This is a genomic window from Achromobacter sp. (assembly GCF_049647645.1).
GTDB lineage: Bacteria > Pseudomonadota > Gammaproteobacteria > Burkholderiales > Burkholderiaceae_B > Achromobacter.
In genome coordinates this window covers 1-44,158 of sequence record NZ_JBARYB010000089.1, presented here as the reverse complement: position 1 = coordinate 44,158, position 44,158 = coordinate 1, and the positions used below count along the sequence as shown (strand labels likewise).

Sequence of the window (44,158 nt, the reverse complement as noted above, 5' to 3'; positions counted from 1 at the left end):
GTCCGGCGGCCGGCCGCGCGGCGCAGGCGCTCCAGGCAGGCCGCCAGCAGCGAAGCCGAGTGGAAAACCGGAATCCCGGCCTCCCGCAAGATCTCCCGCGACTGCGTCTCGTAGGAGCCTCCGCTCCACAGGACGGCCATGCGGCACCGGGTCGCCGCGCGCACGCCGGCCAGGATCCCGCAGACTTCCGTGTAATCGTCCAGGGTCGTCAGGATGGGAATGACCGTGTGCACTGCCGGGTCCGTCAGCAGGACGTTCAGCACATCGGCGTGCAGGCTCGGGTTTTCATAGCCCAGGGCAGTAATGTCGATCGGGTTGTGCACCGAGATGTAGTCGGGCAGGACCTCGGCCAACCGCGCTTCGGTGGCCGGCGCCAGTTCGGCGAAATGCAGGTCGTGTGCATCGGCCTGATCCGCGAACAAAGTGATGTTGCCGCCCGAGATGCAGAGGGACGCAATGCCCTGCGCATGCCCGGCATCGAAGCCATGCCGCAGCAGTTCGCACAGGCCCAGCGCATCATCGGCGTCGCTGGCGCAGACGATGCCATGCTGCTCGGCCACGTCGCGCACCAGCCGGTAATCGCCCGCCAGCGATCCCGTATGGGACAGCGCCATGCGCGTACCGGTCTGGCCACGCCCAAGCTTCAGCAGCACCACGGGCTTGCGCAGGCCCAGCCTGCGTACCGCCTCGATAACCTCGCAGGCCGCGCGCTCGGCCTCGGTCACCGCCAGCACCACGCGCGTGGCCGGGTCCTGGAACATGTACTCCAGCAGGTCGCCGTACGAGACGCCAGCCGAGTTCCCGGTGTTGACGATATGGCTGAAGCCCAGGCCGGCGCGCTGCGCGAAATAGGCAATCGTGGCGTAAGCCAGGCCGCCGCTTTGCGACACCAGGGCCACGTCGCCCGCGCCCCGCGCGCGTTTGAGCACGGCCGAAGGCGCCGCCATCACCCGCGCCACCAGGTTCGAGAACCCCATGCAATTGGGGCCGATGAAGGTCATGCCGCGCGCCAGCTCCTCCAGCGTCTGCTGGGCGTCATGGCCGCCTTCGCTGGCCTCGGCATAGCCGGAGGTATAGATGCTGGCGCCCGGCACGCGCTTGGCCTGGCACTCTTGCAGCACCTGCGGCACGCGTTCCTTGCCGACCACGATCACGCAATGGTCGACCTCGCCGGGAATCTGCGCCACCGATTCATAGCACGCCAGCCCCGCCACTTCCTGGTAGCGCGGATTGACGGGATAGATGTCGCCTTGATAGCCCCCATCACGCAGGGCCGGGATCAGTTGCCCCGCCAGCTTGTTGGGCGCCTGGGATGCGCCAACGATGGCAATGCTGCCGGGGTTCAACAGCTTGTCGATGCGTTCTACGGCATTCATGTCCGCATGTCTCCTTGATGGCCGCGCCGGTGGGCTTGGCGTTATTGATCTACGTTTTTGTAGGACAATAATGTACGTCCATGTGCCGTACAATCAGGGTAATCGCGTAGCAGACCGGACCTCATGACAGAAACCAACAAGCCCGCCGCCAGCGCTGGCAGCACGCTCGAATACGTCGTCGACACACTGCGCCAGGGCATACTCAGCGGCCGGCTGGTGCCAGGCCAACGCCTGGTCGAAGCCGACCTCACCCGCCAGTTGGGCGTCAGCCGGGGCCCGGTGCGCGAGTCCTTCCGCCGCCTTTCGGCCGAAGGGCTGGTCGAAAGCATCCCCAACCAGACCACCATGGTGCGCCGCTATTCCAAGGCGGAAATGCTGGAACTTTTCGAGATACGCGCCGAACTCGAGGCGCTGGCAGCTAGGCGCGCGGCGCAGTGCATGCAGGATCCCGCGGCCAAGGCCGCCTTCCTGACATCCATCGGCCCCATCTGGGAAAGCCATCCCCTGGCAGCCACCCCCTACTTCGACGAAAACCGGCGCTTTCACCAAGCGATCGCCGACCTGTCGGGCAACACCCAGTTGGCCGACCTGATCAAAAAGCTGCAATTGCCGCTGATCATGTTCCAGCTGGGCGGCGCCATCAGCCCGCAATCCATCCAGGCCTCCATCGACGAGCACCGCCGCATAGCCCAGGCCATCATCGACGGTGATGGCCGCAAGGCGGCAGCCGAGGTCAAGGCACACCTGAAGCGCGCCTGCGAAATGGTCGAGAGCATGCCTGCCTCGATCTTCCGCTCCTGATGCCGGACCCGGCCAGCGCCATGCCCGCCCATCGCCCCGCTCCCGCGACGCCGAACATCAATCTGAAGCTGCTGCAGATCTTCGCGCTGGTCGGCGAAGTGGGCAGCTTCCGCGAAGCGGCCCGCCGCGCCAACCGCTCCCAGTCCGCCGTCAGCGCCCAGGTGCGCCAGCTGGAAACCCAGCTTGGCGTGGAACTGTTCCGCCGCACCACCCGCAATGTACGGCTGACCCAGGAAGGCGAACAGTTGCTGGCCCACGCGCGCCGCGCCGTCCAGGAGATCGACGAGGGACTGCGCGGCCTGCGCGAATCCGTCGAGGTCAGGCGCGGACGGGTCGCGCTGGCTTGTGCTCCTACCGTGGCGGGCTCGCAACTGGCCGGCATATTGGCCGTGTTCGAGCGCGACTACCCCGGCGTGCATGTCCAGGTATTTGAACAGTCGGCGCAAGCCATGTTCGACAGCGTGCGCGGCGAACTGGTCGACTTTGCCGTCGGCCCGGTCACCGACAGCGCGGACTTTGACTTCCGCCACATCTGCGACGACCCCCTGTACGCGGTTACGCCCAAGCAATTCAGCCTGCCCTCCTCCGCCGCCACCATTTCGCTGCAGGCGGTGGCTCGCATGCCGCTGCTGCTGCTGGACCATGCCACGGGCCTGCGCGCGATCATCGAGGACGCGTTGCGCACGGCCGGGCTGCAATGGCAATGCCGCTACCAGTTCACCCAGGTCCAGACTCTGGTGGAAATGGCCCGCGCCGGCCTGGGCTGCGCCATACTGCCCAAGATCGCGCTGCCTGATACGCGCGGCTCGGGCCTGACGGCGCTGCGCATCGCACGTCCATCGCTAAGCCGTCAATTGGCCATTTGCACGCTGCGCGGCAGCGAATTGTCGCCGGGGGCGACCCGGCTGGCCGACTTGGCTCAACGCATGATCGCCGGAACAGCCTGAACCCCTAGACCGTGGCGATCGCGCGCGCCAGCGCCAGCACGCGGCGCGCTTCGTCCACGTGCAGGGCCTCAACCAGCTTGCCATCGACCACGGCGACGCCGCTGCCGCGCGCCTGGGCCTCCCTCCAGGCCGCGATCACGGCCTGCGCCCGTTCAACCTCGGCATCCGACATGCCGAAGGCTGCATTGGCCGCCTCGATCTGGCGCGGATGGATCAGCGTCTTGCCGTCAAAGCCCAGATCGCGCCCCTGCCGGCACGCTGCCTGCAGACCCGCCGCATCGTCCAGTTCCAGATGCACCCCGTCCAGCGCCAACAGCCCATGCGCCCGCGCCGCCAATACCGTGAGCGACAAGGCGGTCAGCACTTCCGTGCGAGCCAGCGTATGGCGGGCATGCAGGTCCTTGACCAGATCCGAGGTGCCCGCCACCAGTGCGCGCAAAGGTAGCCCGGCCCCGGCGATGGCGGCCAGGTTCAGGATCGCTCGCGGCGTCTCCACCATGGCCCACAGCGGCAGGTCCGGAGCGCCGCACTGGCCAGCCAGTTCCGACACCTCGGCCAACTGTTCGGGACGCTCCACTTTGGGCAGCAGCAAGGCGGCGGGCCGCAGCGGCGCCAGCGCGCGCACGTCGGCGCGGCCCCAGGGCGTGTCCAACCCGTTGATGCGCACCACCACGCTGCGGCGGCCGAAGCCGCCCTGCCGCAGCGCCCGCTCCACCAAGCCCCGCGCCTCGTCCTTGGCCGAAACCGCGACGGCATCCTCCAGGTCCAGGATCAAGGCGTCCGCGTCCAGTTCCCTGGCGCGCGCCAGCGCGCGCGGGTTGGCGCCCGGCATGTACAACACCGAGCGGAAGGGCCGCTCGGTCCGCCCCTGCGCAACATTCATGTCCGCCCCCCATTCCCGCCTGGCTCGCCGTCCGCGGCCTGCGGCGCTTCCGACTTGGGCGCCAGCCGCAGCATGTTCTCGGCCATCTTGATGCTGGCGATATCGATCAGGCGGCCATCCAGGCTGGCGGCGCCGCGCCCTTGCGCCTGCGCCTGCTCCATGGCGGCCAGGATCCTGCGCGCTTGCGCCAATTCGGCCTCGGCCGGCGTGAAGGCTGCGTTGGCCAGGGCGATCTGCGAGGGATGGATAGCCCACTTGCCCTCGTAGCCCAGCGCAGCCGCGCGGCGAGCGGCGGCTGCATAGCCCTGCGCGTCGGAATAGTCGCCGAACGGCCCGTCTATCGGCCGCAGGCCATACGCCCGGCAAGCCACCAGCACGCGCGACTGCGCGTAATGCCAGAGGTCCGCGGGATGGAATGCGCGCGTTGCGGCCTCACCCTCGGACAGGACCCCATAGTCCGGATGCCCGCCGCCTATGACCGTGGACCGCGCCCGGACCGAGGCGGCGTAGTCGCCCACGCCGAACGACAGGGCCTCGATGCGGCGCGAACTCTGCGCAATCTGGTCCACGTTCGCCAGCCCCAGCGCGGTCTCGATCAGCACATCGAAGCCGATGCGCCTGGCTCGCGGCCGCGCCATTTCGATCTGGCTCACCAGCATGTCCAGCGCATACACGTCCGCGGCCACGCCGGCCTTGGGTATCAGCAGCATGTCCAGGCGCGGGCAGGCTTCCACGATGTCGACCACGTCGCGGTACATGTACTCGGTATCCAGGCCATTGATGCGCACCTGCATCGTCTTGCCGCCCCAGTCGATCTCGTTGAGAGCGGCAATGACGTTGCGCCGCGCCGCCGCCTTTTCGCCAGGCGCAACCGCGTCCTCGCAGTCCAGGAAGATCACGTCGGCCTGCGAACGCGCCGCCTTCTCGAACAAGGCGGTATTGGATGCCGGCACGGCCAACTGCGACCGTTGCAGGCGCGCCGTGGCCGGCGCAATCAGGGTGGCACTCATGCATGTCTCCTGTTGATGTAGACGGACGCTAGATGACGCGCGCCTGCCGCAGCGCTTGCATGCGCTCGGCCGAAAGGCCCAGCAGGCCGCCGTAGACCGCATCGTTGTCGGCCGCCAGGCCGCGTCCGCTATGGCGGAAGCTGGCCGGCGTGGCCGACAGACGCGGCACCGCCGCGGGCAGCACCAGTTCGCCGGCGCGCGCATCCTGCACGGTGAGCATGTTGGCGCGGGCGGCGTACTGCGGATCCTTGAATATGTCTTCGATGGTGTAGATCTGGGCGCAAGGCACCCCCGCTTCCTGGGTCTGGCGCAACACCTCCGCCATGGACAGGCCGCCGATCCAGGCGGCCACGCGCTGGTTGATCGCGTCGCGATTGGCCACGCGCACCGTGCCGTTCGGATAGGCTTGCGCCAGCTCGGGCTGACCCATCGCCCCCGCCAGCCGCTCGAACATGCGGTGATTCGAACACGCCAGCGCCACCCATTCGCCGCCCGCGCAGCGGTAGTGGCTGTGCGGCACGACGTTCACCACATCGGCTCCCAGCCGCTCGCGCACCACGCCGTAGCGCGCGTAGGCAGGCGCCATTTCGTCCAGCAGCCGGAACACGGATTCGTACAGCCCGATATCGATGAACTGCCCGTCTCCACCCGCCTCCACCACGCGCAGGGCTAGCAGCACGCCGATGGCGCCCCACATGCCCGAGGTGTAGTCCGCCATCGAGGTTGATCCAGGCACCACGGGCGGGCCGTCCGCCTCGCCCGCAAGATTGGCCAGGCCCGAGAACGCATGTGCGATGCGTGCAAACCCGGGTTCCTGGTTCTTGGGTCCGGTCTGCCCATAAGCGGAAATGCGCAGCATGACCAGCCGCGGGTTGATCCTGCGCAGGTCTTCATAGCCGACGCCCCACTTTTCCAAGGTTCCGGGACGAAAGTTCTCCAGCACCACGTCGGATTGCGCGACCAGCTGGCGGAACAGTTCCGCACCTTCCGGCTGCCGCAGGTCCAGCGTCGCGGTCTGCTTGTTGCGGGCTTCGCTCAGCCAGATCAGGCTATCGCCGCATTCCGTCACGGTGCCGAACTGGCGCAGCGAGTCGCCCTCGCCCGGCTGTTCGATCTTGATGACCTCGGCGCCGAAATCCGCCAGGATCGTGCCGCAGAACGGCGCGGCGATGAACGTCGCGATATCGAGCACACGCACGCCTGCCAGGGGCCCGGCGGGCGCTGCGGCGCGGTCGGCGGATGAGGAACTGGTTTGCTGCGCTTGAGACACGGTGGCTGCCTTATGCAAGAGTTGGAAGCATGCGGCGCGGGATCTCGCCACCAGGTCACTGTATCGATCCGGCTTGCCATCGGCGAGCGCGATTTTCGCGTCGATTGATCGGTTTTTCTTCAGGGCAGACTCGCGCATGACGCCTGGTTCAGCGTTCTTCTTATAGGACGCATCAGGCGGCTGGCGCCGACTACCGCCGCTGCGGCGCTTACCCTATCTTCCCCGCCTGGCCCCATTCTTCACGCTTCACGTCCGGACATGCCGGCCGCAGCCCAGGCAACTTGAACCTACACCGTCTCGCAACCATCCCGCTGGCCGCGCTGGCGATCGCCGCCGCGCAGGCCGCCGAAACCGCGCTGCCGCCCATCGATCCCTGGCGCTATTCCGAGGACTACAGCTACCTGGACGACCCCGCCAGGCGCACCGGCGCATGGGACGAGGCCGGCAAATGGATCCGGCTGGGAGAGTCCTCGGCACTGACCGTGGGCGCCGAATTGCGGGCGCGCTACGAGCGCTACCGCAACAACGAATTCGGCGATGCGCCGGTGCCCGACGAGGGCTACCAGCTCTATCGCTTCCTGCCCTACGCGGACCTGCGGCTGGGCTCGCAGGTCCGCGCCTTTGGCCAGTTGAGCCTTACCCGCGCGGAGCGGGACGCCGGCTCCATCGGCCCGCCGGATGACACCGGCAACGACGTTCTGCAGGCGTTCATCGACGTCTCCTTGCCCGGCGATGCGGGAACCTGGACCGCGCGCGCGGGCCGCCAGGTCATGGCCTATGGCAGCGAACGGCTCATTTCGGCGCGCTACGGGCCGAACGTGCTGCGCTCGTTCGACGGCGGCGCTCTCAGCTGGCAGGGACAGGACCTGCGAGTGGACGGCTTCTTGGTGCGCCCGGTGCGCAACGATCCGGATGACTTCAGCGACCGCGCCGATCCGCAGCGCAGGCTGGGCGGGCTCTACGGCACCTGGTCCGAGCCCGCAGGCGCGGCGGGCGCCGGCCTGGATGCGTATCTGCTGTCGCTGTCCAGCGACTCGGCCCGCTACAACCAGGGCAGCGGCCCCGAAACCCGCAACGCGCTGGGAGCGCGCTACTTCGGCAAGCTTGCGGGATGGCGCTGGGACCTGGAAGCGGTTTACCAGTACGGCAGCTTCGCCGGCGCGCCGGCGCGGGCTTGGTCGCTCGCCAGCGACATGAGTTACACCTTCCGCGGCGCGCCGTTGCAGCCACGGGTCGGCCTGAAGGCCAACATCATCAGCGGCGACCGCGATCCAGACGATCCCAAGCTGCAGACCTTCGCCGTCTTCTTTCCCAAGGGCAAGTACTTCGGCGAAGCCGGCCTGATAGGCCCCTCCAACCTGATCAATCTGCACCCTTCGCTGACGCTGGACCTGGGGTCCGGCTGGACGCTGGGAACCGCGGCCATCTTCTACTGGCGCCAGAGCCTGCAGGATGGCGTTTACGGCGTGGCCGGCAATCTGCTGCGTCCGGCTGGCGCCAGCCGTTCGCGCTACATCGGCACGCAGGCCGACGTGGTGCTGGGCTGGGAGGCGTCGCGCCACCTGAGTTTCGAGGCCGCCTACTCGGTGTTTCGGCCCGGAAGCTTCATCCGCGACACGGGCCGCGCCGAGACCGTCCATTTTCTTGGCCTGGAAGCGCTATGGCGCTACTGAGCCCCATCGATGACCGGAGACTACCCATGAAAAAAACCACGACCCTCGTCCTCGCCCTGGCCGCGGCGCTGCCCTACGTCGCCCACGGCCGCGACGCCGACCTGGTGCTGCGCAACGGCCACATCATCACCATGGACGCGGCAGCGCCGCGCGCGACCGCCCTGGCGATCCGCGGCGAACGCATCGTCGCGGTCGGCGCAGACGACGACGTGGCGCAACACATCGGCCCGGCCACGCGCGAGCTGGACCTGCAGGGCCGCACGGTGATACCCGGCCTCATCGATACGCACATCCACGCCATCCGCGGCGGCCAGACCTATGCGTTCGAAACCTACTGGTACGACGCGCCCAGCCTGGCCGATGCCCTGGCCCGGCTGACGCGCGACGCCGCGCAACGCCCGCGCGACCATTGGGTCGCCGTGGTCGGTTCATGGCATCCGCGGCAGTTCCGCGAGCGCCGGGCGCCCACGCGGACCGACCTGGACCAGGCGGTTCCCGGCCATCCTGCCTATGTGCAGTACCTGTACGACTACGCCCTGCTCAACAGCCGCGGCATCGAAGCCCTGGGCTTGGACAACGCCGAGCCGCCCGAACTGCACGGCATCAAGGTCGAGCGCGACACCCAGGGCCGCGCCACCGGCAGACTGCAGGGCGGCATCGGCCCATTCAATGCGCTGTTCGCGCGCCTGAGTCATACCGCCGACCGTCCCGCCGGGCTGCAGGCTTTCCTGCGCGCCATGAATGCGCGCGGGCTGACGGGCTTCATCGATCCCTCAGCCGGCGCCGCGGAGGCGTACGAGCCGCTCTACGCGTTGCGCGACCGCGGCGCGCTCACGGTGCGCGCCGGCTACCGGATCTCGGCCATGCGCGCGGGCGGCGAGGCGCAATGGTTCCGCGACATCATGGCGTTCCGCCCGCCGCGCCATGACGATGGCCAGCTCGCTTTCCTGGGCCTGGGAGAAAACCTGGTGTCCGCCATGAACGACGGCGTACGCATGGGGCCAGGATTCAATCCTTCGGAAGAGGCGCGCCAGGAACTCGCACGCATCGCCCGCTATGCCGCCGAACGCCGCATTCCCCTGGAGATCCACGCCTACACCGACGATGCCGCCAGCGCCATCCTTGATGTGTTCGAGGAAGTCGGCCGCGACCACGACCTGCGCCCGCTGCGCTGGTCGATCGCCCACCTGAATACCGGCTCGCGACGCACGCTGGAGCGCATGGCGCGGCTGGGGCTGGCCTATACGGTGCAAATGGGCCCGTACTTCGAGGGCGAGGCGATACGCGCCGCCAATCCCAAGGGCGCGGAGCAAGATTCGCCGCCGGTACGCACTGCGCTGGACCTGGGCCTGCCCGTCGCCGGCGGCACGGACTCCACCCGCATCGGCGTGGCCGGCGTCTGGCAGGCGGTCGAGTACCACGTCCACGGGCAAGCCATCGGCGCCACCGTGCAGCGCCAGCCGGACAACCTGCTGACGCGGGAAGAAGCGCTCGCTCTCTATACGCGCCAGGCCGCCTGGCTGGCATTCGACGAAGACGACCGCGGCCAATTGAACGCGGGCAAGCTGGCCGACCTGGCAGTGCTGGACCAGCCCTATCTGACGATGCCGGCCGACCAGATCCACACGATCAATTCCGTCCTCACGCTGCTGGGAGGCAAGGCGGTGCACGACGCCGGCGCGCTGCCGGCCGCGCCCGCGCAAGCCGGCAGGTAGTCCGCAAAAGCGCGGTCACGCTGCCGACGCGGAGCCGCGCATCGTTTCATACCGGCTCATGGTTGAGCGCGGGAACCGCCTCCGCCTTCTCGGAAGCCTCGCCCAAACGTTCCCAGATCGCCTCGGCCACCGTTGCCGGCGCGATGCTAGTCATGTCGCCATCCGACGAGGATTGAAGAGGATAGAGCCAAGGCACATAGCGCATCGCGGGGGTAGCGCCGAACAATCCTATCGTCGGCAATCCGTGGGCCGCAGCAATATGCATGCCCATACTATCGTTAGAGACAAATACCGAACAGCACGCGATCAACGCCTGACTCTCGCACAGGTCGGTGGCTAGCCGTGTCCCGTCCAACACGACAATGGACTCAGGTAGCAAGGCAAAAATCTCATGCGCAATATGCTGAACGTCGTGGCCGCCCACCAACATGAAACGCAGTCCCTGGTCCCGCGCATGCAAGATCCGCGCAACCTCGGCGAACGCTCGGCCGCTATAGCGCTTGCATGGCACGGAGCCATTCAAACCGAATCCGATCATCCGCGACTGTGTTTGACACAATTGCATGGCCTTGCTGCTGGCCGACGCGGTACAGAACAGCGAAGGATAACGCGGCTCATACTGGTAGCCAGCCTTGGCATACAGCAACGGCAGCCATGTATAGAAATCAGGATGCGGGGTCCCCTTACGGCGCACCCAGATCCGATGCGTAAGCAGCGCCCCGAGATGCGGCTGGTGCATGCGCACAAAACCGATGCGTTGTGGAATCCCCGCCAAGCGGGCCGCCAGGGCAACGTGAGTACGGAAGGTAAAGAAAAACAGGGTGTCGTAGGCGTGGTCCGCCAATACCTGGCTCAGCCGTGCTACTCGTTCCCACCCTCGTAGTCGATGCTCTGATCGCACCGATACGACTTCCCGCACATACGGCTGAGCACGAAACAGTTCCTGCGCCGACTCGTTTTGAGTCATAAGCAATGAAACGGTCCCTCCTGTTTGCTCGGCGAGCGCACGGACAAAAACCATGCTGAGCACTCCGTCGCCGATACCGCCGGAAATATAGATCGCACATTTACGCGCGGTGCCAGACGAGACGGAGGGGATTATAGACATGGCATCCAACAAGATATACCCACTGCTTTCTTGAAAAATTCGGAACTGCAAATTCTCTAGCTTGGAGATACATTCTTGGCGCCGTGGTCACGGACAGCCCGTGTGGGGCCGCCTGCAGCACTGTGTTCGATAGTACACGGAATACGGTGTCTGTAAGCTAATCGTCAGGATATTCGGGCGCGGCGGTACGCTTCAGCCGAGAGTCGCCAGAACACTGTGACACGTCATGGTTGCATGGGTAGCGCGCAGACCCTCTCGATAAGAGAAAGTTGGCAAGGAATTGTGAGCAGCCCGGCGCCACGGATCAGGCCGCCGGTGCTGTCCGGTTCGGCGAAGACGGCCGCGGCCCCGCCGTACACGCGGGGCCGCCCGGCGCCACGGTCAAAACGAGTGGCTGATACCCACCTGAAATCCCTTCGAGTTGGCGCCCGGCACGCCTTCCGGCGCGACGTCACCGGTCACGAAAGCGGCGTTGCCGTCGTTCTTGATGAACGAGGCCGCCGTGTACAGCACCGTGCGCTTGCTGAGCGCGTAGGTATAACCCAGCGCAAACTGCTGGGCGTCGTCGCCTTCGTACTGCCCGGTCTGGGTAGAGCGGGAATACGACAGCTTCACGTGGCCGCCGCCCACGGGCACCGACGCCCCCGCCAGGACCACGTGCTGCTTGTCCGGCCCGTTCTTCTGCAGCAGATAGTTGGCGAACAGCTTCACCACGCTGAAGTCATAGCTGGCGCCCAGGGTTGCCGTTTCGTAGTGGTCGCCGCCGCCCATCGAAGTTATGCCGTAAGCCGCCGCGACGTTGAGCGGACCGGACTGGTAGCCCAGCCGCCCGCCCGAATAGTCGGCGCCGCGCAGATCTTCTTCGCGCGCATAGTTAAGGTGCCCGTACACGCCGCCAAGTTTCTTCGGCAGGAAGTACGCCACCATGTTGCTGGCGCGCGAGAGCGTGGTGGCGCCGTCCAGGCCCAGCGGCCAGCCCTTGATGATGTTGCTGCTGCCGCCCACGCCCACGGTGCCGAAGGGCGAAAACGACGACACGTTCCAGAATGCCGCCGTGTAGTCCCGCCCCAGCCGCAGCTCCCCATAGCGGTCGTTGCTCAGGCTGATGGTCGAGCGCCGCGTCCAGTTCAAGCCTTGCGGTCCGCCCGAAGCCGGCAGGATCGGCGCCTCCAGCCAGAAGCCGACCGAGTTGCCGTTGCCCAGGCTCTCCGTGCCGCGCATGCCGATGCGGCTGGGCAGCATGTAGCCACCCTGGTCCATGCCGATCTTGGACGTGCCGCCTGCGGTGGCGCTGGTCACGTTCAGATCGATATGGCCGAACAGCGTCAGCGACGATGATTGCGCGAGCGCCGGACCGGCCAGCGCACAGGCGCCCAGCAGTCCGATTTTTCTAAATATTGACATATCCCCCCTACCCCCCGACTCAATTGCCTACGCGTATGCCGGCGCCGCGGATCAGGCTGCCGGTGCTTTCCATTTCCCGGCCGATCAGCTCGGCGAATTGCTTCTGCGGCATTGGCGCGGGCTCGGCCCCCAGGTTCTCGAAGCGTTCGCGCGTGGTCTCCGAGCGCAGCGCCTGTTCGGTGCCGGCATGCAGCTTGGCCAGGACCGCCGGCGGCGTCGCGGCCGGCACGAACATGGCCACCCAGAACTGTTGATCCACGCCGCGATAGCCTGCTTCCGCCGTGGTAGGCACGTCCGGCAACGCCGGTGAACGGCTGTCGGCGCTGATCGCCAAGGCGGTCAGCTTGCCGGCCTTGACCATGGGCAGCGCCAACGGCAGCGGCAGGAAGAACCAGTCGACCCGGCCGGCGATCACGTCGTTGACCGCCTCCGGCGTGCCGCGGTACGGCACGTGGATCACCTGGATGCCCGTTACCGCCCTGAACTTTTCGCCCGCAATGTGCGCGCCGCTGCCGCTGCCGGACGAACCGTAGGTGTACTGGTCGGGTTCAGCGCGGGCGCGCTCCACCAGGTCCGTCAGCGATTTGAAGTCGCGCGCGTTCGACGCGACGATCACGTTCGGCATCGACGCCAGCATGGTCACGGGCGCGAAGTCCTTGAGGGTGTCGTACTTTAGGTTGGCGTAGAGCGACTGGTTCGCCACGTGGGCGGCGGAGTGCACCAGCACGGTGTAGCCATCGGCCGCCGCGCCGGCCACCATGGTGGCGCCCAGCACGCCGCCCGCGCCCGGCCGGTTCTCCACCACCACCGGCTGGCCCAGCTTCTTCTCCAGCTGTTCAGCCACCGTCCTACCTATGACGTCGGTGGTCGATCCCGCCGTGAACGGCACCACCATTCTGATGGGGCGCACCGGATAGTCCGGCTGCGCCAGCAACGTGGAGCTCAGCCCCACCGTGCCGGCCAACGCTGTTGCATATTGAAGGAAATGCCTGCGATGCAGTGTCATGGTTTGTCTCCTGATGTTCTTCTGCTGCGCGAAAAAAAGCCGATCGCCCACGACGGACAGGCGATCGGCCAGATAAAACTCGCCGGATCAGGGCGCGAGCACCGGCCTGTCCTGCGCTCCCTCCAGTACCTTGATGTAGGCCTCGCGGGCCTGCGCCAGCGGCACCACGGCGTCCGGGCTTACTGGAAAGGACTGCAGGCTGCCGTCCTCGAAACCGGGCAGCAGCTCGCGGAACACTGCGGCGCAACGGGTCGAGTCCAGCTTCAGGCTGTCCACGCCAATCAGCTGAAGATCGCGGCGGTAGAAGGCCTGGATGTCGAAAGGCACGTTGCGGTCGGGCGTGGAAATGACGATCTGCCGGCCGCCCACCTTGAGCGACTCCAGCGCCGCGGCGAAATACGGCGAGCCCACCGTGTTGTAGGCAATATCGGCGCCTGCCTGGCCGGTCAGCTCCATGACGCGCTGGGCGACCCCGTCGCGGCTGCCATCGATGACCGACACGCCCGACACCGCGTGGCCGATGTAGCCTTCGCCGCCGCGCTCCACGCCGATCACCCTGGCGCCGGCGCGGCTCGCCAGCTGGATGGCGGCCTGCCCAACCTTGCCGTTCGAGCCGAATACCACCACAGTCTGGCCGGCGCCGGACAGGCCGGCGCGGCGCAAGCCTTCGTAGGCGGTGACGAAAGGCACGCCCGCCATGGCCGCGCTGGCGGCGGGTATGTGCGCAGGCCTGCGCACTAGCGCCGCAACCGGCAACAGCAAATAGCGAGCGTGGGTGCCGTCGCGCGTAATGCCCAGGTCGCCGCCCGTGCCCCAGACTTCCTGCCCGATCCAGTCCCCGGGACCAGCAATCACCTTGCCCGCATAGTCGCGTCCGGGCGTGCGCGGCCAGATCGCGTAGGGCATCATGCCCATCGCCGCCTTGACGTCGCTGGGGTTGATCCCGGCGGCGCTGACTTCGACCACGGCGTGGCCTTCGGGCGCCTGCGGCGCGGAGATATCGATCAGGGTCGGCATCAGGTCGGCGACGGCGGAGACGCGTTCGGTCACGCGCAGGGCTTGGGTTTTCTTGCTCATGTCTGTCTCTGGATTCTGGTTGTTGCGGGCAAGAGTTGCCCGGGGCGCGGCAAGCCGCGCCGGGATTGGCGGCAAAAAAGGGAAAGAGGCGGAATCAGGAAAGCGGCGGCTTGGGCAAGCGCGTTTCGCCCGGCTCGAGTTTGAGTTCCACATCCAGGCGGTAGGCGCCGTCACCAGCCGGCTCGAACTTTCTCAGCAAGGAGCCCACTGCGCCGAACGCCGCGTCGCTGTAGGCGTAGGCATCGTTGGCGTCGAATATCTGCGTGGTCAGCACCTTGTGCCCGGGCGCCGAGGCAATGAAGTGCAGGTGCGCGGGCCGCATGTGGTTGCGCTGTTGCAGCGCCAGAAGGTCGCCGCAAGGACCGTCGATGGGCACGCCGTAGCCGGCGGGCTTGACGCTGTCGAACCAGAAGCGGCCGTCCGCGTCGGTCAGGAACACCGCCCGCAGGTTCATGTCGTCCTGCTCGGGATCCTGGTTTTCGTACAGGCCGCTGGGCGCGGCCTGCCAGGTTTCCAGGCGCGCGCCCGCCAGCGGCTTGCCGTCCAGCGTGCAGATGCGGCCGGTCACCAGCAGCCGCTCGCCAGCCGTATCGTCCGAGGCGATCCTGGCGCCGTTCTCGAGTACCGGCTGGTTCGCGCGCCAGAACGGTCCGATCAGGGCCGGCTCCGTGCCGCCGGCTTCGAGCACGCCCTCGGCGTCCATCAGCAGGACCAGCGTGGCCACGCCCAGGATGTCGGCCAGAAGGATGCCTTCGTGGCGCAGCGGATTGCTGGCCTGCCCGACACGCACGATGAAGTCCAGGCCCTGATGCAGCTCCTCGTAGCTCAGCTTCACGTCCGCCGCGAACGCGTGCAGGTGGCGGATCAGGGAATCAAGGATTTCGCGGGCGCGCGGATCCTGCGCCTGGTTTACCGCCAGTACGGCTTCCAGCAACGCCTGCGGCGTGGCGGGAATGGCGCGCGGCTCTTCGGCTGCGCGCGCCTGCGCGGAAGAATTTGCGTGACTCATATACATTCAACCCTGTAGTCTGACTAATGAAATTTGCGTGCCGCGCTTCAGTCGGCCGAAATCCCGGCCTGGGATGCGACGGCTGCCCATTTGGGGACTTCCCGTGCCACCCGCGCCTGCAGTTCGGCGGAGGAGCTGGCCACTACGCGGAAACCGAGTCCGTCCAGTTGCTTGCGGACCGACTCCTTGCCCAGCACTTCGGCCACGGCTTTGTTGACGCGCTCGACCGTGGCGGCTGGCGTGCCCGCCGGCGCGAACAGCGCCTGGATCGTTTCGGAGCGGAAGTCCGCGAACCCGGCTTGCGCAATCGTCGGCACGCCGGAAAGCGCCGGCCAGCGTTCTTCCCCGCCCACCGCCAAGGCCCTGAGCTTGCCCTCGGCAAGGAAGGCTTGCGCCGCAGGCAGCGCGGAAAAGGCGCAATCGACCTGGCCGCCCAGCGCGGCCACCACTGCGGGCGCGGCGCCTGAATACGGCACGTGCAAGGCTTTTACGCCCGCTCTCCGCCACAGCAGCTCGGCCGCCAGATGCACGCTGTTGCCGTTGCCCGGCGTGGCGTACGTAAGCGTGCCGGGATTGCGGGCGGCGGCATCCAGCAGATCCTTGAGCGTGGCCAACCCGCTCTCGGCGCGCACCACGATGACGTCGGGCGAGCTGACCGCCAGGCTGACCGGCGCAAAGTCGCGCACCGGGTCATAGGCGGACCGCTCCCGGGCGATGGCCGGGTTGGTGACGAAGGAAGAGGACACCAGCAGCAGCGTGCCGCCATCCGGCTCCGCCTTCGCGACCGACGCCACCCCGATGTTGCCGCCAGCGCCCGGCCGGTTCTCCACCATCACGGTCTGGCCCAGGTAGGCCGGCAGTTGCGCGGCCAGCAGGCGCGCGACGATGTCCGTGGTGCCGCCGGCGGCGAATGGCACCACCAGGCGCACCGGCTTGCGCGAACTCTTGCCAAAGAAGGGAACGAGCTGCTTGGCCTGGCCAATCGCGGGGACCGCGCAAAGCGCGCCCGTACAGGCCATCGCCCGAAGCACGCGTCGTCTTGCTATCAGCCGGGACTGGCCGTTGGCATCGCTCATTCCATGATCTCCTCGATGTATTTTTTTCTGGTCGATGGCGCCACCGGAAATTGGCGGACGCCATCGGCGGACATCAGCTGTCCGCTTTTTCCTTCAGGAAGCCGTCCGTGCCATAGACCAGGCCGGTGTTCTCGGCAGCGCGCACCACATCCGGATGCCAGGCAATGCGGCCGCATTCCTCGTCGGTGCCGCCGACCACGGAATAGACCACCAGGGCGTGCGGGTTGGGGTTGCGGAATCCGCGCATCACGCCGATGGGGCAGGAAATCACGTCCCACTGGTTCAGCATCACCGAGTGTTCGCCCTTCTCGCCCCAGATCACTTCCATCTGGCCGTTCAGCGGGCAGAACACTTCCTCGGTCTTGTGGGCATGCAGGCTGGCGCCCTGTCCCACGGGAATCTCGATGAAGGTCACGCCGAAGCGGTGGTTGCCGGGAATGGCCGGCTCCACGCCTTTGTTCTCCAGCACGCCGCGGTTCATGATCTTGTAGATGTTCTTCTTCATGCCCGGCAGGCGGCTTTCGATGAAGGTCTCGCGGTAGGGCTCCACCTTGCCCCAGCGCGCGATGCGGGTGGCTTCCATTTCCTGGGCGTTGATGTCCATGTCATTCCTTTTTTAGATGAGCTTCAAACAGAGATTTCGCTGCGCTTTTCTCGCGGCTGATGCAAGTTAAAGCTCCGTCCCGTACAGCGTCCACTACCATTTTCTTACCACTCTCATATAATTTTGTTATGACTCTTTCCGGTACTGGGAGAACAAACAGAAATGGATCTCCGGCAACTCCGCTACTTTGTCGTTCTGGCCAATCAGGGACATTTCGGCCGAGCCGCCAGCGTCCTGCATGTGGCGCAGCCCGCGCTCACGCGTCAGATCCAGCTGCTCGAGGAAGAGCTGGGCGTGCAGCTCTTCGTGCGCCACTCGCGCGGCGCGTCTCCCACCGAAGAAGCCGCCTTCCTGCTGGAGCGCGCCTCCTTCCTGCTGCGCTACGCCGAACAGCTCAAGCAGGACATGTCGGCCCTGCAACGCCACCCCAGCGGCCCCATCGTCATCGGCATTTCCCCCGGACTCGCCATGACGCTGGCCGTGCCCCTGACCCGCGCGGTGCATGAACAGCTGCCGGAAGTCCGGCTGCGCTTCGTTCAAGCCTTCTCTCCCGCCTTGCACGAGATGCTGCTCAAGGGCCAGGTGGACCTGGCCGTGCTCAATGGCCCGGTTCCCGTCGCCAACCTGCTCACCTATCCCTTCCTGACCGAAGGCATGTGCCTGATCGGCCCGCCGGCGCAGCGCAAGACGCGGCCCGCCAGGATCGGCGTACGGGACCTGGCCGAACTGCCCCTGGTGATGACCGGCCTGGCCAAGTCCGGCGTGCGGCTCGAACTCGAGGCCCAGGCGGCCCACGCGGGCGTGCATCTGAATCCGGTGGTGGAAGTGGAAACCATGGAAGTCGCCAAACGCCTCATCAAGGAAAAGGTCGGCGTCACCGTGCACTTCGCCGCAACCGTGCTGGAAGACATCGAGGAAGGCCGCCTGTCCGCCCAGCCTATCGAAGGCCTCAGCCTGCGCCGCATGCTGGCCCACCCGTCGGACCGGCCGGCCTCGCGCGCCACCAAGGCGGTAGTCGAGATCCTGCGCCAGGTCGCCCGCGAACTGGTAGCGAAGAAGCGCTGGCCCCACGCCACGCTGGATTTCTGAACCTGCCCCCGCAGGTTGCGGCATTTTTATCATCGTCCTGCGTTCCAGACACAGGACGCAGCGTACGGTTGCCGCATCTTCCAAAAGACCCTGCAATCGGGCAGGCATGAACCGTCGCGGCCCCGCTCCCGGCATACACTGCTACGCGCTACGCCACGCCCCGGACTCCGCCTTGCAGACGCTCAATCCATGATGTACCTCCTGTGGTCCTTACCCGCCCTGGCCGTCATCGGCGCCATCGCCAGCGGACGCTTGAACACGACGGCCGCCGCCGTCCTCGGCCTGCTTGCCGCCGTACCGATCGCGCTGTACACGGCGCCCGCGTCTTTTAGCGCCGGCCAGCTCGGGCTGGCGTTGGAACGGGGTCTCTGGATAGGCTGGATCATCACCCCCTACATCCTGGGCGGACTGCTGTTCTGGAACATGGCGGCGCAAGGACGCGCACCGCGCCAGTCGGCGGACGGCGGCAAGACCGCATTGGCCGATCCCCTGGCACGCCGCCGGCTGCTGTTCTTTGCCTGTTTCCTGGTCGGCCCGTTCGCCGAGTCGGCCACCGGTTTTGGCGTGGGCATGCTGGGAACGGTGCTGCTGATCCGGCCGCTGGAGCTGAAGCCGCGCGAGATCATGGTGTTCGCGTTGCTGAGCCAGACCCTGATTCCCTGGGGCGCCATGGGCAGCGGGACGCTGCTGGCCTCGGCCTATGCGCGCGTCCCGGCCACGCAGCTGGCGCTGTACGGCATGGCGCCGGTAGCCTTGTTGACGGTGCTGTGGATGCTGCTGTACTGGCGCACCGCAAGGGGCGCGGGCTTGCGGGCCGAGCCCGCCGAGCACGTGCGCGAGGCGCTATGGATGATAGCGAGCCTGGCCGCCCTGAGCGCCGCGACGGCGCTGCTGGGACCGGAAACCGCGCTGCTGTCGGCCTATGGCCCGCTCATCGTGCTGCGCTTCCTGCTGGACCGCCGGCCGGACCGCCCCCGCATGATGGCTGCGGCGCGCAAGGCCCTGCCCTACATCCTGATGATCGCCTGGCTGGTGGCCACCCGCCTGCTGCCGGGGCTCAACAGTGGCCTGGGCGAACTGGCTGCGTTCAGTCCGTTTCCGGACCTGCCAGGCTGGATGCCGTTGCTGCATGCCGGCAGCTGGCTGATCATCGGCGCCGTGCTGATGGCCGCCATATGCCGCCAGCGCGGGCTGCTCGCCACCCAGGCGCGCTCGGCCTGGACCACCGGACGCCACGCCGTGTATTCCGTATTCCTGTTCGCCATGATGGCCGAGGTCCTGGCCGGCGCGGGCATTTCGCAAGCCTACGCCGACGGCCTGTTCGCAGGCCTGAAGGACTGGACCATCCTGATCACGCCGGTGCTGGCCGGCATATTCGGCATCCTGGCCAATAGCGGCAACGCGCCCAACAGCCTGTTCATGCCGGCACAGCTGTCGCTGGCGTTGAATGCGGGCCTGAGCGTGCCCGCCGCGGCCGCGCTGCTGCATGTGTCCGGCACGTCCATGGGGATATTCTCGCCGGTGCGGATGTCGATCGCGGCCGGACTGGCCCATGGCCGCGGCGAAGAGCGCGGCGTGTATGTGCAGTTGCTGCCCTACGCGCTGGCAGCGTTCGGCGTGCTGTTGTGCCTGGCGGTACTGGTGGTGCTGGCTTAGACGTTCGCGTACATCCTCAGGATTCCGTGTCCGATCACGCCCTGGCCGAGCGCATATTGGCGGAACGCGCCCAGCGGCATCGGCCGGCCGTGGAAATAGCCTTGCGTCACCTGCACGCCCAATGCGCGCACCATCTCGTGCTCTTCATGGGTTTCGATGCCCTCGGCCACCACTGTCATATCCAGCGACCGCGCCATTTCGATGGTGCAGGCCAGGATGCTCTGGGCGTGGCCTTGCCGGCCGGCGCGGGCGATCAGGTCGCGGTCGATCTTCAGTTCGTCGAAGGGCGCGCACAGCAGACGGTCGAGCGAGGAATCGCCAGTGCCGAAGTCGTCGATCGCGCAACTGAAGCCGCGCAGCCGCAATTGCGTGATGGCGCCGGCCAACGCCCCGTTGGAGCGCGCGCCTCCATCCTCGGTAATCTCGATGACAACGCGGTCTGGCTCCACGCCTGCACGCTCGGCGCGGTCCGCCACGTCCTGGGCCCAGCTGATGGAGCTGGCGACAACCGCCGGCACGTTGATGCCGATGACGCAATCCGGCCGGCTGCCCAGTTCGCGCTGCGCCTCGAAGGCGCGCGCCAGCATGTAGTCGGTCAGGGGTTCGAGCAGCCCGGCGGCCTCGAAGGCCGGCAGGAATGCCGCCGGCGGCACCATCGCGCCCTCGTCCCCGGCCCAGCGCGCCAGCGTTTCGGCGCCGCGCAGCTCGCCGGTCGTGGCGCAATGTTGCGGCTGGAAATGCGCCGTGATTTCCCGCAGCGCCAGGGCGCGCAGCAGGCGTTCCCGGTTCAGGCCGCCCAGGACCGCGCCGCTGCTCTTTGCCGCCGCGCGTAGCGTCGCTGTCCCATCGGCCAGCGCCGAACGAGCCAGCGATTCGATCACGGAGATCAGGCTGGCCGCGTCCAGGGGTTTGCCGAGAGCGGCGATGATGGGCACGCCGCGATTCCTGGCGTAGCTTGCCGCGGCCTGCAGGATGCGGGTTGGATGGCTGCTGGCGATTGCGATGCCGCCGCAACCGCCGGCATCGGCCAGCGCATCGATCATCTGCAACCCGGTGCGGTCGGCCATGTCGAGGTCGACGATAACCAGGTCCCACTGCCGCTGCCGGATGGCCGCCACCGCCGACGCGCCGTCATGCGCCATTGCGACCTCGGGCACGCCAATCTTGCCCAGCATCCGGGCCAGCGCGCAACGTTGGAGTTCGTCTTGATCGACAATCAGGGCGGATTTGAGCATGAGGTTCCCGATAAACGGAGGGCCCGCGCCGCTGCGGCGAGGCGCCTGCAGGCGGAAGGCAAGGCAGCGAACTGCCGACGAATTCATTGTTCCACCCCCGGCCCCGTACGGAAATCAGCCAAGTCCTATTTTGCTGATCCCGGCCCGTTTGGTTCTATCATGGCGTCACCCATCCCGGCGGAGCCGAACCCAGCATGGCCGCGCACACTCCAGGCGACCCCGAGCCCGAGGCCGCCGACCGGCCATCCCGCAGCGCCATCAGCATCCTGAACCGCTACCAGCGCGCCCTGCTTCATGCGGCCGATACGGCGAACCAGGCCAAGTCCGCGTTCCTCGCCACCATGAGCCACGAGATCCGCACGCCGCTCAACGCCATCCTGGGCAACCTCGAACTGCTGGAGCGCTCCGGCCTGTCGGCCGCGCAGCGCGAACGCCTGCGCGCGGTGACCTCATCCTCGGCCACGCTGTTGGACATCATCAACGCCATCCTGGACTTCTCCAAGGTCGAATCCGGCCAGATGAGCGTGGAGTCGATTCCCTTCGACCTGGCCGAGGCGGCCCGCCAAGTCATTGCCGTGTTCACCCCGGCCGCCCAGGCCAAGGGGCTGGAGCTGGAGCTGGAGCTGGATTGCATCATCGACGACGGTCTTGCGCCCCGCTACCTGGGCGACCCCACCCGCGTCCGCGAAACATCGCGGCGGCAGGAAGCGCCGCCGGATTGCGCATATGCGTCAGCGATACCGGCATCGGCATGACCCCGGCGCAGGCCGCGCGCATATTCATGCTGTACGCGCAGACCGACAGCTCGATCGCCCGCCGGTTCGCCCTGCAGGAAAACCGCGAGATGCTTGAAGCGAGCCCGCCCCGGCTGGAGGCCGCCGCGCGCGCGGCCCTGTAGCGGATTGACATGACTTCCGATTGAACTTGCCATTTTCCGGACAAGTCGAACCCCAAATACCGCATCAATCGTACCCGCCCCTATTTTCCCGGACGGACCCCGTTGCAGGCTTGTCTTATCGAGAGAAGCCCCATGAAAGGCAGATCCTCGCGCTGGGCGGTGGCCGGCGCCGTACTGGCGGCGCTGGCCGTGGCTGTCTGGCTGCTGCTGTTGCGCCAGGCGCCCAGGCCGGCGCCGCCTGCCGCCGCCACGCCCGTGTCAGCCGTGGCGGCGCGGCAGACGGACGTGGACGTCTACATAGACGCGCTGGGTACGGTCGTGCCTACCCGGACCGTCACGGTCCTCACCCAGGTCAACGGCATACTGAGCTCGGTGGATTTCAAGGAAGGCCAGTTCGTCAAACAGGGCCAGGTCATTGCCCGGATCGATTCCCGCGCGCTGGAAGCGCAACTGGCGCAAGCCCAGGGCAATCTGGACCGCGACCGCGCCGCGCTGGCCAACGCCAGGCTGGACCTGGCCCGCTACCAGAAGCTGATCAAGACCGGCTCCATCCCCCAGCAGACGCTCGATACCCAGAACGCCGCCGTGCGCGAAGGCGCGGGCACGGTGGAAGCCGACGCCGGACTGGTCAGGAACCTGCAGGTCCAGGTGGAATACTGCACCATCACCTCCCCGGTGGACGGCGTGGTGGGCTTGCGCCAGGTGGACCCCGGCAATTACGTCACCACCGCCAGCACCACCGCCATCGCCGTCATCACCCAGCTACAGCCCGCCACGGTGGTGTTCTCGGTGCCGGAGGACGACCTGGGCCGCGTTCATGCGGCGATGGACCAGGGCGCGGTGGCCGTGCTGGCGTTCGACCGCGACAACAAGGCGCAACTGGCGGCCGGCACCCTGCTGGCGCTGGACAACCAGGTGGACACCTCCACCGGCACCCTCAAGGTCAAGGCCGAGTTCCCGGCTTCCGGCAACGCCCTCTTCCCGAACCAGTTCGTCAATGTGCGGATGCGGGCCAACACCCTGAAGAACGCGCTGGTCATCCCGACTGCCGCGATCCAGCACGGCAGCGGCGGCGACTTCGTGTTCGTGGTCGGCGCCGACGCCCGGGCGGTGCTGCGCAATGTGAAGGCCGGCCCCACGCAAGGGGGCGACACGGCGATCCTGGACGGCAGCGTGGCGCCGGGCGAGCGCGTGGTGACGGACGGCGCCGACAAGATCGACAAAGGCTCCCTCCTGAGGGTGGTGGCGGATTGAGCGGACGGCGCCATGAACATTTCCCGCCCGTTCATCGAGCGCCCCATCGCGACCTGCCTGCTGATGGTCGCGGTGCTGCTGGCCGGGCTGCTGGGCTATCACCTGTTGCCGGTCTCGGCCCTGCCTGAGGTCGACTACCCCACCATCCAGGTCTACACCCAGTATCCGGGCGCCAGCCCCGACGTGGTCAGCTCTTCGATTACCTCGCCGCTGGAACGCCAGTTCGGCGAGATGCCAGGCCTGAAGACCATGCGCTCGACCAGTTCCACCGGCGCCTCGGTCGTCATCCTGAAGTTCGACCTGGCCCTGTCGCTGGACGTGGCGGAGCAGGAGGTGCAGGCGGCGATCAACGCCTCGGCCAGCTACCTGCCCGCCAACCTGCCCTATCCCCCGGTCTACAGCAAGGTCAATCCGGCCGACGCGCCGGTGATGACGCTATCGCTGACCTCGGACGTGCTGCCGCCGATCAAGATCCAGGAACTGGCCGACACCCGGCTGGCCCAGAAGATCTCGCAGATTGCCGGCGTCGGGCTGGTGACGCTGGGCGGCGGGCAGCGTCCCGCCGTGCGCATCGAGACCAATGCCGGCGCGCTGAATTCGCTGGGCCTGTCGCTGGAAGACGTGCGCGGCGCGCTGGCCAACGCCAACGTCAACCTGGCCAAGGGCACGCTGGATGGCAAATCGCAGTCCTATACCGTCGGCGCCAACGACCAGCTGACCTCCGCGCGCGACTATGCGGACATCGTCATCGCCTACAAGAACGGCGCGCCGGTGCGGCTGGCGCAGATCGCGCGGCCGGTGGACGGCGCCGAGAACCCGCAGCAGGCCGCCTGGGCCGGCGCCACGCCCGCCATCCTGCTGAACATCCAGCGCCAGCCGGGCGCCAATGTGATCGACGTGGTCGACCGGGTGCAGCAGGTGCTGCCGCAACTGCGCGCGGCGCTGCCGGCCACACTGAAGGTCGAGGTGTTGACGGACCGCACGCAGACCATCCGGGCCTCGGTGACCGACGTGCAATACGAGCTGATCACCGCCGTGGCCCTGGTGGTGATGGTGATCTTCCTGTTCCTGCGCAACCTGCCGGCCACGGTCATCCCCGCCGTCACCGTGCCGCTGTCCCTGATCGGAACGCTGGCGCTGGCCTACGCCTTCGGTTTTTCGCTCAACAACCTGACGCTGATGTCTCTCACCATCGCCACCGGCTTCGTGGTGGATGACGCCATCGTCATGATCGAGAACATCACGCGCTACGTCGAGGCCGGCGAAAGCCTGATGAGCGCCGCGTTGAAGGGATCGCGGCAGATCGGCTTCACCATCATTTCGCTGTCGGTCTCGCTGATCGCCGTGATGATCCCGCTGCTGTTCATGGGCGACGTGGTGGGCCGGCTGTTCCGGGAATTCGCCCTGACCCTGGCGGTGGCCATCGTGATCTCGGCGTTCGTGTCGCTGACGCTGACGCCGATGATGTGCTCGCGCATGCTGAAGACGTCCGCCCATGACCGCCACGCGGATCTGCTGGACCGCGTCAACGCGCGCTACGGCGCGTCGCTGGCCTGGGTGCTGCGGCACCGCGGCATCACGCTGATCTCCGTATTCGCGACCGCGGCCCTGACCTTCACGGTGCTGTTCCTGATGCCCAAGGGCTTCTTTCCCGAGCAAGACACCGGCCTGATCGAAGGCATCTCGCAAGCGGCGCCGGACATCTCGTTTGCGCACATGGCGCAACTGCAGCAGGACCTGGCCAGCGACATCCTGAAGGACCCGGCCGTGGCCAGCCTGTCGTCCTATGTGGGCATAGACCAGACCAATCCCACCATCAATCAGGGCACCCTGCTCATCAACCTGAAGGACAAGGCCGGCCGCGACGGGATCGCCGCCGTCATCCGCCGCCTGTCGGCCGCTGCCGGCGACCATGCCGGCATGCGCCTGTACCTGCACCCGGTGCAGGACCTGACGCTGGACGACAGCGTCTCCACCACCAGCTACCGGCTCGGCCTGCAGTCGATCAATCCCGACGCGCTGGCGCTCTGGACGGGCAAGATGCTGGCCGCGCTGAAGCAGGATCCGGCTTTCGCCGACGTGCAGAGCCAGGCGCAGCAACTGGGCAGCCAGGTCCGCCTCACCTTCGACCGCGCCACCGCGTCGCGGCTGGGCGTCACGCCCCAGGCCATCGACGACGTGCTGTATGACGCCTTCGGCCAGCGCCAGGTGTCCACCATCTACACCCAGCTGAATCAGTACCACGTCGTGTTGACGGCGCCCAAAAGCGCCGACGACCTGTCCAACCTGCTGGCGGGGCTGTATGTGAACACCGCCGCCGGCGGCGTGGCGCCGCTGGCCTCGATGGCCACGATGGCCGTCGTGAAGGCGCCCGTCACGATCAGCCGCCAGGGCCAATTCCCCTATGCGGACGTGTCCTTCAATCTGGCGTCCGGCTACACCCTGGGCGACGCGGTGACGCGGCTGTCCGACATCCAGAAGCAGATCGGCCTGCCGGCCGCGGTGTCGGCCACGCTGGAAGGCGCGGCCGCCTCGTTCCAGGCCTCGCTGGCGAACGAGGCCTACCTGGTGGCGGCGGCCATCATCGTGGTCTACCTGATGCTGGGCATCCTGTACGAGAGCTTCATCCACCCCGTCACCATACTTTCCACGCTGCCTTCGGCGGCGCTGGGCGCGCTGCTGGCGCTGCGGATCACGGGCACGCAGTTCGACATCATTGGCCTGATCGGCATCGTGCTGCTGATCGGCATCGTCATGAAGAACGCCATCATGATGATCGACTTCGCCTTGCAGCTGGAACGCGTTGACCAGCTGCCTCCGATGGAGGCGATCCGGCGCGCGGCCGAGCTGCGTTTCCGCCCCATCCTGATGACCACCATCGCCTCGCTGTTCGGCGCCCTGCCGCTGGCCTTCGGCACCGGCATGGGTTCCGAACTGCGCCACCCGCTGGGCATCGCCATCATCGGCGGCCTGCTGGTCAGCCAGCTGCTGACGCTGTACACCACGCCGGTGATCTACCTGGCGATGCACCGGTGGGACCAGCGCTTCCTCAGGCGGGATCCCGAAACGGGCCCGACGCCGCCATGAACCTCTCGGAGCCCTTCATCCGGCGTCCGGTGGCGACGCTGCTGCTGGCGACCGGCATCGCGCTGGCGGGCATGCTGGCGTTCAAGCTCATGCCAGTGGCGCCGCTGCCCGAGGTCGACTTTCCCACCATCAGCATCAGCGCCAACCTGCCGGGCGCCAGCCCGACCACGGTGGCGACGTCCGTCGCCACGCCGCTGGAGCGGCAGCTCGGCCAAATCGCGGGCGTCACGCAGATGACCTCGGTCAGTTCGCTGGGCGCGGCCCGCATCACCCTGCAGTTCGACCTGAACCGCAACATCGACGGCGCCGCGCGCGATGTGCAGGCGGCCATCAACGCGGCCCGCAGCAACCTGCCCAGCAACCTGGACGGCAACCCCACCTACCGCAAGGTCAATGCGGCCGACGCGCCCATCCTGATCCTCAGCCTGACCTCGGACACCGCGACACGCGGCCAGCTGTATGACGCGGCCTCCACCGTGTTGCAGCAGAAGCTGCTGCAGACGCCGGGCGTGGGCGACGTGACCGTGGGCGGCGGCGCCCTGCCCGCGGTGCGCGTGGAACTGAATCCCGACCGGCTGAACCACTACGGCATCAGCCTGGAACAGGTCCGCGCCACCATGGCCAGCGCCAACGTCGACCTGCCCAAGGGTTCGGTGGACGGCAGCGGCATGCGCTACGCCATCGGCGCCAACGACATGCTCTATCAGCCCGCCGACTACGGGCCATTGATCGTCAAGCACGACGGCGGCGACATCGTGCGCATCTCCGACCTGGGCTATGTGCGCCAGGACGTGGAGAATCTGCGCAACTACGGCCTGTCCAACGGCAAACCCGCGGTGCTGCTGGTAATCACCAAGCAGCCGGGCGCCAACGTCATCGAGACGGTCGAGAACGTCAAGGCGGCGCTGCCCTTCCTTCAGGCATCCATCCCGCCCGCCATCAGGATCTCCACGCTGCTGGACCGTACCACCACCATCCGCGCCTCGCTGCGCGACGTGGAGATCACCCTGGCCATCGCGGTGCTGCTGGTCACGGGCGTGATGTACGCCTTCTTCCGCAACTGGCGCGTGACCCTGATCCCCGCCATCGTGGTGCCGCTGTCGCTGCTGGGCACTTTCGGCGTCATGTATCTGCTGGGCTACAGCCTGAACAACCTGTCGCTGATGGCGCTGACCATCGCCACCGGCTTCGTCGCCGACGACGCCATCGTGGTGGTGGAGAACATCATTCGCCACCAGGAACGCGGCGCGCCGCCCCTGCAGGCCGCCATGGAGGGCGCGCGCGAGGTCGGCTTCACCGTGCTGACCATCAGCGTGTCGCTGATCGCGGTCTTCATTCCGCTGCTGCTGATGGGCGGGGTGGTCGGCAGGCTGTTCCGTGAATTCTCGGTGTCGCTGTCGGTGGCCATCCTGATGTCGATGTTCATCTCGCTGACGGTCACGCCGATGCTGGCCAGCCAATTGCTGCGGCCCCGTCCGCCGGACGTTGAGACCCGCGGCCCGGACTCCGCTGTCCATCGCTACTACGCCCGGACCCTGTCCTGGGCGCTGGCGCATTCCACCCTGATGGGCGTGCTGACCGTATTGGTGATCGCGCTGAACGTGGTGCTGTACATCCTGGTTCCCAAGGGCTTCTTTCCGCAGGAGGACACCGGCCGGCTGGTTGGCATGATCCAGGCCTCGCAGAGCATCTCGTACCAGGAGATGCAGCGCAAGTTCCAGCGCATCAACCAGCAGGTGCTGACCAATCCGAACGTGGCAGGCGTGGGCGGCTTCGTCGGGGGCGGCAACGCCATCAACAACGCCTTCCTGTTCGTCTCCCTCAAGCCTCTGGGCGTGCGCAAGGACAGCGCCGATCAGGTTATCGCTCAGTTGCGGCGCACGCTGGCGGATGTGCCCGGCGCCCGCCTGTACCTGCAATCCGCCCAGGACATCACGGTGGGCGGCCGCCAGAGCGGCGCGCAATACCAGTACACCCTGACCGCCGACGACCCGCGCGACCTGGACAAGTGGATCCCCCAAGTGGTGGCGCAGATGCGCAAGATGCCCATCCTGCAGGACATCAACACCGACCAGCAGGACAACAGCCTGCAGGCCACCGTGGACATCAACCGCGACGCGGCCGCGCGCCTGGGGGTCGGCGTCGATTCCATCGACCAGGCGCTATACGATGCCTTCGGCCAGCGGCAGGTGTCCACCATCTACCGCGCGGCCAACCAGTATCACGTCGTCATGGAGCTGGCGCCGCCCTATTGGAACAATCCCAAAGCCCTGGACGGCATCTACGTGCCCGCCGGCACGCCGCTGGCCATGGGCGGCGGCGCGGCCGTGACGACGCCGTTGCCTGCCGCCTCGACCCTGGTGCCGCTGTCCGCCATGGCGACCTTGTCCATCGACCGCACCGCCATCTCCATCAACCACCAGGGCACGTTTCCGGCGGTGACTGCCTCGTTCAACCTGGCGCCGGGCGTATCCATCGGCCAGGCCACTGCCCAGGTCGAGGACGCCGCGGCTCGGTTGAAAATGCCGGCCAGCGTGGTCGGCATGTTCGCAGGCACGGCGCAAGTGTTCGAGCAGTCCGTCGCCAGCCAGCCGCTGCTGGTCCTGACGGCGCTGGTCTCCGTGTACATCGTCCTGGGCGTACTGTATGAGAGCCTGGCGCACCCGCTGACCATCCTGTCCACCTTGCCCTCGGCCGGCGTGGGCGCGCTGATCGCCTTGTTCCTGACCCGCACGGACCTGTCCATCATCGCCCTGGTGGGCGTGATACTGCTGATCGGCATCGTCAAGAAGAACGCCATCATGATGATCGACTTCGCCATCACTGAAGAGCGCCAACGACGGCTTGCGCCCGAGGAAGCGATCATGCGCGCCTGCATGATCCGTTTCCGCCCCATCATGATGACCACCGCCGCGGCCATGCTGGGCGCCTTGCCGCTGGTCATCGGCACCGGCTACGGCTCGGAGTTCAGGAAGCCGCTGGGGTTGTCCATCATCGGCGGACTGCTGCTGAGCCAGCTGCTCACGCTCTACACCACGCCGGTCGTTTACCTGTGGCTGGACCGGGCCTCGGCCAGGTTGCGCCGCCGGCCCAAGGGAGATCCGAGATGAACCACGCCCACGCCCCGCGGCTTGCGGCGCGCCGCCGCCTGCCCGTGCTGGCTGCCGCCTTCGGGCTGACGGTCACGCTGTGCCTGGCCGCCTGCGCGGTTGGCCCGGACTATCGCCGCCCGGAAATGGACATTCCCTTGTCGTTCAAGGAAGGCGTGCAATGGCAGCGGGCGCAGACGGCCCCTGCCGAAGCCCTGTCCGACACCTGGTGGACGCGCTTCGGCGACGAGCAGCTGTCGGGCTACATCGCCCAGGCGCTGCGGCAGAACCAGTCCATCGTCGCGGCCGAAGCCGCCTACCGGGTGTCGCAGGCCACCGTCGCCGGCGCCCGCGCCAATCTGTTCCCCGTGGTGACCGCCGGCGCCAGCGCCACGCGCAGCGGCACCGGCAGCGCCGCGAACGCCTCCGGCTCTGGAGGCGGCGTGGCCAACAACGTCGCCCTGTCCGTGGCGGTCAGCTGGGAACCGGACCTGTGGGGCCAGGTGCGCCGCCAGATCGAATCCAGCCAGGCCGGCGCGCAGGCCAGCGCCGCGCAACTGGCGGGCGCGCGGCTCTCGGTGGCGGCGAGTCTGGCCAGCGACTATTTTGCATTGCGCCAGTTCGACATCGACATTGCTTTGCTGCGGGAGCAGCAGGCCATCAGCGCCCGGCTGCTGGGCATGACACAGGCGCAGTTCCATCAAGGCACGGCCTCCAACGACAGCATCCTGGTGGCCCAGGACACACTATCGACGATCATCGCCAATCGGCAGACCGCGCAGACTTCGCGCGAGCAGTTCGAGCATGCCATCGCCGTGCTGGTCGGCGTGCCGCCCTCCGGTTTCTCCATCGCGCCTCGCGGGGACTATGCCTACGCCTTGCCGGCGGTACCGCTCAGCCAGCCTTCGGAACTGCTGCTGCGCCGGCTCGACATCGCGGCGGCCGAGCGCACGGCCGCGGCCGCCAACGCCAAGATCGGCGTAGCCGAAGCGGCGTTCTTCCCGTCCTTGATCCTGAACGCCCAGGGAGGCTTCCAGCACAGCTCCTTCTCGCAGCTGTTCTCGCTGCCCAGCCTGGTCTGGACCCTGGGTCCGGCCCTGGCCGCTACGCTGTTCGACGCCGGCGCGCGCGAGGCCGCCGTGCAAGGCGCGCGCGCCACCTACGAGGAAGACGCCGCGCTCTACCGCAACACCGTACTCAGCGCCTTCCAGAGCGTGGAGGACAGCCTGTCCGCCAGCAACCATCTGCAGGAATCGGCGCAGGCCTATGGCGACGTCTACCACCGTAACCAGCAGCTCTACGCCAGCGCCCAATCGCAACAGGGCGCCGGCACCCTTAGCGAACAAAGCCTGCTGACCCAGCGCCTGACGCTGCTGCTGGCCGAACAGAACCTGCGCGACACGCAATCGCAGCTGACGCAAAGCAGCATCACCTTGATCAAGAATCTGGGTGGAGGCTGGCAGGATGCGGCACAGCCGCGGGCGGTGCCGACCGTGCGCTGAACGCGCAGGCAGGCGTCAATCCGCCCGCCGCCCTCCGCTACACTGCCTGAGCCCGCGCGGCGTCCACTTCGAACCCAAGGATCATCCAGCATGAAGGCATACTTCCACGACGACCAGAAACTGCACCACCCGCAGACCTATTTCTCGCGCGGCAAGATGCGCACTCCGCAGGAAGTGCCCTCGCGCCTGGATGCGCTGGCGCAGGCCGCGCGCAATCTGGGCTTCGCGGTGCAGGCGCCGCCCGACCAGGGGGCCGGCGCGATTTCGGCGGTCCACACGCTGGACTACCTGCGTTTCCTGCAGGGCGCGCACGCCGCCTGGAAAAAACTGCCCGACGATTGGGGTGACGAGGTCGTCTCCAATGTGTTCGTGCGCGAACCCAACGCCCTGCGCGGCGTGCTGGCGCAAGCCGCGCGCTACCTGGCCGACGGCAGCTGCCCGGTCGGCCCCAACACCTGGCATTCAGCCTACTGGTCGGCGCAATGCGCCATCGCCGGCGCCGACGCGCTGCTGGCGGGCGAGCGCCACGCCTACGCCATCTGCCGCCCGCCCGGCCACCATGCCCGGCGCGACGCAGCGGGCGGCTTCTGCTACCTGAACAATGCCGCGATTGCCGCGCAGCGCCTGACCTCGCGCTATCCCCGCGTGGCCATCCTGGACACCGACATGCACCATGGCCAGGGCATCCAGGAAATCTTCTACGAACGCAGCGACGTGCTGTATGTGTCCATCCACGGCGACCCCGAGAACTTCTATCCCGTCGTCGCCGGCCATGAGGACGAGCGCGGCGCCGGCGCGGGCTACGGCTACAACATCAACCTGCCCATGCCGCACGGCTCGCCGGAATCGGTGTTCTTCGACAAGCTGGGCGAGGCGCGCCGCGCCATCGAACTGTTCCAGCCCGACGCGTTGGTGCTGTCGCTGGGCTTCGACATCTTCGAAAAAGACCCGCAGGCCATGGTGGCCGTCAGCGAGAACGGCTTCGAACGCCTGGGCCGGGAAGTCGGCGGCCTGAAACTGCCCACCCTGATCGTGCAGGAAGGCGGCTACTACATCGAAGGGCTGGAATCGAACGCCTCGCGCTTCTTCGGCGGACTGGCTTCGGCCTGAATCGGTCCACTGCCGGCGTCCCGCTGCGGACGCCGGCGACGCGCCATCGCGGCGGGCAAACGCGGCGCTAGTGGTTTTCCCTAGAAATGGAAAAGCCCGGTTCACAATCCGGACGGCCTCCGGTACATTTCGTCCAGTGGCCTGACCACTGGGCCACCAGATATCCAGACACTTCCTGGCCGTGCCGGGAGTGCGATGCAAGACAAGCCTGGGCAGAGCCTTTACCCTCTACATCCCGACCATCCACCCGAACGCAACAATGACCTCTCTTCAGGCCGTCGCCTCCACCCGCCTCTACCGCATGATTGCCGACCAGATCGCCGCGCGCATCAAGGCGGGCGACTTCCCCGCGGGCGGGCGGCTGCCGGCCGAGCGCGAGCTGGCCGAGCAGTTGCAGGTCAGCCGCGCCTCGGTGCGCGAAGCGCTGATCGCGCTGGAAATCGAGGGTTATGTGGAGGTCCGCGTGGGCACGGGCGTGTTCGTGAACCAGGCGCGCGAAGACGGCCAGTACCAGTCGCCGCAACCAGCGCCGGCCGCCGCCAACGGCGTCGACGCCACCGACATCGGCCCCTTCGACCTGCTGGAAACCCGCCTGCTGCTGGAACCCGAGTGCGCGGCCCTGGCGGCGCAAAAGGCGTCGCCGGCCCAGATCGCGGCGATCCGCGCGGCGCACGAAGGCATGTCGCTGACCGAATCGCCCAGCGTGCACGACCGCGCCTTCCATAGCGCGATCGGCGCGGCCTGCGGCAACGCGGCGCTGGCCGCGGCAATTTCCCACATCTGGCAGCTCAGCACCTTGAGCCCGGTATTCACCCGCCTTGAAGAGCACTTCGTGACCACCAAGGTGTGGAGCGAAGCCCAGCAGGAACACGAGCGCATCCTCGCGGCCATTACCGACCGCGATCCCATCCGCGCGCGCCACGCCATGCACGACCATCTGGTTGGCATTCTGGCCCGCCTGCGGGAAGACTTCGGCAGCGCTGGGATCCGATGATTTGATGAACGCCTGAACCCTGGCCTGACGCCCAGGCCCCTGCCCTTACCGACCGTGCAAGCACCGCCGGCGCAATACGCGCCGCCTGCGGCAAGGGGAGCGGCTTGCCTGCAAAAACACAAACCGCAGTTCCGCAGTACCCGTAAGTCCAATACCTAAAACACATCAAGGTGAAAACATGCAGCTGACCCGTACCGTGAAGCTTTTGAGCGCGGCGCTATTGGCGCTTGGCGCCCATGCCGCCCAGGCCAACAAGGCTGACAACTCCCTCAACATCGCCTTCGACGCGGCGCCCGCCACGCTGGACGCCTACAAGGAATCGGACCGTCCGGGCCTGGCACTGGCGCGCATGGTGTTTTCGGGGCTGCTGCAGAAGAACCAGGACACAGGCGAGTTCGGCCCGGCCATCGCCACCGGCTACAAGTTCGTCGACGACACCACCATCGAACTGCCCATCCGCAAGGACGTGAAGTTCCATGACGGTTCGCTGCTGACCATCGATGACGTGCTGTACACCTTGAACCTGGTGTCCTCGGAAGGCTACAAGGCGCGCTTCCAGAATCAGGTCGCCTGGATCGCCAAGGCCGAAAAGGCTGGCGACGACACGGTGCGCATCACGATGAAGACGCCCTACCCGCTGGCGCTGGAGATGCTGTCGGAGAACCTGCCGATCTATCCGCGCAAGTACTACGAGGCCAACCAGTCCGACATGGGCGCCAAGCCCATCGGCACCGGTCCGTACCGCCTGGTGGAAAGCCAGCCGGGCAGCCGCTACGTGTACGAGCGCTTCGAAGACTACTTCGGCCCCAAGCCGGCTGTGCAGAAGCTGGTGGTGCGGGTGCTGCCGGACGCCAACACCCAGTACGCCGAGATGTTGTCCGGCGGCCTGGACTGGATCTGGCGCGTGCCGCCGGACGTGGCCAAGCGCATGGAAAAGCAGCCGGCCATCACGGTCAAGAGCAGCAGCATCATGCGCATCAGCTACATCTCGCTGAACCCGCGCGCAGATGACGGCAAGTCGCCGCTGGCCAAGCAGGAAGTGCGCCAGGCCATCAACTACGCCATCGACCGCGAAGCCATCCGCAAGGCCTTGGTGGGCGGCGCGTCCAAGGTCATCAACGCGGCCTGCAATCCGGCGCAGTTCGGTTGCGCCGCCGACGTGCAGACGTACAAATTCGACCCCACGCGCGCCAAGCAGCTGCTGGCCCAGGCCGGCTACCCCAACGGCGTGACGCTGGACCTGGTGATCTCGGCGCCGCCGCGCGCCATCCTGGACGCCGCCGCCGCGCAGATGGCGCAAGCCGGCATCAAGCTGAACCTGGTCGAGCAGCAATACGGCACCGCCATGACCAACTGGCGCGAAGGCAAGATCGCCATGCTGTCGTCCAACTGGGGTTCCTACGGCATCGCCGACGCGGCGCTATCGACCAGCAACTTCTTCCGCGGCGGCCCGGACGACCAGGCGCGCAATCCGGAGGTCATCAAGTACCTGGAAACCGCCGACACCTCCGTGGACCGCGAACTGCGCGCCAAGAACTACGCCGCCGCCCAGAAGATCGTGGCCGACCAGGCCTACTGGGTGCCGCTGTGGAACCACTCGCTCAACGCCGTGCAGGCCAAGGACCTGAACTTCTCGGTCGACGGCGACGAGTTCCCGCGTTTCTACAAGGCCCGCTGGAACTGACCGGCCCCGCCGGCATGGCCGCGCTTCCTGGCCCAGACGGCCGGGAAAGGCGGTCCAGCCGGCGCACACCGTCATAGGTAGCCCCATGATTGCATTCCTGTTTCGCCGCCTGGTGGTGTCCGCGCTGCTGGTGGTATTCGTCTCGCTGATCAGCTTTTCGCTGGTGTTCGCTTCCGGCAATCCGGCCGCGCGCCTGGCCGGTGAAGGCAGCGCCGCCGACGCGGCCCGCCTGGCCCAGCTGCACGGCTTCAACGACCCGATCCTGCTGCAGTACGGCCGCTGGCTGGCCGGCGTCGCCCGCGGCGATTTCGGCGACAGCCTGTACTTCAGCCGCCCCGTGGCCGAACTGCTGGCCCAGCATTTCCCGGCCACCGCCAAGCTGGGCCTGGCCGCCATGCTGTTCGCGCTGCTGCTGGCGATACCGCTGGGCGTGCTGGCCGGCCTGCGCAAGGGCTCGCTGATCGACCGCGCCACCATGCTGCTGTCGGCCTGCGCCCAGGCCATGCCGCCCTTCTGCCTGGCGTTCCTGCTCATCATCGTCTTCAGCGTGCGTAACCAATGGCTGCCGGCCTCCGGCTTCGACAGCTGGAAGCACTATGTCATGCCGGTGACCGCCCTGGGCCTGTTCGCCATGCCGGCGATGCTGCGCCTGATGAAGTCCGAAATGGAAACCGTGCTGGCCACCGACTACATCCGCACCGCGCGCGCCATGGGCCTGGGCGGCCCCAGCGTGGTGCTGAAGTACGCGCTGCGCAACGCCCTGCGGCCGCTGGTGTCGCTGGCCGCGGCCCAGATGGGCACGCTGCTGGCCGGCTCCGTCGTCATCGAGACCGTGTTCGCCATCAACGGCGCGGGCCTGCTGGCCTGGACCTCGATCCTGCGCGGCGACTTCCCGACGATGCAGGCGCTGATCCTGATCTTCGCCCTGATCTACATCGTCCTGACCCTGGTCGCCGACCTCGTCAATGGTTGGCTCGACCCCCGCGTGCGAGTTTCATCATGAGCAGCGTCATCGCCTCTCCCTTTTCCGTCCGTTCGCGCGGCGAACGCGCGGCCCGCTATGGCCGCAACCTCGGCCTGGCCATGCTGGCGCTGCTGGTGCTGGCCGGCCTGCTCGGTCCCTACCTGATCCCGCATGACCCGTACACGCAGGACCTGCTGGCGCGGCTGCAAGAGCCTGTCTGGGCTGAAGACGGCAGTTGGAGCCACATTCTCGGCACCGACCAGTTGGGCCGCGACGTGCTGGCGCGGGCGCTGTATGGCGTGCGCGTATCGGCGCTGATCGGCCTGTCGGTCGCGCTGATGGGCGGGCTGATCGGCACCACGCTGGGCGTGGCCGCCGGCTACTTCGGCGGCGCGGTGGATCGCGCCGTGTCCTTCCTGATCACCGCGCGCCTGGCGCTGCCCATCATCCTGGTGGCGCTGGCGGTGGTGTCGGTGGTGGGCGCCTCGCTCACCGTGGTGGTGCTGGTGCTGGGCCTGCTGCTGTGGGAACGCTACGCGCTGGTGGCCCGGACCATGGCGGCCGGCCTGCGCAACGCCGAATTCGTCACGGCCTCGCGGCTGCAAGGCTGCAGCCACCTGCAGATCATCTGGCGCGACATCCTGCCCAATCTGGTGGGCAACTTGCTCATCATCGGCACCGTGGACGCCGCCATGGCGATCACGCTGGAGGCTTCGCTTTCGTTCCTGGGCCTGGGCGTGCCGGCGCCGATGCCGTCGCTGGGCCTGATGATCGCCGAGGGCAAGGAAAACATGCTGTTCCAACCCTCGCTGGTGGTGATTCCCAGCGTGGTGCTGTTCGTGCTGGTGCTGTGCGTGAACCGCGCCGGCGAATCCCTGCGCGCCGTGCAAATGAAGAAAGGCTGATCCCATGACCGCAAACAGCCAACCCCTGCTGCGGGTCGAGGACCTGCACATCGACATCCACACCCCCACCCACGTCAAGCACGTGGTGCGCGCGGTGGACTTCAGCCTGGAGCGCGGCAAGACCCTGTGCATCGTCGGCGAATCGGGCTGCGGCAAGTCGCTGACCGCGCTGGCCCTGCTGGACCTGCTGCCGGCGGCCGCGCGCCGCCGCGTGGCGAAGCTCGAGTTCGCCGGCCAGGACCTGGGTTCGCTTTCGCCCGCCGCCCTGGCGCAACTGCGCGGCGCGCGCATCGCCATGATCTTCCAGGATCCGATGACCTCGCTGAACCCGGTGTTTCCCATCGGCACGCAGCTGGTGGACGTGCTGCGCCGGCACAAGCGGGTCAGCCGCCGCGAGGCCGAGGAGCGCGCCGAATACCTGCTGCGCCGCGTCGGCATCGCCAATCCCCGCGACCGCATGCGGCAGTACCCCTTCGAGCTGTCTGGCGGTCTGCGCCAGCGCGTGATGATCGCGATGGCCCTGATGTGCGGCCCCGAGCTGCTGATCGCCGACGAACCCACCACCGCGCTCGACGTGACCGTGCAGGCCGAACTGCTGGACCTGCTGCGCGACATCCAGGCCGAATTCGGCTTGGGGCTGGTGTTCATCTCGCACGACATGGGCCTGGTGGCGCGCATCGCCGACCACGTCATCGTCATGTATGCGGGCGACATCGTCGAAGGCGGCAGCGTGCGCGAAGTGCTGGAGCGCCCCAGCCACCCCTATACCGCGATGCTGCTGAACTGCATCCCGCAACCCGGACGCACCGCGCCGCGCGCCGACCTGCCCACCATCGCCGGCGCCGTGCCCTCGCTGGACACCGCCATCCGCGGCTGCGCCTTCCGCGACCGCTGCCCGGTGGCCGAGGCCCGTTGCGCCCAGCCGTTCCCGGCGCGCGTGCAGGGCGGACACCGCTGCCTGTGCATCAAACCCGGCGCAATGCGCCTAGGAGCCACGGCATGAGCAGCCGCGCTACGCCCTCCGCCAGCATCAGCCTGGACTCCCTGTGCTTCCAGTACGGCCGCGCCAGCCTGTTCTCGCGCCGTCCCGCCCCGCGCATCCTGCACGACATCGACCTGCACGTGCCGGCCGGCCAGACCATCGGCCTGGTGGGCGAATCCGGCAGCGGCAAGTCCACCATCGCCAAGCTGATGCTGGGGCTGCTCGCGCCGACGCAGGGCCAGGCGCTGCTGGACGGCAAGCCGCTGGCCGCGATGCCGGCGCGCGCCCGCGCCCGCCGCATCCAGATGGTGTTCCAGGACCCCTATTCGTCCCTCAACCCGCGCCGCACCATCAACGAAATCCTGACTGCGCCCCTGCGCACGCATGGCATCGGCAATGCGGCCTCGCAAGCCGCATCGGTGCGCCGGATGATGGACGCCGTGGGCCTGGTGCCGGCCTTCGCGGCGCGCTATCCGCGCGAACTATCCGGCGGCCAGCGCCAGCGCGTGGCCATCGCCCGCGCGCTGATGCTGGAACCGCAGTTGCTGATCTGCGACGAGCCCACCTCCGCGCTCGACGTGTCGGTACAGGCGCAGATCCTGAACCTGCTGATGGAACTGCAGCGCGAGCGCGGCCTGGGCTATCTGTTCATCAGCCATAACCTGGCCGTGGTGCAGCACATCGCCGATGAGATCGTGGTGCTGCAAGGCGGCCGCGTGGTCGAGCGCGGCTCCGCGAGCCAGGTGTATTTCGAGCCGGTCCACCCGTACACGCGGCAGCTCATCGGCGCCACCCTGGCGGTGCCGCAAGCGCAGGAGCTGGCGGCATGAAGCCTCAAGACGCACGCCACCTGCTGCTGGTCGGCAACGACCAGAAAGTCACCTGGGACGACGGCCAGATCCGTTTCCTGGCGCCGGGCAACGACAGCCTGTGCGTCTACGACGCTGGCCCCAATCCCGCCGCGCCCGAGCTGGTCGCCACTCTGTCGCTGCCCAACTCGCTGTTCGGGCCGCCGGTCAATCTTGCGGTCTCGCCAGACCAGCGCCTGGGCCTGATTGCGGATTCCATGGACTGGCGCGCGCGCGCCGATGGCGCCGGCTGGCAGCCCGAGCCCGGCCGCGGCCTGTACGTGATCGACCTGGAAGCCAGCCCGCCCGCCATCGCGCAGCGGCTTGAGACCGGCCTGCAGCCTTCGGGCCTGGCCATCAACCGCGCCGGCACGCTGGCGCTGGTGGCCAACAAGGCCGGCCGCTCCGTGACGGTGCTGCGCATCGCCGGCAAGCGCGCCGAGGTCTGCGACGAGGTCGACATGGGCGCCGCCGTCGTGGCCGTGTCCTTTGCCGCCGACGGCCGCCGCGCCTTCGTGGTCAAGACCGATAGCCACCGCCTGGGCGTGCTGCGCATCGCCGAGAGCGGCGCAACCCCCATCGTGACTCATGATCCCGCCGAGGACCTGACCACCGGCCTGGTGCCGTTCAACCTGGTGGTGTCGCCCGACGGCGCGCTGGCGCTGGTGGTGGACATGGGCAGCCCGACCGCGTCGGACGGCCACGCGGACTCGGTCAGCGTGGTGGATCTGCGCGCCGACCCGCCGCGCGTGATCGACCGCGTCATGGTCGAGGACGGCCCGGAAGGCATCGCCATCAGTCCCGACGGCCGCTACGCGGCGGTCGCCATCGTGCAAGGCTCGAACAACCCTGCCAGCGCCTGGTTCCATCTTCCGCGCGGGCAGATCGTATTGCTGCGTATCGACGGCCAGTCCGTGACCCGCGCCGGCGCCATCGAGGTCGGCGCGCTGCCCGAGGGCGTGGCCTTCAGCCCCGACAGCCGCTATCTGTACGTCGGCAATTTCCTGGATGCCGAGATGCAGGTCCTCGCCGTGGGCGATCAGGGCCTGAGCGACACCGGCACCCGCATCGCCCTGCCTGGACGGCCCGCGTCGATGCGCGCGCAGTCCTACTGACCCTACCCATCCCCCCCCTGCTCCTGGAGTTCCGCCATGACCACCGCTCCTCAAAAGAAACCGACCCTGCTGGCCGCCGCCCTGCTCGCCCTCGCCGGCCTGGCGCCGCTGTCGGCCCACGCCATGGACATCAAGCTCGGCCACGTGCTGGCGCCCAGCCACAGCTGGAACAAGGCCGCCGAAGGCTTCGCCGCCGAGGTCAAGGAAAAGACCGCCGGCCGCGTCAATTTCGTGCTGTTCCCCAGCGGCCAGCTCGGCAACGAGAAGACCATGCTCGAAGGCCTGCAGATCGGCAGCCAGGGCGCCGCGATCATCGGCTCGGGCTCGCTGCAGCCCATCGAACCCAAGTTCGGCGTGGTCGAACTGCCCTATACCTGGTCCACCTCACAACAGGCCTACAAGGCCTTCGACGGCGAACTGGGCGAGGCGCTGGCCAAGCTGGCCGACAAGAAGAACCTGACCATCATCTCCTGGTGGGAGAACGGCTTCCGCCACGTCACCAACAACCGCGGCGCGGTCGCCAAGCCCGCCGACCTGGCCGGCCTGAAGACCCGCGTCACGCCCGACAAGATGCGCCTGGACACCTTTACCGCGCTGGGCGCCAACCCCGCGCCGCTGGCCTTCGGCGAACTGTATTCGGCCCTGCAGCAGAAGGTGTTCGACGCCCAGGAAAACCCGCTGTCCATCATCTACACCTCGTCCTTCTTCGAGGTGCAGAAGTACCTGTCGCTGACCGGCCACGTCTGGGGCCCCGCCAACCTGATCATCTCCAAGCCGGTCTGGAACCGCATCTCGGCCGACGACAGGAAGATCGTGCAGGCGGCCGCCGACAAATGGCGCGACGCGCAGCGCCAGATGATCACGGATGGCGACCAGCAATTCATCGCCCAGTTGAAGGAAAAGGGCATGCAGGTCAATGAGGTCGACAAACCCGCCTTCGCCGCCGCGGTCGCGCCGGTGTGGAAGACCTACTCGGTCACCTACGGCCCGGAGCTGATGGCGCTGGTGCAGAAGTACCGCGAGGCCAAGTAATGCTCAACCGACTGTCCGCGATCCTGTCGGGCATCAGCAAGGCCTTCGCCGCCCTGGCGGTGGCCTTGCTGGCGATCCTGATCTCCTACGTGGTGTTCGCCCGTTTCGTCACCCACACCACGCCGCATTGGGCCGAGGAACTGCCGCGCCTGGTCCTGGTCTGGTCCGCCTTCATCGGCGGCGTCGCCTGCAGCTTCGAGCGTTCGCACCTGATGGCCGGGCTGCTGCCCTTCGTGGTGCGCAATCCGCGGGTCCTGAATGCCTTCGAACGCATCAACCAGGCGCTCATCATCGTCGGCCTGGCGGCCCTGGGTTACGCCGGCTGGCAACTGGCCGAACTGACCATGGACCAGACCTTGCCGGCGCTGGACGTGTCGGCCGGCGTGGTCTACCTGGCACTGCCCTTCGCCTGCGCCGTCACCATCGTGGTGCATCTGGCGCAGCTGTTCTCCGCCGCTCCCGCCGCTGCAAAGGACTAACAAGATGTCTACGGGTGCTCTCTTCCTGATGGGCGTGTTCACGATCACGGTGCTGATCGACATGCCCATCGCTTTCGGCCTGGTGCTGTCCTGCCTGGCCTATCTGGCGGTCTACGATTCCGCCCCCATGATGGTGGCGGCGCAGCAGTACGTGGTGGGGCTGGACAGTTTCACGCTGCTGGCGATTCCGCTCTTCATCCTGGCGGCCCAGCTGATGAACGGCGCCGGCCTGACCCAGCGCATTGTGCGCCTGTGCGCCGCCATCGTCGGCGACATCAAGGGCGGCCTGGCCGTGGTGGCCGTGCTGGCCTGCCTGATGTTCGGCGCGCTGTCCGGCTCGGGCGTGGCCGACGTGGTCGCCATCGGCAGCCTGCTGCTGCCCGCCATGGCCCGCAGCGGCTACGACAAGGGCTTTTCCTGCGCCCTGGTCGGCAGCGCCGGCGCCACCTCCACCATCATCCCGCCCAGCATCGTGCTGATCGTCTATGGCACCATCACCGACACTTCGGTGGGCAAGCTGTTCGTGGCCGGCATCATTCCGGGCATCCTGCTGGGGTTGTCGCTGATCGGCGTGGCCATCTGGCAATCGCGCAAGCACAACTGGGCCGGCGGCCAACCCTTCAGCTGGTCCGAGCTGCGCGCCGCGGCGATCGACGCGCTGCCCGCCCTGATGGTGCCGGTGCTGATCATCGGCGGCATCCGCTTCGGCATCTTCACCGCCACCGAGGCCGCCTCCAGCGCCATCGTCTACGCCTTGCTGATCGGCTTCTTCTGGTACCGCACGCTGAGCCTGAAGTCGCTGTGGGACAACCTGAAATCCACCGGCGAAAGCAGCGCTTCGATCCTGCTCATCATTGGCGCGTCGGGCCTGTTCGCCTGGGTGCTGGTGGCCGAACAGGTGCCGCAGGCGCTGTCGACGCTGCTGGTCGAATGGACCGACAGCAAGACCGCCGTGCTGCTGGTGCTGACCGTGGTGCTGCTGCTGCTGGGCACCTTCATGGAAGCCATCCCGGTCATCATCATCGTGGCCCCCGTGGTGATGCCGGTGCTGGCGCACTACAACATCGACCCGGTGCACTTCGGCATCCTGCTGTCGATCAACATGGCCATCGGCGCCAACACGCCGCCGGTCGGGGTCGACCTGATGGCCGCTTGCAAGATCGGCGGCATCAACATGATGCAGACCCTGCGCCCGCTGTCCTGGATGATGCTGGCCATGACCGCGGTCATGCTGCTGCTGACTTTCGTACCCGAACTGGTGCTGTTCCTGCCGAGGCACGTGCAATGACCCCTCTCACTCCCTCCCGCCGTCCCCCTTTTCTGCGCCGCAGCTGGATGTTCGTGCCCGGCCTGGACGCCGACGCCCAGGCCGGCGGCCTCGCCAGCGGCGCCGACGCCCTGGTGGCGGACCTGGAAGAGTTCACCGCCCCGGCGGACCGGCCGGCAGCGCGCCCGCACATCGCCGACTTGTTCGCCCGCTGCCGCGCCCAGGGCGTGGTGGCCGCGGTCCGCATCAACAAGCTGGAAGAAGACGGCCTGGCCGACCTGCGCGGCGTCATGCCCGGCGCCCCGGACGCGGTATTCCTGCCGCACGCCGAGAGCCCGGCGCAGATCGCCGCCCTGGACCAGGCGATCACCGCGCTGGAGGCCGAGTTGGGCCTGCCCGCCGGCAGCACCGAGATCGTGCCCACGCTGGAGTCCGCGCTGGGCGTGCACCGCGCCTACGACATCCTGACCGCCAGCCCGCGCGTGTCGGCCTGCCTGCTGGCCGCCGAGGACCTGAGCGCCAGCCTGGGCGCCGAACGCGGCAAGGATGGCATCGAGCTGCACCATGTCCGCGCCCGCTTCCTGCTGGACTGCACGGCCGCGGGCTGCCTGCCGATCGACTGCCCCTTCAACTACCGCGACATGCCGGCGCTGGAAGCCGACGTGCGCTGGGCCCGCCGCCTGGGCCTGAAGTCCAAGTGCGCGACGGTAGCCGACCAGGTCAAGCTGATCCACGCCGTATTCACGCCCGCCCCGGACGAAGTCGCGGCGGCACAGGATTGCGTGGTCCGCTACGAAGCCCAGCGCGCCGGCCGCCATGACGCCGAGCGCATCGATCCGCCTGTCTACAACACCGCGCGCCGCCTCTTGGCGCGCCATCACCAATTCGAACGATGGGCCGCCGAGCGCCGCGCGCAGGCCGTCCCGCAACAAGGAGACTCCGCATGACGTCAGCCGCAATTCCCGAACGCAATGGCGGTCAGATCCTGATGCAGCAGCTGCGCATCCATGGCGCGCGCCGCGTGTTCATGATCCCCGGCGAAAGCTATCTGCCCTGCATCGACGCGCTGAACGACCACACCGATGCCATCGAAGCCATCGTCTGCCGCCAGGAAAGCGGCGCGGCCTACATGGCCGAAGCCTACGGCAAGCTCACCGGCGAGCCCGGCATCTGCTTCGTCACGCGCGGCCCGGGCGCCACCAACGCCAGCATCGGCGTGCATACCGCCTTCCAGGACTCGACCCCGATGATCCTTTTCGTGGGCCAGGTGGGCAACGACTTCATGGAGCGTGAAGCCTTCCAGGAGATCGACTATCGCCGCATGTTCGGCCAGATGGCCAAGTGGGTGGCGCAGATCGACCGCACCGACCGCATCCCCGAGTACATCTCGCGCGCCTTTGCCGTGGCCACCAGCGGCCGGCCCGGCCCCGTGGTGCTGGCGCTGCCCGAGGACACGCTGTGGGGCCGCGCCCGCGTCGCCGATCTGCCGCGCTACCCGCGCGTGCACAGCCATCCCGGCGCCGCCGATCTGGCCCGCATGACCCAATTGCTGGACGCCGCCGAGCGCCCCTTCCTGCTGCTCGGCGGCAACGGCTGGCATCAAACCGCGATCGACCAGATCGCCGGCTTTGCCGAGCGCTTCGAACTGCCGGTAGGCACCGCCTGGCGCCGCCTGGAGTGCTTCGACCAGCGCCACCCCAACGCCGCCGGCCATGTCGGCTGGGCCATGACGCCGGAACTGCGCCAGCGCCTGCGCGACGCCGACCTGGTGCTGGCCGTGGGCACGCGCATGGGCGAGGCCACCACCGAAGGCTATACCGTCATCGAGAGCCCGCTGCCGCGCCAGCAACTGATCCATGTGTATCCCGATGCCGCCGAGCTGGGCCGCGTGTTCTCGCCGACCCAGGCCATCGTGGCGGATGTGGCCAGCTTCGCCGCCAGCGTGGCCCAACTGGCCCCGGGCCACAAGACGGCGCGCGCCGCCGCCGTGCGCGCGGCGCACCAGGAGC

General features: G+C 67.6%; 37 protein-coding genes. 25 read left to right on the top strand and 12 right to left on the bottom strand.

Going from position 1 to position 44,158, the window contains the following annotated elements:
- Positions 1–1,376, bottom strand: a 1,376-nt coding sequence (locus WBB14_RS10390) for a CoA-binding protein (protein ID WP_424239757.1), incomplete at its 3' end; no start/stop codon positions are given.
- A gap of 123 nt (positions 1,377–1,499) precedes the next feature.
- On the opposite strand from WBB14_RS10390, the gene WBB14_RS10385 reads away from it, so the two are divergent.
- Together WBB14_RS10385 and WBB14_RS10380 are read left to right on the top strand one after the other, a co-directional pair.
- On the top strand, positions 1,500–2,177 hold the full coding sequence (locus WBB14_RS10385; protein ID WP_424239756.1) for a GntR family transcriptional regulator: 678 nt from the start codon (positions 1,500–1,502) through the stop codon (positions 2,175–2,177).
- Between the two features lie 20 nt (positions 2,178–2,197).
- Positions 2,198–3,124 carry a LysR family transcriptional regulator gene (locus WBB14_RS10380; RefSeq protein ID WP_424239755.1) on the top strand — a complete coding sequence of 309 codons (927 nt, stop codon included), beginning with the start codon at positions 2,198–2,200 and terminating at the stop codon, positions 3,122–3,124.
- Positions 3,125–3,128: 4 nt separating this feature from the next.
- On the opposite strand, the gene WBB14_RS10375 is transcribed toward WBB14_RS10380, so the two are convergent.
- The 3 genes from WBB14_RS10375 to WBB14_RS10365 are packed head-to-tail and all read right to left on the bottom strand — an operon-like array spanning position 3,129 to position 6,287.
- Complete coding sequence (locus WBB14_RS10375) at positions 3,129–4,007, bottom strand: HpcH/HpaI aldolase/citrate lyase family protein (RefSeq protein ID WP_424239754.1); 879 nt, start codon at positions 4,005–4,007, stop codon at positions 3,129–3,131.
- Positions 4,004–5,017, bottom strand: coding sequence for an HpcH/HpaI aldolase/citrate lyase family protein (locus tag WBB14_RS10370; RefSeq protein WP_424239753.1), 1,014 nt, complete (start codon positions 5,015–5,017; stop codon positions 4,004–4,006). The genes WBB14_RS10375 and WBB14_RS10370 overlap by 4 nt, the downstream gene beginning before the upstream one ends.
- A gap of 28 nt (positions 5,018–5,045) precedes the next feature.
- Entirely contained in the window at positions 5,046–6,287 is a 1,242-nt protein-coding gene (locus WBB14_RS10365) for a CaiB/BaiF CoA transferase family protein (RefSeq protein ID WP_424239752.1), read from the bottom strand.
- A gap of 281 nt (positions 6,288–6,568) precedes the next feature.
- On the opposite strand from WBB14_RS10365, the gene WBB14_RS10360 reads away from it, so the two are divergent.
- Both WBB14_RS10360 and WBB14_RS10355 read left to right on the top strand, forming a co-directional pair.
- Positions 6,569–7,960: an alginate export family protein gene (locus WBB14_RS10360; protein WP_424239751.1), complete on the top strand. Its 1,392-nt coding sequence runs from the start codon at positions 6,569–6,571 to the stop codon at positions 7,958–7,960.
- 26 nt (positions 7,961–7,986) lie between these two features.
- The gene (locus tag WBB14_RS10355) at positions 7,987–9,675 is read left to right on the top strand and encodes an amidohydrolase (protein ID WP_424239750.1); all 1,689 of its coding nucleotides are present in this window, start codon (positions 7,987–7,989) and stop codon (positions 9,673–9,675) included.
- Positions 9,676–9,721: 46 nt separating this feature from the next.
- Here WBB14_RS10355 and WBB14_RS10350 read toward each other — a convergent pair whose 3' ends face one another.
- The 7 genes from WBB14_RS10350 to WBB14_RS10320 all read right to left on the bottom strand — a co-directional run bounded on the left by WBB14_RS10350 (position 9,722) and on the right by WBB14_RS10320 (position 16,959).
- Positions 9,722–10,795 carry a glycosyltransferase family 9 protein gene (locus WBB14_RS10350; RefSeq protein WP_424239749.1) on the bottom strand — a complete coding sequence of 358 codons (1,074 nt, stop codon included), beginning with the start codon at positions 10,793–10,795 and terminating at the stop codon, positions 9,722–9,724.
- Positions 10,796–11,164: 369 nt separating this feature from the next.
- Positions 11,165–12,187 (bottom strand): porin, encoded by a 1,023-nt coding sequence (locus WBB14_RS10345; RefSeq protein ID WP_424239748.1) that lies wholly within the window; start codon positions 12,185–12,187, stop codon positions 11,165–11,167.
- Positions 12,188–12,206: 19 nt separating this feature from the next.
- Positions 12,207–13,193, bottom strand: a complete 987-nt coding sequence (locus WBB14_RS10340; protein ID WP_424239747.1) for a Bug family tripartite tricarboxylate transporter substrate binding protein — start codon at positions 13,191–13,193, stop codon at positions 12,207–12,209.
- 87 nt (positions 13,194–13,280) lie between these two features.
- Complete coding sequence (locus WBB14_RS10335; RefSeq protein WP_424239746.1) at positions 13,281–14,270, bottom strand: quinone oxidoreductase family protein; 990 nt, start codon at positions 14,268–14,270, stop codon at positions 13,281–13,283.
- 94 nt (positions 14,271–14,364) lie between these two features.
- On the bottom strand, positions 14,365–15,279 hold the full coding sequence (locus tag WBB14_RS10330; protein WP_424239745.1) for a dioxygenase: 915 nt from the start codon (positions 15,277–15,279) through the stop codon (positions 14,365–14,367).
- 47 nt (positions 15,280–15,326) lie between these two features.
- Positions 15,327–16,355 (bottom strand): tripartite tricarboxylate transporter substrate binding protein, encoded by a 1,029-nt coding sequence (locus WBB14_RS10325; RefSeq protein WP_424239744.1) that lies wholly within the window; start codon positions 16,353–16,355, stop codon positions 15,327–15,329.
- 73 nt (positions 16,356–16,428) lie between these two features.
- On the bottom strand, positions 16,429–16,959 hold the full coding sequence (locus WBB14_RS10320; protein WP_332013252.1) for a cupin: 531 nt from the start codon (positions 16,957–16,959) through the stop codon (positions 16,429–16,431).
- A 162-nt stretch (positions 16,960–17,121) separates the two neighbouring features.
- Here WBB14_RS10320 and WBB14_RS10315 point away from each other — a divergent pair, with 162 nt between their 5' ends.
- Together WBB14_RS10315 and WBB14_RS10310 are read left to right on the top strand one after the other, a co-directional pair.
- Positions 17,122–18,048, top strand: a complete 927-nt coding sequence (locus WBB14_RS10315; RefSeq protein WP_424239743.1) for a LysR family transcriptional regulator — start codon at positions 17,122–17,124, stop codon at positions 18,046–18,048.
- A 189-nt stretch (positions 18,049–18,237) separates the two neighbouring features.
- A complete protein-coding gene (locus WBB14_RS10310; protein ID WP_424239742.1) occupies positions 18,238–19,704 on the top strand; it encodes a hypothetical protein in 1,467 nt (488 codons plus the stop codon).
- Here the strand turns inward: WBB14_RS10310 and WBB14_RS10305 are convergent.
- On the bottom strand, positions 19,701–20,939 hold the full coding sequence (locus WBB14_RS10305; RefSeq protein ID WP_424239741.1) for an EAL domain-containing response regulator: 1,239 nt from the start codon (positions 20,937–20,939) through the stop codon (positions 19,701–19,703). The two genes, WBB14_RS10310 and WBB14_RS10305, sit on opposite strands and share 4 nt — an antisense overlap.
- Before the next feature lie 194 nt (positions 20,940–21,133).
- Between WBB14_RS10305 and WBB14_RS10300 the strand changes: the two genes are divergently transcribed.
- From WBB14_RS10300 to WBB14_RS10210, 19 genes are all read left to right on the top strand, one after another.
- Entirely contained in the window at positions 21,134–21,694 is a 561-nt protein-coding gene (locus WBB14_RS10300; protein WP_424239740.1) for a histidine kinase dimerization/phospho-acceptor domain-containing protein, read from the top strand.
- Positions 21,691–21,837 (top strand): hypothetical protein, encoded by a 147-nt coding sequence (locus WBB14_RS10295; RefSeq protein WP_424239739.1) that lies wholly within the window; start codon positions 21,691–21,693, stop codon positions 21,835–21,837. Before WBB14_RS10300 ends, WBB14_RS10295 begins: the two co-directional genes overlap by 4 nt.
- A 132-nt stretch (positions 21,838–21,969) precedes the next feature.
- Positions 21,970–23,091: an efflux RND transporter periplasmic adaptor subunit gene (locus WBB14_RS10290; protein ID WP_424239738.1), complete on the top strand. Its 1,122-nt coding sequence runs from the start codon at positions 21,970–21,972 to the stop codon at positions 23,089–23,091.
- A gap of 12 nt (positions 23,092–23,103) precedes the next feature.
- Positions 23,104–26,178, top strand: a complete 3,075-nt coding sequence (locus tag WBB14_RS10285) for an efflux RND transporter permease subunit (protein WP_424239737.1) — start codon at positions 23,104–23,106, stop codon at positions 26,176–26,178.
- The gene (locus tag WBB14_RS10280) at positions 26,175–29,288 is read left to right on the top strand and encodes an efflux RND transporter permease subunit (protein ID WP_424239736.1); all 3,114 of its coding nucleotides are present in this window, start codon (positions 26,175–26,177) and stop codon (positions 29,286–29,288) included. Before WBB14_RS10285 ends, WBB14_RS10280 begins: the two co-directional genes overlap by 4 nt.
- Positions 29,285–30,769, top strand: a complete 1,485-nt coding sequence (locus tag WBB14_RS10275; RefSeq protein ID WP_424239735.1) for an efflux transporter outer membrane subunit — start codon at positions 29,285–29,287, stop codon at positions 30,767–30,769. Before WBB14_RS10280 ends, WBB14_RS10275 begins: the two co-directional genes overlap by 4 nt.
- Positions 30,770–30,859: 90 nt before the next feature.
- The gene (locus tag WBB14_RS10270) at positions 30,860–31,879 is read left to right on the top strand and encodes a histone deacetylase family protein (RefSeq protein WP_424239734.1); all 1,020 of its coding nucleotides are present in this window, start codon (positions 30,860–30,862) and stop codon (positions 31,877–31,879) included.
- Between the two features lie 259 nt (positions 31,880–32,138).
- Positions 32,139–32,873 (top strand): FadR/GntR family transcriptional regulator, encoded by a 735-nt coding sequence (locus tag WBB14_RS10265; RefSeq protein WP_424239733.1) that lies wholly within the window; start codon positions 32,139–32,141, stop codon positions 32,871–32,873.
- 178 nt (positions 32,874–33,051) lie between these two features.
- The gene (locus WBB14_RS10260; RefSeq protein ID WP_424239732.1) at positions 33,052–34,557 is read left to right on the top strand and encodes an ABC transporter substrate-binding protein; all 1,506 of its coding nucleotides are present in this window, start codon (positions 33,052–33,054) and stop codon (positions 34,555–34,557) included.
- 85 nt (positions 34,558–34,642) lie between these two features.
- Entirely contained in the window at positions 34,643–35,560 is a 918-nt protein-coding gene (locus WBB14_RS10255) for an ABC transporter permease (protein ID WP_424239731.1), read from the top strand.
- Positions 35,557–36,426, top strand: a complete 870-nt coding sequence (locus WBB14_RS10250; RefSeq protein WP_424239730.1) for an ABC transporter permease — start codon at positions 35,557–35,559, stop codon at positions 36,424–36,426. Before WBB14_RS10255 ends, WBB14_RS10250 begins: the two co-directional genes overlap by 4 nt.
- Before the next feature lie 4 nt (positions 36,427–36,430).
- Positions 36,431–37,429 carry an ABC transporter ATP-binding protein gene (locus WBB14_RS10245; protein WP_424239729.1) on the top strand — a complete coding sequence of 333 codons (999 nt, stop codon included), beginning with the start codon at positions 36,431–36,433 and terminating at the stop codon, positions 37,427–37,429.
- Positions 37,426–38,238, top strand: coding sequence for an ATP-binding cassette domain-containing protein (locus tag WBB14_RS10240; protein ID WP_424239728.1), 813 nt, complete (start codon positions 37,426–37,428; stop codon positions 38,236–38,238). Before WBB14_RS10245 ends, WBB14_RS10240 begins: the two co-directional genes overlap by 4 nt.
- Positions 38,235–39,371, top strand: coding sequence for a YncE family protein (locus WBB14_RS10235; protein ID WP_424239727.1), 1,137 nt, complete (start codon positions 38,235–38,237; stop codon positions 39,369–39,371). The genes WBB14_RS10240 and WBB14_RS10235 overlap by 4 nt, the downstream gene beginning before the upstream one ends.
- Before the next feature lie 36 nt (positions 39,372–39,407).
- Positions 39,408–40,403 carry a DctP family TRAP transporter solute-binding subunit gene (locus WBB14_RS10230; protein WP_424239726.1) on the top strand — a complete coding sequence of 332 codons (996 nt, stop codon included), beginning with the start codon at positions 39,408–39,410 and terminating at the stop codon, positions 40,401–40,403.
- On the top strand, positions 40,403–40,882 hold the full coding sequence (locus tag WBB14_RS10225) for a TRAP transporter small permease (protein ID WP_424239725.1): 480 nt from the start codon (positions 40,403–40,405) through the stop codon (positions 40,880–40,882). Before WBB14_RS10230 ends, WBB14_RS10225 begins: the two co-directional genes overlap by 1 nt.
- Before the next feature lie 4 nt (positions 40,883–40,886).
- A complete protein-coding gene (locus WBB14_RS10220; protein WP_424239724.1) occupies positions 40,887–42,170 on the top strand; it encodes a TRAP transporter large permease in 1,284 nt (427 codons plus the stop codon).
- The gene (locus tag WBB14_RS10215) at positions 42,167–43,096 is read left to right on the top strand and encodes an HpcH/HpaI aldolase/citrate lyase family protein (RefSeq protein WP_424239723.1); all 930 of its coding nucleotides are present in this window, start codon (positions 42,167–42,169) and stop codon (positions 43,094–43,096) included. Before WBB14_RS10220 ends, WBB14_RS10215 begins: the two co-directional genes overlap by 4 nt.
- Positions 43,093–44,158: thiamine pyrophosphate-binding protein (locus tag WBB14_RS10210; RefSeq protein ID WP_424239722.1), on the top strand; the 1,066-nt coding region annotated here is incomplete at its 3' end. The genes WBB14_RS10215 and WBB14_RS10210, both read left to right, overlap by 4 nt.

Excerpts from the sequence above, each read along its gene's own strand:
- WBB14_RS10385 (WP_424239756.1), top strand. The coding sequence starts at position 1,500 with ATGACAGAAACCAACAAGCCCGCCGCCAGCGCTGGCAGCACGCTCGAA.
- WBB14_RS10380 (WP_424239755.1), top strand. The coding sequence starts at position 2,198 with ATGCCCGCCCATCGCCCCGCTCCCGCGACGCCGAACATCAATCTGAAG.
- WBB14_RS10375 (WP_424239754.1), bottom strand. The coding sequence starts at position 4,007 with ATGAATGTTGCGCAGGGGCGGACCGAGCGGCCCTTCCGCTCGGTGTTG.
- WBB14_RS10370 (WP_424239753.1), bottom strand. The coding sequence starts at position 5,017 with ATGAGTGCCACCCTGATTGCGCCGGCCACGGCGCGCCTGCAACGGTCG.
- WBB14_RS10355 (WP_424239750.1), top strand. The coding sequence starts at position 7,987 with ATGAAAAAAACCACGACCCTCGTCCTCGCCCTGGCCGCGGCGCTGCCC.
- WBB14_RS10345 (WP_424239748.1), bottom strand. The coding sequence starts at position 12,187 with ATGTCAATATTTAGAAAAATCGGACTGCTGGGCGCCTGTGCGCTGGCC.
- WBB14_RS10340 (WP_424239747.1), bottom strand. The coding sequence starts at position 13,193 with ATGACACTGCATCGCAGGCATTTCCTTCAATATGCAACAGCGTTGGCC.
- WBB14_RS10335 (WP_424239746.1), bottom strand. The coding sequence starts at position 14,270 with ATGAGCAAGAAAACCCAAGCCCTGCGCGTGACCGAACGCGTCTCCGCC.
- WBB14_RS10330 (WP_424239745.1), bottom strand. The coding sequence starts at position 15,279 with ATGAGTCACGCAAATTCTTCCGCGCAGGCGCGCGCAGCCGAAGAGCCG.
- WBB14_RS10325 (WP_424239744.1), bottom strand. The coding sequence starts at position 16,355 with ATGAGCGATGCCAACGGCCAGTCCCGGCTGATAGCAAGACGACGCGTG.
- WBB14_RS10320 (WP_332013252.1), bottom strand. The coding sequence starts at position 16,959 with ATGGACATCAACGCCCAGGAAATGGAAGCCACCCGCATCGCGCGCTGG.
- WBB14_RS10315 (WP_424239743.1), top strand. The coding sequence starts at position 17,122 with ATGGATCTCCGGCAACTCCGCTACTTTGTCGTTCTGGCCAATCAGGGA.
- WBB14_RS10310 (WP_424239742.1), top strand. The coding sequence starts at position 18,238 with ATGATGTACCTCCTGTGGTCCTTACCCGCCCTGGCCGTCATCGGCGCC.
- WBB14_RS10305 (WP_424239741.1), bottom strand. The coding sequence starts at position 20,939 with ATGCTCAAATCCGCCCTGATTGTCGATCAAGACGAACTCCAACGTTGC.
- WBB14_RS10300 (WP_424239740.1), top strand. The coding sequence starts at position 21,134 with ATGGCCGCGCACACTCCAGGCGACCCCGAGCCCGAGGCCGCCGACCGG.
- WBB14_RS10295 (WP_424239739.1), top strand. The coding sequence starts at position 21,691 with ATGACCCCGGCGCAGGCCGCGCGCATATTCATGCTGTACGCGCAGACC.
- WBB14_RS10290 (WP_424239738.1), top strand. The coding sequence starts at position 21,970 with ATGAAAGGCAGATCCTCGCGCTGGGCGGTGGCCGGCGCCGTACTGGCG.
- WBB14_RS10285 (WP_424239737.1), top strand. The coding sequence starts at position 23,104 with ATGAACATTTCCCGCCCGTTCATCGAGCGCCCCATCGCGACCTGCCTG.
- WBB14_RS10280 (WP_424239736.1), top strand. The coding sequence starts at position 26,175 with ATGAACCTCTCGGAGCCCTTCATCCGGCGTCCGGTGGCGACGCTGCTG.
- WBB14_RS10275 (WP_424239735.1), top strand. The coding sequence starts at position 29,285 with ATGAACCACGCCCACGCCCCGCGGCTTGCGGCGCGCCGCCGCCTGCCC.
- WBB14_RS10270 (WP_424239734.1), top strand. The coding sequence starts at position 30,860 with ATGAAGGCATACTTCCACGACGACCAGAAACTGCACCACCCGCAGACC.
- WBB14_RS10265 (WP_424239733.1), top strand. The coding sequence starts at position 32,139 with ATGACCTCTCTTCAGGCCGTCGCCTCCACCCGCCTCTACCGCATGATT.
- WBB14_RS10260 (WP_424239732.1), top strand. The coding sequence starts at position 33,052 with ATGCAGCTGACCCGTACCGTGAAGCTTTTGAGCGCGGCGCTATTGGCG.
- WBB14_RS10255 (WP_424239731.1), top strand. The coding sequence starts at position 34,643 with ATGATTGCATTCCTGTTTCGCCGCCTGGTGGTGTCCGCGCTGCTGGTG.
- WBB14_RS10250 (WP_424239730.1), top strand. The coding sequence starts at position 35,557 with ATGAGCAGCGTCATCGCCTCTCCCTTTTCCGTCCGTTCGCGCGGCGAA.
- WBB14_RS10245 (WP_424239729.1), top strand. The coding sequence starts at position 36,431 with ATGACCGCAAACAGCCAACCCCTGCTGCGGGTCGAGGACCTGCACATC.
- WBB14_RS10240 (WP_424239728.1), top strand. The coding sequence starts at position 37,426 with ATGAGCAGCCGCGCTACGCCCTCCGCCAGCATCAGCCTGGACTCCCTG.
- WBB14_RS10235 (WP_424239727.1), top strand. The coding sequence starts at position 38,235 with ATGAAGCCTCAAGACGCACGCCACCTGCTGCTGGTCGGCAACGACCAG.
- WBB14_RS10230 (WP_424239726.1), top strand. The coding sequence starts at position 39,408 with ATGACCACCGCTCCTCAAAAGAAACCGACCCTGCTGGCCGCCGCCCTG.
- WBB14_RS10225 (WP_424239725.1), top strand. The coding sequence starts at position 40,403 with ATGCTCAACCGACTGTCCGCGATCCTGTCGGGCATCAGCAAGGCCTTC.
- WBB14_RS10220 (WP_424239724.1), top strand. The coding sequence starts at position 40,887 with ATGTCTACGGGTGCTCTCTTCCTGATGGGCGTGTTCACGATCACGGTG.
- WBB14_RS10215 (WP_424239723.1), top strand. The coding sequence starts at position 42,167 with ATGACCCCTCTCACTCCCTCCCGCCGTCCCCCTTTTCTGCGCCGCAGC.